The sequence below is a fragment of the Aquisalimonas asiatica genome (assembly GCF_900110585.1).
Lineage (GTDB): Bacteria > Pseudomonadota > Gammaproteobacteria > Nitrococcales > Aquisalimonadaceae > Aquisalimonas > Aquisalimonas asiatica.
Genome location: NZ_FOEG01000007.1, coordinates 1 through 57,671, shown reverse-complemented (window position 1 = coordinate 57,671; position 57,671 = coordinate 1). Strand labels below are relative to the sequence as shown.

47 protein-coding genes and 2 tRNA genes (1 of these 49 running past the window's edge) are annotated in these 57,671 nt (G+C 66.7%); 14 read left to right on the top strand and 35 right to left on the bottom strand.

Going from position 1 to position 57,671, the window contains the following annotated elements; translation table 11 throughout:
• The 6 genes from gluQRS to BMZ02_RS18855 all read left to right on the top strand — a co-directional run.
• Nucleotides 1-816, top strand: the 3' portion of a protein-coding gene (gluQRS, locus tag BMZ02_RS14100; protein WP_091645055.1) for a tRNA glutamyl-Q(34) synthetase GluQRS. It extends 96 nt beyond the left edge of the window; the window shows 816 of its 912 coding nt (coding positions 97-912); the start codon falls outside the window, past its left edge; its stop codon occupies nt 814-816.
• A gap of 90 nt (nt 817-906) precedes the next feature.
• Nucleotides 907-1,104 carry a hypothetical protein gene (locus BMZ02_RS14095; RefSeq protein ID WP_091645053.1) on the top strand — a complete coding sequence of 66 codons (198 nt, stop codon included), beginning with the start codon at nt 907-909 and terminating at the stop codon, nt 1,102-1,104.
• Entirely contained in the window at nt 1,094-4,069 is a 2,976-nt protein-coding gene (locus BMZ02_RS14090; protein WP_091645051.1) for a sensor histidine kinase, read from the top strand. The genes BMZ02_RS14095 and BMZ02_RS14090 overlap by 11 nt, the downstream gene beginning before the upstream one ends.
• Nucleotides 4,070-4,085: 16 nt before the next feature.
• Complete coding sequence (locus BMZ02_RS14085) at nt 4,086-5,438, top strand: sigma-54-dependent transcriptional regulator (protein ID WP_091645049.1); 1,353 nt, start codon at nt 4,086-4,088, stop codon at nt 5,436-5,438.
• A gap of 283 nt (nt 5,439-5,721) precedes the next feature.
• A complete protein-coding gene (acs, locus tag BMZ02_RS14080; protein WP_091645047.1) occupies nt 5,722-7,659 on the top strand; it encodes an acetate--CoA ligase in 1,938 nt (645 codons plus the stop codon).
• Nucleotides 7,660-7,883: 224 nt separating this feature from the next.
• Complete coding sequence (locus tag BMZ02_RS18855) at nt 7,884-8,243, top strand: hypothetical protein (RefSeq protein WP_139209223.1); 360 nt, start codon at nt 7,884-7,886, stop codon at nt 8,241-8,243.
• Nucleotides 8,244-8,319: 76 nt separating this feature from the next.
• On the opposite strand, the gene BMZ02_RS14070 is transcribed toward BMZ02_RS18855, so the two are convergent.
• The 4 genes from BMZ02_RS14070 to BMZ02_RS14055 all read right to left on the bottom strand — a co-directional run bounded on the left by BMZ02_RS14070 (nt 8,320) and on the right by BMZ02_RS14055 (nt 14,522).
• Nucleotides 8,320-9,093, bottom strand: a complete 774-nt coding sequence (locus BMZ02_RS14070; protein WP_091645044.1) for an SDR family NAD(P)-dependent oxidoreductase — start codon at nt 9,091-9,093, stop codon at nt 8,320-8,322.
• 18 nt (nt 9,094-9,111) lie between these two features.
• Nucleotides 9,112-10,791: an ABC-ATPase domain-containing protein gene (locus BMZ02_RS14065; protein WP_091645043.1), complete on the bottom strand. Its 1,680-nt coding sequence runs from the start codon at nt 10,789-10,791 to the stop codon at nt 9,112-9,114.
• 35 nt (nt 10,792-10,826) lie between these two features.
• Nucleotides 10,827-11,492: an MOSC domain-containing protein gene (locus BMZ02_RS14060; protein WP_091645041.1), complete on the bottom strand. Its 666-nt coding sequence runs from the start codon at nt 11,490-11,492 to the stop codon at nt 10,827-10,829.
• Nucleotides 11,493-11,594: 102 nt separating this feature from the next.
• Nucleotides 11,595-14,522: a bifunctional diguanylate cyclase/phosphodiesterase gene (locus tag BMZ02_RS14055; protein ID WP_091645040.1), complete on the bottom strand. Its 2,928-nt coding sequence runs from the start codon at nt 14,520-14,522 to the stop codon at nt 11,595-11,597.
• Between the two features lie 399 nt (nt 14,523-14,921).
• Here BMZ02_RS14055 and BMZ02_RS14050 point away from each other — a divergent pair, with 399 nt between their 5' ends.
• Both BMZ02_RS14050 and BMZ02_RS14045 read left to right on the top strand, forming a co-directional pair.
• Nucleotides 14,922-16,208 carry a metallophosphoesterase family protein gene (locus BMZ02_RS14050; RefSeq protein ID WP_091645038.1) on the top strand — a complete coding sequence of 429 codons (1,287 nt, stop codon included), beginning with the start codon at nt 14,922-14,924 and terminating at the stop codon, nt 16,206-16,208.
• Nucleotides 16,205-19,489 (top strand): ATP-binding protein, encoded by a 3,285-nt coding sequence (locus BMZ02_RS14045; RefSeq protein ID WP_091645036.1) that lies wholly within the window; start codon nt 16,205-16,207, stop codon nt 19,487-19,489. Before BMZ02_RS14050 ends, BMZ02_RS14045 begins: the two co-directional genes overlap by 4 nt.
• Nucleotides 19,490-19,561: 72 nt before the next feature.
• Here BMZ02_RS14045 and flgL read toward each other — a convergent pair whose 3' ends face one another.
• The 13 genes from flgL to BMZ02_RS13980 all read right to left on the bottom strand — a co-directional run bounded on the left by flgL (nt 19,562) and on the right by BMZ02_RS13980 (nt 32,197).
• Nucleotides 19,562-20,788 carry a flagellar hook-associated protein FlgL gene (flgL, locus tag BMZ02_RS14040; protein ID WP_091645034.1) on the bottom strand — a complete coding sequence of 409 codons (1,227 nt, stop codon included), beginning with the start codon at nt 20,786-20,788 and terminating at the stop codon, nt 19,562-19,564.
• 2 nt (nt 20,789-20,790) lie between these two features.
• Nucleotides 20,791-22,779: a flagellar hook-associated protein FlgK gene (gene flgK / locus BMZ02_RS14035; protein WP_091645033.1), complete on the bottom strand. Its 1,989-nt coding sequence runs from the start codon at nt 22,777-22,779 to the stop codon at nt 20,791-20,793.
• A gap of 18 nt (nt 22,780-22,797) precedes the next feature.
• On the bottom strand, nt 22,798-23,784 hold the full coding sequence (gene flgJ / locus BMZ02_RS14030) for a flagellar assembly peptidoglycan hydrolase FlgJ (RefSeq protein WP_091645031.1): 987 nt from the start codon (nt 23,782-23,784) through the stop codon (nt 22,798-22,800).
• 11 nt (nt 23,785-23,795) lie between these two features.
• On the bottom strand, nt 23,796-24,920 hold the full coding sequence (locus tag BMZ02_RS14025) for a flagellar basal body P-ring protein FlgI (protein ID WP_091645029.1): 1,125 nt from the start codon (nt 24,918-24,920) through the stop codon (nt 23,796-23,798).
• Nucleotides 24,921-24,939: 19 nt separating this feature from the next.
• A complete protein-coding gene (locus tag BMZ02_RS14020; RefSeq protein WP_091645028.1) occupies nt 24,940-25,611 on the bottom strand; it encodes a flagellar basal body L-ring protein FlgH in 672 nt (223 codons plus the stop codon).
• 68 nt (nt 25,612-25,679) lie between these two features.
• Complete coding sequence (flgG, locus tag BMZ02_RS14015; RefSeq protein WP_091645026.1) at nt 25,680-26,465, bottom strand: flagellar basal-body rod protein FlgG; 786 nt, start codon at nt 26,463-26,465, stop codon at nt 25,680-25,682.
• Nucleotides 26,466-26,501: 36 nt separating this feature from the next.
• On the bottom strand, nt 26,502-27,245 hold the full coding sequence (gene flgF, locus BMZ02_RS14010; RefSeq protein WP_091645024.1) for a flagellar basal-body rod protein FlgF: 744 nt from the start codon (nt 27,243-27,245) through the stop codon (nt 26,502-26,504).
• Between the two features lie 21 nt (nt 27,246-27,266).
• Complete coding sequence (gene flgE, locus BMZ02_RS14005) at nt 27,267-28,553, bottom strand: flagellar hook protein FlgE (protein WP_091645022.1); 1,287 nt, start codon at nt 28,551-28,553, stop codon at nt 27,267-27,269.
• Between the two features lie 15 nt (nt 28,554-28,568).
• Nucleotides 28,569-29,249: a flagellar hook assembly protein FlgD gene (locus BMZ02_RS14000; RefSeq protein WP_091645020.1), complete on the bottom strand. Its 681-nt coding sequence runs from the start codon at nt 29,247-29,249 to the stop codon at nt 28,569-28,571.
• 10 nt (nt 29,250-29,259) lie between these two features.
• Nucleotides 29,260-29,685, bottom strand: a complete 426-nt coding sequence (flgC, locus tag BMZ02_RS13995; RefSeq protein WP_091645019.1) for a flagellar basal body rod protein FlgC — start codon at nt 29,683-29,685, stop codon at nt 29,260-29,262.
• 3 nt (nt 29,686-29,688) lie between these two features.
• Complete coding sequence (flgB, locus tag BMZ02_RS13990) at nt 29,689-30,096, bottom strand: flagellar basal body rod protein FlgB (RefSeq protein ID WP_091645017.1); 408 nt, start codon at nt 30,094-30,096, stop codon at nt 29,689-29,691.
• A gap of 224 nt (nt 30,097-30,320) precedes the next feature.
• Nucleotides 30,321-31,154 carry a CheR family methyltransferase gene (locus BMZ02_RS13985; RefSeq protein WP_091645016.1) on the bottom strand — a complete coding sequence of 278 codons (834 nt, stop codon included), beginning with the start codon at nt 31,152-31,154 and terminating at the stop codon, nt 30,321-30,323.
• A 101-nt stretch (nt 31,155-31,255) separates the two neighbouring features.
• Nucleotides 31,256-32,197, bottom strand: coding sequence for a chemotaxis protein (locus BMZ02_RS13980; RefSeq protein ID WP_091645014.1), 942 nt, complete (start codon nt 32,195-32,197; stop codon nt 31,256-31,258).
• A 175-nt stretch (nt 32,198-32,372) separates the two neighbouring features.
• Between BMZ02_RS13980 and flgA the strand changes: the two genes are divergently transcribed.
• The 3 genes from flgA to BMZ02_RS13965 all read left to right on the top strand — a co-directional run bounded on the left by flgA (nt 32,373) and on the right by BMZ02_RS13965 (nt 34,083).
• On the top strand, nt 32,373-33,134 hold the full coding sequence (gene flgA, locus BMZ02_RS13975) for a flagellar basal body P-ring formation chaperone FlgA (protein WP_091645013.1): 762 nt from the start codon (nt 32,373-32,375) through the stop codon (nt 33,132-33,134).
• 150 nt (nt 33,135-33,284) lie between these two features.
• Nucleotides 33,285-33,596, top strand: a complete 312-nt coding sequence (gene flgM / locus BMZ02_RS13970; RefSeq protein WP_091645011.1) for a flagellar biosynthesis anti-sigma factor FlgM — start codon at nt 33,285-33,287, stop codon at nt 33,594-33,596.
• Between the two features lie 4 nt (nt 33,597-33,600).
• Nucleotides 33,601-34,083, top strand: coding sequence for a flagella synthesis protein FlgN (locus tag BMZ02_RS13965; RefSeq protein ID WP_171909934.1), 483 nt, complete (start codon nt 33,601-33,603; stop codon nt 34,081-34,083).
• A gap of 293 nt (nt 34,084-34,376) precedes the next feature.
• On the opposite strand, the gene BMZ02_RS13960 is transcribed toward BMZ02_RS13965, so the two are convergent.
• The 16 genes from BMZ02_RS13960 to BMZ02_RS13885 form a co-directional block, all read right to left on the bottom strand.
• On the bottom strand, nt 34,377-34,625 hold the full coding sequence (locus tag BMZ02_RS13960; protein ID WP_091645008.1) for a hypothetical protein: 249 nt from the start codon (nt 34,623-34,625) through the stop codon (nt 34,377-34,379).
• A gap of 113 nt (nt 34,626-34,738) precedes the next feature.
• Nucleotides 34,739-36,196, bottom strand: a complete 1,458-nt coding sequence (locus BMZ02_RS13955) for a DHA2 family efflux MFS transporter permease subunit (RefSeq protein WP_091645006.1) — start codon at nt 36,194-36,196, stop codon at nt 34,739-34,741.
• Between the two features lie 92 nt (nt 36,197-36,288).
• The gene (gene tssH, locus BMZ02_RS13950; protein WP_091645004.1) at nt 36,289-38,877 is read right to left on the bottom strand and encodes a type VI secretion system ATPase TssH; all 2,589 of its coding nucleotides are present in this window, start codon (nt 38,875-38,877) and stop codon (nt 36,289-36,291) included.
• 26 nt (nt 38,878-38,903) lie between these two features.
• Nucleotides 38,904-39,869 carry a type VI secretion system baseplate subunit TssG gene (locus tag BMZ02_RS13945; protein ID WP_171909933.1) on the bottom strand — a complete coding sequence of 322 codons (966 nt, stop codon included), beginning with the start codon at nt 39,867-39,869 and terminating at the stop codon, nt 38,904-38,906.
• Complete coding sequence (locus BMZ02_RS13940; protein WP_091645002.1) at nt 39,854-41,557, bottom strand: type VI secretion system baseplate subunit TssF; 1,704 nt, start codon at nt 41,555-41,557, stop codon at nt 39,854-39,856. Before BMZ02_RS13940 ends, BMZ02_RS13945 begins: the two co-directional genes overlap by 16 nt.
• Nucleotides 41,535-41,981 carry a type VI secretion system baseplate subunit TssE gene (tssE, locus tag BMZ02_RS13935; protein ID WP_091645000.1) on the bottom strand — a complete coding sequence of 149 codons (447 nt, stop codon included), beginning with the start codon at nt 41,979-41,981 and terminating at the stop codon, nt 41,535-41,537. Before tssE ends, BMZ02_RS13940 begins: the two co-directional genes overlap by 23 nt.
• 53 nt (nt 41,982-42,034) lie before the next feature.
• Entirely contained in the window at nt 42,035-42,520 is a 486-nt protein-coding gene (locus tag BMZ02_RS13930; RefSeq protein ID WP_091644998.1) for an Hcp family type VI secretion system effector, read from the bottom strand.
• Nucleotides 42,521-42,626: 106 nt separating this feature from the next.
• Nucleotides 42,627-44,147 (bottom strand): type VI secretion system contractile sheath large subunit, encoded by a 1,521-nt coding sequence (gene tssC / locus BMZ02_RS13925; protein ID WP_091644996.1) that lies wholly within the window; start codon nt 44,145-44,147, stop codon nt 42,627-42,629.
• A gap of 14 nt (nt 44,148-44,161) precedes the next feature.
• Nucleotides 44,162-44,671, bottom strand: a complete 510-nt coding sequence (gene tssB / locus BMZ02_RS13920; protein WP_091644993.1) for a type VI secretion system contractile sheath small subunit — start codon at nt 44,669-44,671, stop codon at nt 44,162-44,164.
• 58 nt (nt 44,672-44,729) lie between these two features.
• On the bottom strand, nt 44,730-46,205 hold the full coding sequence (locus BMZ02_RS13915; RefSeq protein ID WP_091644991.1) for a TssA family type VI secretion system protein: 1,476 nt from the start codon (nt 46,203-46,205) through the stop codon (nt 44,730-44,732).
• Nucleotides 46,202-47,185 (bottom strand): type VI secretion system-associated protein TagF, encoded by a 984-nt coding sequence (tagF, locus tag BMZ02_RS13910; RefSeq protein WP_171909932.1) that lies wholly within the window; start codon nt 47,183-47,185, stop codon nt 46,202-46,204. The genes BMZ02_RS13915 and tagF overlap by 4 nt, the downstream gene beginning before the upstream one ends.
• 45 nt (nt 47,186-47,230) lie before the next feature.
• Complete coding sequence (gene tssM / locus BMZ02_RS13905) at nt 47,231-50,779, bottom strand: type VI secretion system membrane subunit TssM (RefSeq protein WP_091644988.1); 3,549 nt, start codon at nt 50,777-50,779, stop codon at nt 47,231-47,233.
• 16 nt (nt 50,780-50,795) lie between these two features.
• A complete protein-coding gene (gene icmH, locus BMZ02_RS13900; protein WP_091644986.1) occupies nt 50,796-51,515 on the bottom strand; it encodes a type IVB secretion system protein IcmH/DotU in 720 nt (239 codons plus the stop codon).
• Nucleotides 51,516-51,532: 17 nt separating this feature from the next.
• A complete protein-coding gene (tssK, locus tag BMZ02_RS13895; protein ID WP_091644984.1) occupies nt 51,533-52,885 on the bottom strand; it encodes a type VI secretion system baseplate subunit TssK in 1,353 nt (450 codons plus the stop codon).
• On the bottom strand, nt 52,885-53,394 hold the full coding sequence (gene tssJ / locus BMZ02_RS13890) for a type VI secretion system lipoprotein TssJ (protein WP_171909931.1): 510 nt from the start codon (nt 53,392-53,394) through the stop codon (nt 52,885-52,887). Before tssJ ends, tssK begins: the two co-directional genes overlap by 1 nt.
• A gap of 41 nt (nt 53,395-53,435) precedes the next feature.
• Nucleotides 53,436-54,005: a hypothetical protein gene (locus BMZ02_RS13885; protein ID WP_091644980.1), complete on the bottom strand. Its 570-nt coding sequence runs from the start codon at nt 54,003-54,005 to the stop codon at nt 53,436-53,438.
• 261 nt (nt 54,006-54,266) lie between these two features.
• On the opposite strand from BMZ02_RS13885, the gene soxR reads away from it, so the two are divergent.
• Both soxR and phbB read left to right on the top strand, forming a co-directional pair.
• Nucleotides 54,267-54,737, top strand: a complete 471-nt coding sequence (soxR, locus tag BMZ02_RS13880; protein WP_091644979.1) for a redox-sensitive transcriptional activator SoxR — start codon at nt 54,267-54,269, stop codon at nt 54,735-54,737.
• Nucleotides 54,738-54,916: 179 nt separating this feature from the next.
• The gene (gene phbB / locus BMZ02_RS13875) at nt 54,917-55,639 is read left to right on the top strand and encodes an acetoacetyl-CoA reductase (protein WP_091644977.1); all 723 of its coding nucleotides are present in this window, start codon (nt 54,917-54,919) and stop codon (nt 55,637-55,639) included.
• Between the two features lie 79 nt (nt 55,640-55,718).
• Here the strand turns inward: phbB and BMZ02_RS13870 are convergent.
• A tRNA-Ala gene (locus BMZ02_RS13870) sits at nt 55,719-55,794 on the bottom strand.
• 43 nt (nt 55,795-55,837) lie between these two features.
• On the bottom strand, nt 55,838-57,250 hold the full coding sequence (gene gltX / locus BMZ02_RS13865; RefSeq protein ID WP_091644975.1) for a glutamate--tRNA ligase: 1,413 nt from the start codon (nt 57,248-57,250) through the stop codon (nt 55,838-55,840).
• A 127-nt stretch (nt 57,251-57,377) separates the two neighbouring features.
• Here gltX and BMZ02_RS13860 point away from each other — a divergent pair.
• A tRNA-Val gene (locus BMZ02_RS13860) sits at nt 57,378-57,452 on the top strand.
• Nucleotides 57,453-57,671 lie beyond the last annotated feature (219 nt).

The window sequence follows — 57,671 nt, the reverse complement described above, 5'->3', positions numbered from 1 at the left end:
GAGGCCCGCCGTCACGCCGGCGAATGGCTGCTGCGCATCGACGACATCGACCCGCCCCGGGAGCAGCCCGGGGCGGCGGACGCCATTCTGCACACACTGGAGCGGTTCGGCTTCGAACACGACGGCCCGGTGCTCTACCAGAGCACACGCCACGACGCCTATCGCGCCGCCGTGGACACGCTCCATGACCGCGGCCGGGTGTTCCCCTGCGGCTGTACCCGCAAGGAGGTGCTGAGCGCGGGCGTACCCGGGGTCAATGGCGTGCTCTACCCCGGCACGTGCCGCAACGGCCTGCCCGACGGCAGGAGCGCCCGGACCTGGCGGGCGCGCGTGCAGGGCACGATCACCTTCGAGGACCGTTTCCAGGGGGCGGTCGTCTGTGACCTGGAGGCGGAGATCGGTGACTTTCTGGTACAGCGGGCGGATGCGCTGCCGGCTTACCACCTGGCGGCGGCCGTCGATGACATGGCCTCCGGGATCACCCATGTGATCCGTGGCCACGATCTGCTGGCGTGCACGCCACCCCAGCGTTTTCTCATGGAACAGCTTGGCGGCACACCCCCCGCCTACGGCCACCTGCCACTGGCCGTGAACCCGGACGGCCGCAAGCTCAGCAAACAGAACATGGCGCCGCCCCTGGATGACGCCACGCCCGCCCCGCAGCTCGTCGCCGCGCTGGACATGCTGCACCAGCGGCCACCGGCGGACCTGGGCCGTGCAGCCGTTGCCACCGTGTGGGAATGGGCGCTGGCGCACTGGACCCCGGACCGCCTCCACGGGGTCGCCCACCGGACGATCACCCCGGCATCCCCCTGAAACCAACCCGATGGTCGCTCCGCCCCAACGGGTGTGCTACGTTAGGTAACACATAAGACGACACGAATCGTCAGACGGGAGGAGAGACCCATGGCCCAGCTTCAGGAAACGGGGCCCGGCGGATACAGCGTGCTGCTGTTCCTGCTGGGGCTGCTGTTGCTCGCTTCACCGTTCACGATCTGGTGGATGAGCGTGGGCGCCCCCTGGTACACCGTCTGGGTCATCTGGGCCCTGCTGATCGCGCTGTCGGCCCTGATCGCGCACCGGCTCGGGCACCATGACACTTGATCTCGGCGTCATTTCGGCAGCAGTCGTCGGCTATCTGCTGCTGCTCTTCCTGATTGCGTATGTCACCGACCGGCAATGGCTGCCAGCGTGGCTGACCCGCAATCCGGTGGTCTACGTACTCTCGCTGGGTGTCTACGCCACCACCTGGAGTTACTACGGCAGCGTCGGCTTCGCCCAGGATCAGGGACTGAATTTTCTCACCATCTATCTGGGGGTGACGCTCGCGTTCGTGCTGACGCCCGTGCTGCTCATGCCCATTCTGCGGCTGACACGGACCTACCAGCTCACTTCGGTGGCGGACCTGTTCGCATTCCGTTTCAACAGTCAGTGGGCCGGCGTGCTGGTCACGCTGCTCATGCTGGCCGGGGTATTGCCCTATATTGCGCTGCAGATCCGGGCGGTGGCCGAATCGACGCAGGTGCTGACACCGGAGTCCTCCCCGCATGTGCTGGCGTTCTGGTTCATGGTGCTGGTCACCGTGTTCACCATGATCTTCGGCGCACGCCATGTTTCACCCCGGGAGCACCACGCCGGCCTGGTGGCGGCGATCGCATTCGAGTCGCTGATGAAGCTCGTGGCGCTGCTCCTGGTGGCCGGAGTGGCCGTGTGGCAGGCATTCGGTGGCATCGGTGGCATGCACGCGTGGCTGGCCGACAACCCGGACCAACTGGAGGCGCTCTACGCCCCTGCCCGGGAGGGTCCCTGGACAAGCCTGCTGGTTCTCACGTTCGCCGCGGCATTCCTGCTTCCGCGGCAATTCCACATGCTGTTCGCGGAGAACCAGAACCCCCGTGACCTGAATCTGGCCAGCTGGGCATTCCCGCTGTTCCTGCTGGCGCTGACGCTCGTGATTCCGCCCATTCTCTGGGCGGCCACTGTCCTGCAGCCCGGCACGCCCGCCGACTACCACGTCCTCGGGCTGTCACTTGCCAGCGGCAGCCCCGCGCTCGCGCTGCTGGCCTACCTCGGCGGGATTTCCGCCGCCAGCGCCATGATCGTCGTCAGCACCCTGGCCATATCGGCGATGACGCTGAACCACCTGGTACTCCCTCTGGCCGGGCCACAACCTCACCGGGACCTCTACGGCGCGCTGCGTTGGGCCCGGCGCGTGGTCATGGTGACGGTGATCGCAGCCGGCTACGGCTTCTACCTGATTCTCGAGCCCACCGCGGGACTGGTGGGCTGGGGCCTGATCTCCTTTCTGGCCATGGCGCAGCTGCTGCCGGGCATTGTCGGTCTGCTGTTCTGGCCGCGCGCCACCAGTCACGGCTTCATCGCGGGCCTGCTCGGGGGCGCGTGCGTCTGGGTGTTCACCGTGCTGCTTCCCCCTGTCACCGGCGACAGCACCATGCTCTGGATGGGGCTGCCCTCAGCGGACGGGGACCAGCCAGCGGTCTACCAGTCGGCCACGTTCTGGTCACTGGCCATCAACAGCGTGCTGTTCGTGATCGTGTCGCTGCTCAGCCGTCCCGACGAGCGCGAGCGGGAGGCCGCGGCCGTCTGCCGGGATCTCAACCCCACCCTGCCCGTGGGCGACCTGCGCGCCCGCTCGCCGCAGCAGTTCGTGAAACGGCTGGCGTCGGTGATGGGCAAGTCCGCCGCCCGCAAGGAGGTGGAGAAGGCCGTGCGTGAACGGGGGCTGCACTGGGATGAGACACGGCCCAGCCACCTGCACGGCCTGCGCGCACAGATCGAGCGCAACATCTCCGGGATGATGGGGCCGGTACTGGCGCGGATGATCGTGGATGAGCAGCTGCAGATGGACACCCGCAGCCGCACCGCCCTGGCCCAGAACGTCCGCCTGATCGAGGACCGGCTGGAGACCTCGCGCACCCGCCTGCGTGGCCTGGCGGCGGAACTGGACCGCCTCCGGCGCTATCACCGCCAGATCATCGAGGATCTCCCGCTCGGCGTGTGTGCCGTCGCCCAGGGTGGTCGGCTGGTGCGCTGGAACCCTGCCATCGCGGAACTCACGCGCATCCCCATGTCCGACGTCATCGGCCGTCGACTGGATGAACTCCCGGACCCGTGGGGGCCGCTGCTGGCGTCGTTCCTGAGTTCCGACGCCAGTCACTGGCACCGGCAGGAAATCCAGACCAACGACCACGCACGCTGGTACAGCCTGCACAAGGCGGCGATCGACGACCCGTCCAGCAGCAACCGCAGCACAGACACCGTATTGCTCGTGGAAGATCTCACGGAGGTGTCGGTGCTGGAGCAGGAGCTTGCCCACAGCGAACGGCTCGCCTCCATTGGCCGCCTCGCAGCCGGTGTTGCCCACGAGATCGGCAACCCGGTCACCGGCATCTCCTGCCTTGCCCAGGAGCTGCGGGATGAAGACACCGACGAGGAGCGCACCAACGCCATCGCCGAGGAAGTCCTGAACCAGGCCCAGCGGATCAACAACATCGTCCAGAGCCTGGTGCGTTACGCCCACGGCGGTGTCGGCAGCCAGCGGCCGCCGGAGCCGGTGGATCTGCGCCAGACGGTGGAGGAAGCCATGCGGCTCACGACCCTGAGCCGGCGCGCCCGCTTCGTCCGGTTCGACAACGAGCTCCCCGAGGGGGTGACCATCAGCGGCGAGCCCCAGCAGCTCGTCCAGGTGTTCGTGAATCTCTTCAGCAACGCCGCCGATGCCTGTGCAGACCGCGACGACGAGGGAGCGATCCGCATCAGCCTGGAACACTACGGTGACGGCTGGATCAACGTCCACGTGCGCGACAACGGCGGCGGCATTCCCGACGACGTGCTCGACCATGTGCTCGAGCCGTTCGTCACCACCAAGCGCCCGGGCTACGGCACCGGCCTGGGGCTGCCACTGGTGTACAACATCGTCCGCGAGCATGGCGGCGAAGTGCTGGTGGACAGCAACACCACCGGCACATGCATCACCTTGCGACTGCGCCCCGACATCCCACTGGCCGGGCAGAACCCCGCCGTGGCCGACGGGCAATCACGGTCCTGAACTGGGAGAGACCACCATGGCCTACGTCCTCATCATCGAAGACGAGAACGTGATCCGGCAGTCCCTGCGACGGCTGCTGGAGAAACGCCAGCACGTCGTCGCGGAGGCCGACTCCGTGGAAAGCGCCGTACGGGAGCAGGATCTCACCGGCTTCGACCTCATTATCGCCGACCTGCGCCTGCCCGGCGCCGATGGCACGGCGATACTGGAGCGCGCCCCGGACGTGCCGACCATCATCATGACCAGTTACGCCAGCGTCCGCTCCGCCGTGGAAGCCATGAAACTCGGGGCCCTGGACTACATCGCCAAGCCGTTCGACAACGACGAGCTGCTGCTCACCGTCGAGCGGGCGCTCAAGGAGAAGCGCCTGGAACGCCAGAACGCCGCGCTGAAGGCGGATCTCGACCGCGACTACCCCGTGTCCGGCATCGTCGGCACCTGCAAGGCCATGCGTGACGTCTTCGACCGCATTACCCGCGTGGCCCCCACCACCACCACGGTCCTCGTGCTGGGCGAGTCGGGCACGGGCAAGGAGCTGGTGGCGCGTGCGCTGCACGAGAAGAGTGAGCGCAGCGACGGCCCGATGATCACCGTCAACTGTGCTGCCATTCCCGACTCCCTGATCGAAGCGGAGCTGTTCGGCCACGAGAAGGGTGCGTTTACCGGCGCCGTGGGCGCGCGCCAGGGGCTGGTGGAATCCGCCGACGGCGGCACCCTGTTCCTGGACGAGATCGGCGAGCTGCCCCTGGCCGCCCAGGCCCGGCTGCTGCGCGTCCTCCAGGAGGGGGAGATCCGGCGCGTGGGTTCGTCCAGGCCACGGCACGTGGATGTGCGCCTGGTCGCCGCCACCCACCGCGACCTGAGCCGCCTGGTCAGCGCGGGCGATTTCCGCGAGGACCTGTACTTCCGCATCAATGTCATGGAGATCCGCCTGCCGCCTCTGCGCGAGCGCGGCGAGGATCTGCCGGACCTGGCCCGGCACCTGCTCGAACGGGCGCGCAAGCGGCTCAAGAGCCCGCCCATGCGCTTCAGCAATGAAACCATGGAGGGCATCCGGCGCTACGGCTGGCCAGGCAACGTACGGGAACTGGAGAACGCCATCGAGCGCGCCGTGATTCTCAGTGACAGCACCGTGATCACCCCGGACATCCTGGGCCTGCGCCCCGACGACGCTCCCCAGCCGGACACCGCCTCGCCGGGGCTTTCCCTGGAGGACTATTTCCGCCAGTTCGTGCTGGCCAACCAGGACCACTGCACCGAGACGGAGCTTGCGCGCCGCCTCGGGATCAGCCGCAAGGCGCTGTGGGAGAAGCGCCAACGCCTGGGCATTCCGCGGCGGCCGCGCATGGAGGAGTCACAGGAGGGCTGACGGACGTTACAAATTGTCGCATCCAGTGTTACAACACGTAACAGAATTGCCTCAGGCACGTGAGTAACCTTTTGATAACCGGCGCGTTCCGCAGGTGGCACGGGATTCGCTTTTCCTGTTGGATGCCAACGCGCCGGACTGAATACCGTTGCCGTGGCCAGGCCACCGGTTAACACCAACGCACTGCCCACCGGGGCTGCTAGGCTTGCCAGTAACGGGACCAAAGAAAATGCCGGGCCGATGCACCGCACCGGCCACCCATTCGAAAAGGAGGAGTCATCCCATGTCCGAAACCAAGGTCTACCCTGTTTCCGCGGACGTCGCCAGGAACGCCCATATCGATGCGGACACCTACGAGGCCATGTACAAGCGGTCTCTGGATGATCCCGACGGGTTCTGGGGCGAACAGGCCGAGCGGCTGACTTGGTTCAAACGCTGGGATTCGGTGAACAACTCCGATCTGGTCAAGGGTGATATCCGCTGGTTCGACGGCGGCCGCCTCAATGTGGCCTACAACTGCGTTGACCGTCACCTGGACAAGCGCGGCGATCAGACGGCCATCATCTGGGAACCGGACGATCCGAAGGATGCGGCTCAGCACATCACCTACCGGGATCTGCACGAGCGCGTCTCCCGGTTCGCCAACGTGCTGCTGGATCGCGGCGTCAAGCGCGGCGACCGGGTGTGCATCTACCTGCCCATGGTGCCGGAAGCGGCAGTCGCCATGCTGGCCTGCGCCCGCATCGGTGCCGTTCACTCGATCGTGTTCGGCGGCTTCTCGCCCCAGGCGCTGCGCGACCGCATCCTGGATTCCGACTGCCGGGTGCTCATCACGGCGGACGAGAGCGTGCGCGGCGGCCGCAGCTTCCCCCTCAAGGCCAACGCCGACGAGGCGCTGCAGGAGTGCCCGAACGTCAGCACCGTGGTGGTGGTTCAGCGTACCGGCAACAAGGTGGACTGGAACGACAGCCGCGACATCTGGTTCCACGAAGCCGTGGACAAGGCCTCGGCCGATTGCCCTGCCGAGGAGATGGAGTCCGAGGATCCGCTGTTCATCCTCTACACCTCCGGTTCCACCGGCAAGCCGAAGGGCGTGCTGCACACCTCTGCCGGCTACCTGCTCGGGGCGAGCCTCACCCACCAGTACGTGTTCGACTACCAGGAGGGCGAGGTGTACTGGTGCACGGCCGACGTGGGCTGGGTCACCGGACACAGCTACATCGTCTACGGTCCGCTTGCCAATGGTGCAACCACGCTGATGTTCGAAGGGGTGCCCACCTACCCGGACGCCGGACGCCTCTGGGAGATCGTGGACAAGCACAAGGTCTCGATCTTCTACACCGCGCCCACGGGCATCCGTGCGCTCATGGCCAAGGGCGACGAGCCAGTGAAGAAGCACAGCCGCAAGTCGCTGCGCATCCTCGGCACCGTCGGTGAGCCCATCAACCCGGAAGCGTGGGAGTGGTACTACAACGTGGTGGGCGACGGCCGCTGCCCCATCGTCGACACCTGGTGGCAGACGGAGACCGGCTCCATCATGATCTCCCCGCTTCCCGGTGCCACGGACCTCAAGCCCGGCTCGGCGACACGGCCGTTCTTCGGCATCGAGCCGCAGCTGCTGGATAACGAGGGCAACGTGCTGGAGGGCGCAACGGACGGCAACCTGTGCATCGCCCGGTCATGGCCCTCCATGATGCGCACGGTCTACGGCGACCACAAGCGTTTCATGGAGACCTACCTGTCCGCCTACAAGGGCAAGTACTTCACCGGTGACGGCGCACGCCGCGACGAGGACGGCTACTACTGGATCACCGGCCGCGTTGACGACGTGCTCAACGTCTCCGGTCACCGCATGGGCACCGCCGAAGTGGAAAGCGCCATGGTGCTGCACCCGAAGGTGGCGGAGGCGGCAGTGGTCGGCTTCCCCCATGACGTGAAGGGTCAGGGCATCTACGCCTACGTGACGCTCATGAGCGGTGAGGAGCCGTCCGACGCGCTGCGCAAGGAGCTGGTGGAACTGGTGCGCAAGGAGATCGGCGCCATCGCCAAGCCCGACTTCATCCAGTGGGCACCGGGGCTGCCGAAGACCCGGTCCGGCAAGATCATGCGCCGCATCCTGCGCAAGGTCGCGTCCAATGAGCTGGACAGCCTCGGCGACACCAGCACGCTGGCCGATCCGGCCGTGGTGGACGAACTCATCGAGAACCGCGAAAACCGCTAGGCTGTTGGCCGGGCACCTCCGGGTGCCCGGCAATCCCGATCCGCCTCGCGGCACACCCCTGCCGCCTGGCGCCCGGGCCTTGTCCTTTCGAATGCATGTCACCCCGCGCCACGGCGTGACCGGGTCCGATCCGGTCTCCCCTGGCGTGATTTCTGCTTACGTGTCAGGCCGGGCAAAGAGCCGCTTTGTCCAGGCAATTCATTGGCAAACAGGAGATTCCCGAAATGATTGACGGAATCGGAGCCAGTACGGCGACGTCGACACGACCCGCCCAGGTTGCGGCCGCAGGCAACACAGCCCAGCCACCGGCGGCAGCAAACCCACAGGGCGGCCTTGCCGGTAACAGTCCGGTGCAGGCTCCCGCCCAGCCCGCCCCTGTGGCGGCACAACCGACCAGTGCGCCGGCGGAAGCCGGCGCCACCCAGTCGGTCAATGCCACCCAGGGCGCCACGCAGACCACCGCGGCAGCCAACGGCAACCAGGCCGCGGTCGACGCGGGCAGCACCGAGACGGTTTCGGCCGATGGTGCCGTGGAGCGTGGTGCCGCCGAGGCCGTGGGCTCACAGGTGAACGAAGAAGTCTGATCACCTGCGTCCCGCTACGTGTCGACAACCACGGGGCGGCCTTCTTGCCGCCCCGTGCGCTCGCGCCGGCCCCCGGTCACAGGGATTTGAGCAGGTGCCCGCCATCCACGGGCAGTGCCACACCGTTCACGAACGACCCCGCATCCGACGCCAGCAGCAGCAGCGGGCCGGACAGCTCCGGCAGCTCCCCGAGTCGCTGACTGGGGATGCGCTCCCGCACGAACGCCTGCCCCTGCTCCGAGGCAAAGAAGTCCCGGTTCATCTCGGTCTCGAAGTAGCCGGGGCAGATGGCGTTGACGCGAATCCCGTGACGCATGAGCTCCAGCGCCATATGCCGGGTCAGTTGCACCACGCCGGCCTTGGAGGTGGCGTACAGGGATTCCCCGAACTGAACCCCCAGCCCCAGCAGCGACGCGATATTGACGATGCTCCCGGGCCGGCCGGCGCGCTTCATGCGCTCGGCTCCGGCACGGGCCACCCGCCAGGCGGCCTTGAGGTTGGTATCCATGACGAAATCCCAGTCCGCCTCGGTGGTCTTGAGAAACGACCGCGGCTGGGCAACGCCGGCGTTGTTCACCAGCAGGTCGACCGTTCCGTAAGCCTGCTCGGCCGCGTCGAAGCCGGCGTCCACACTGTCTGCGTCGGTGACATCCATGGCAATGGCCGTGGCATCGCCGCCAGCCGCCTGAATGGCCTCCACCAGCTCACGCAGGCGCTCCTGCCGACGGGCGGCAACGACAACCCGCGCACCATTGGCGGCGAGCACACGGGCGAAATGCGCACCAAGACCACTGGATGCGCCGGTGACCAGGGCAACGCGCCCGGAGAGGTCAAACAGGCTTTCGTTCATGGATATCTCCTCTACTTGTTATGGGGTGGAGTCGTCGGGGTTGCCCGGGCGAAAGCGGGCCGAGCGCAGCCGGTTGAGGACGGCCATGAGTTCCGCCAGGCGTGGCCGCACCAGGTCCCCGTCCGGCCGCCGGGTCAGGGCATCCCAGGGCTGCGTCAGCCAGCTCCGGAACCACCGGGGCGCGTCCTCCAGCCAGATGGCGTCAGCGGTTCCGGCAGCGGGCAGCAGCAGGCCGATCGCCCGTGCCTGGGAGGCATCCACCAATTGCTCCAGCGCGCGCAGATCCACCACGTCATCGCCGAACTCAAGGGCATCGGTGCCGCGCACCTTGACCCGCCGCTTTCCACGCTTCCCCGACGGCTCCACCGAGCGCACGTCCAGGCAGCGCGGCAACGGCGCCTGGAGCGGCTCGGGCGCCTCGATCCGGCGTTCGGACGGGTTTGCCGCGGCAATCTGGCGGGCCTCGGCGGTGACATCCCGTGGCTGGTAGTCGTGCATCTGGATCACGGTATCCGCGGCACCGAAATAGTCGCCCGAGCCACCCATGACCAGCACCGTGGAGACCCCCAGCCGGTCACGCAGTTCGGCAATACGGTCCACGAACGGCGTAATGGGCTCCTCGTCCTTGGCCACCAGGGCCTGCATGCGGGCGTCCCGGATCATGAAGTTGGTGGCCGAGGTGTCCTCGTCCACCAGCAGCGTGCGACTGCCCGTCTCCAGCGCCTCCTGCAGCGCAGCCGCCTGGCTGGTGGAGCCGGACGCCAGCTCGGTGGAGAACGCCTTGGTGGACTTATCGTAGGGCAGCGCGTTGATGAACGGTGACAGATCCAGGGTGTGCACCGCGCGCCCGTCCTCGGCACGCAGTTTCACTGCCTCCGGATCGGCAACCACCTGGTGACGGCCATCACCGGGGATATGATCGTAGACGCCGAACTGCACCGCGGACAGCAGCGTCGACTTGCCGTGAAACCCGCCGCCGACCACCAGCGTGATCCCGCGCGGAATCCCGAGCCCGGTAACCGGGCCGGCGTTCGGTGTCGGGAGCTCCACCCGCAGGCTGTCGGGCGCCCGGAACGGGACGGCCGACTCCAGTGGACGATCATCCACACCGGAACGCCGCGGCAGCACGGCGTCATCGGCCACGAACGCCACCAGCCCGCGGGCATCAAGCGCCTGGCGCAGCGCCGCCTGGTCCTCGACCACGTCCGCGTGCCGCCGCATGGCGTCATCGTCGCGCTGGTCCGGCAGCAGGGTTCGCCGGACGATGCGAGGCAGCGTCCTGCACAACAGGTCCCGCGCGGTTTTGCCTAGAATCGTGCGCCCGTTGGCCGGCAGACTGACGGTAAAGCGGATCTCGATGCCCGCATGGGTGAACAGCACCGCCGTGCGGTCGAGCACGGTCTGGCGCCCGGCATCGATGCGGATCTCCGGGGTATCGCTGGCCGCCTCCCGGAACACCCGCCCAAGCCAGTCCCGCACGGCAATGGAGCGGGGCTGGGGCTCGCGCGCGTCGTCCGGCAGGATCGCCTGCTCCCAGGGCATGATGACCCGCAGGCGTGATGGGCTGGCGAACGGGTCCCCCTGCACATGATCAACCCGCAACTGGAAATCGTCGAACGCATAGTCACCGGTCAGTTGCCGGTAGGCCTTGTAACCCTTGCCATCGATACTGAGCAGAATGGACTGCAGCCGTTTCATCGGTACTCCCGTGCCGGTGACCGCCCGGCTCTGCGTCACGCGTGGCGTTGTATCCACTCGAGGCGGCTGGCAAACCGCTTGCGCCAGGACTCCGCCAGCTCCTCCAGCGAGGCCAGCAGCTCCAGATCCTGGATTGGCGGTCGCCGCATGTGATGCAGCGACCACATGTCAGCCAGGGTATAACCGTGCGCCGCCTCCTCCACGCGTTCGGCAACATCCCCGGGGCCCACGTAGCCCGGCTCCAGCACCCTGTAGAGCCAGCCGGACCGGCCGCTGTCGACCACCGCCCGCGCCAGCTCGGGGACATCGAGGCGGTGGCTGATCTTCCAGCAGGGCTGGCGCGGCTGGCTGACCTGCACCAGGGCCGTGCCCAGGCGAAAGATGTCCCCGACACACACATGGCTTTCGCTGAGACCGTTGGTGGAGATGTTCTCCCCGAGAACGCCCGGCGTGAGTTCAGGCGCGGCGTCGGGAAAGGCCTGCGCCCAGATCGCGTAGTGCTCGGCGGGATAGTGGCTCACGGCGCGGTCCGGGCCGCCGTGCGCCTTGGTATCTCCACGGCTGTCGCCTGCCAGCCCGGCATCGTCCACGGCCACGGCCTCACGCACCGGCGCCTTGTAGATCGCGGTTGGCCGGCCATCCCCCTCCATGGGCCGCACCTCTCCCTGATAGACGCCGGTAATGGTTACGAGATCGGTCATCCTTCGCCTCCGCTTGCGCACTCAGCCTGTTCCCGGGTACACAGGTTACAACGCCCGGGGCACGGGCTGCACGGGCAAACCATGGCCCCGGTGCTCACCCGGTCACGAGGGATCGAGCTGCAACAGCGCCGTGACACCGGCGGGGGCGATGGGACGGTGAAAGTAGAACCCCTGGAAGGTGGAGCAACCGAGCTCCTGCAGCCGCACCATCTGCTCACGGGTCTCCACTCGCTCGGCCACCACGTTGAGCCGCAGCGCATGGGCCATGACGATGATGGTGCGCACGATCTCTTCATCCTCGGGGCTGAGCAGCATGGCATCCACGAAGGAGCCGTCGATCTTGAGCTCGTCAATGGGCAGGCGTCGCAGGTAGGCCAGACACGAGTAGCCGGTGCCGAAGTCATCGATGGCGAACCGCACGCCCATCTGCCGCAGGCGCTGCATCCGGCGAATCACCGCATCACCCTCTTCCGCCAGCAGGCTCTCGGTCACCTCGAGCAGAAGCGCACCGGCGGGCAGCCCGGTTTCGGAGAGCACATCCTCGACCAGCGCTTCGAAATCCGGGTCGTGGAACTGCCGCACGCTGACGTTCACCGCAAGGCCCGGCAACGACTGCCCGGGGTACCGGCCCCGCAGCCCGGCGAGGTACTGGCAGGCCCCACGCAGCACCTGACCACCAAGAGGCCGTATCAGGCCGGATGCCTCGGCGATGGGAACGAACCGCGCCGGTGAGACGGCCTCCCCCTTGTGCTCCCAGCGGGCCAGCACCTCCAGGCGCTCGACATGGCCGGCTGCGTCCACCAGCGGCTGCAGATGAAACCCCACATCGCCCTGCCGCAGGGCCTGACGCAGGCCGCGCTCGAGACCGAGGCGCTCCCCCGCCAGCTGCTCCATCTCCGGATCGAAGAAGGCCACGCAGTTGCCGCCCTGATGACGCGCCTGGGCAGCAGCAATCTCGCCGCGCGTGAGCAGCACGGACGGCTCGTGGATACTGCCGTCCATGGTGGCCACGCCTATGCTCGCGCCGGACTGGACCATGGTGCCGGACGCCTCCACCGGATGTGCAAACGCGCGCCGGAGCCGCTCCGCCTCCTTCGCCAGCGTTGCCTCCGTGAGCGGGCGTCCGTCCTGCCCCCTCAGCACCACCGCGAACTCGTCGGCACCCACGCGGGCAATGGCCACGGCACCGGGCACCAGCCCGCGCAGACGCGCTGACTGGATCTCCAGCAGCGAATCGGCCATGTCGTAACCCATGCCTTCGTTGACGCGCCGGAAGCCATCCAGGTCCAGTAGCAGCAGCGCCGCACCATCCAGTGTCGCCTCGCTGCCCTCGCGCTTGAGCCGTGACAGGAATGCGGCGCGGTTGGGCAGACCGGTCACCCCATCCTCGTAGGTCAGCCGCTGGATGCGCTCCTCGGCCTCGCGGTTCCACGTCACGTCCAGGAAACTGCCCACGTAGCGGGCATCACGCTCGTCGGGCTCCTGCAACGCGCTGATGCTCATCCGGTAAAGCCGCCGCTGGCCCTGCTGGCCCCGCGCCCAGACCTCGCCCTGCCAGTAACCACGAGACGACAGGGTTTCGCGAATCTCGCGGCGGATACGTGCGCCATCCTGGCCCGTGAGAAGCAGATCCAGCCCGCGCTGCATGACCGCTGGCGCACTGTACCCGGTGAGATTGCAGAACGCCGTATTCACCCGCACGAACTGGAACTCCTGATCCAGGATCATGATGGCTTCGTAGGTTTCAAACGCCAGGGCCGCAAGCCGGGTCTCACGCTCGGACCACTGGCGCTGCACCTCGAGGCCGACCCTGGCGGCGGCGAGCTCGAGCGTGCTTTGCAGCGCATCCGCCGGTCCCAGGGCGTAACGCCCCAGAACGGCGAGATGGCCGAAGACGCTTCCCGACCGGTCCCGCAGGGGAACACCCGCGTAGCTCTGCGCCCCCATGGAGGCAAGCAGCGGATCATTCGGGTATTGCTGCGCGACCGCCTGGTTGATCACGCAGACATCCTGACTGCTCAGCGATTCGCAGGGGGTTCCGGCCAGATCGTAACGCTCAAGCTCCAGACCTTCGTCACGGAAGCTGGAGGACAACACCCGGGCCACGCGCCCATCATCCTCCAGGCTCGCCACCAGGGCCACGTCCCCGCCGATGACCTTGCGGATCTGCTCAATGAGGTGATCGAGGTAGGAGCCGGTTGATGGCAAACGGGCGAGGCGGTCGGTATAGCGCCTCGCCAATGTGCTCTCAGTGACATCCTTCACCAGCGAGAGAAAACCGGTGATGCCGCCGTGCCGGTCACCCACCGCAAGATTGAACCATTCGCACCAGATGGGCACACCGTCCTGACGCCGGTTGCGCGCATAGGTGTGGAGATGGCGCACACCGCCACTGAGCAGGTCCCGCTTCACCGACGTCAGCCCGGCGCGGTCATCCTCGCGCAGCAGAAAATCCCCGGCCTCCATCCCGACCAGCCGATCCGGAAGATACCCCAGTATCCGTCCCGCGGCCTCGTTGCAGTGTCGGATCCTGAAGTCGGGCCCCCATTCGATACAGCCGATCGGGCTCCCCTGCATGTGGCGTTGCAGACCGGCCACCTCGCCATGATGGTGCTGCGTCCACTCGTGGGTTGCGATCGCCGTGCCGACCAGCGCCACAAGGCGTCGCATCGGCTCGTGGACGCCGGCCGGGGGGGCCTTGCATGGACTCTGGAAATGCAGGGCCACTGTCCCCAGAACGGCGCCGTCGTCATTCAGCACCGGCATTGACCAGGTCGCGCGGAAGCCCAGCGCGTTGACCACATCGCGGAAATCCGAGTAACACGCCGCCACGGCAGCATCGTCCACGAACACCGGTTCACCGCGCAGCGCGGACAGCCCGCACCCGCCAGAGCGCTCACCCGGCAGGATGTTGTCGAGGATACGACCATACACGGCCGGCATCGCCGGCCCGGCGCTGTAGCGCAACTGGCCGCCACGCATCACGTGAACCGTGGTGGTGACCCCGTGCTCCTCCAGTTCGCGGTCCATGGCCTCGCACAGCGATGACAGCGCATGCGCGAGACTTCCCCCTCCCAGCAGGATTCCCGTGAGAAGATGCGTTCCGTCAGTGAATCGGGAGACGGAAAACTCGACTTGTCCTGAGTGATCCCCTAAACCTGTCGCCCCCACCCTGTGTCCCCTTGACCATGACGGCCGCTGCTCGACCAGACCTGCGCGGCCGCACCTGGAGGTTCCCGTTTTCTCAAGGGCCCATTGTGCGCATTTCTGACGACACGACAATAGACCTGTGCCTCAACTCCCCTGCCAGGCGGCGGTTACGTGGCCGCTGCTTCCCGACGCCGACCGGGAGAGCATCGTTCCATTCGCCAACGGGCCGGAAACGGGTATGGTGTGGCCGCAGGGAGAGGCAACCTGGATGACACACCCATGAATCTACTCGCGGTGGGCGATCTGCACCTGGGACGACGCCCCGGTCGGCTGCCGGAACCGGTTCTCGCCCGGTTGGGTGCACGGCGTCTGGGGCCTGCAGAGGCGCTTGATCGCCTGGTTTCCGCAGCGCGCCAACGCGCGGTCGACGCCGTGGTCTTCGCCGGTGACGTCGTCGAGCAGGAAGACGATTTCTTCGAGGCGTACGCCGAGTTGCGGCGGAGCATCACGACCCTGGTCGAGGCCGGTATCCCGGTGCTCGGTGTCGCCGGTAACCACGACGTGCAGGTGCTCCCCCAACTCGCCAGGGAGGTGGACGGATTCCGCCTGCTTGGCGCCGGCGGAACGTGGGAGTCCGCAACGCTGACCGGCCGTGACGGCGTGCAGATTGTCATACACGGTGCGTCGTTCGGCGCGCCCGTGGTCCGCGACAGCCCCCTGGCCGGCATCCGCTTCGACAACCTGGCCATGCCGCAACTGGGGTTGCTCCACTGCGACCGGGACCAGCCCGGTAGTGGCCATGCACCGGTGACCACCCGGCAACTGGAGGAGGCCGGCGTGGACGCCTGGTTGCTCGGCCACATCCACAAGCCCGACCCGCTGGACCCGGCGCGGCCTTCCGGTTACCTCGGCTCGGTAACCGCCCTGCGCGCCAGCGAGACCGGCCCTCGCGGCCCCTGGCTTTACACCATCGGCAACGCCGGTATCGAGCACGTGGAGCAGTGGCCACTGGCGCCCTTGCGATGGCAGCAGATCGACGTGGACCTCACCGACGTGACCGACGCAACGGATGTGCGACCGCGCATCCTCGCCGCCGCCGAGGCCGCGGCGTCCGTGATCGCGGAGGCGGAATTCCGGCCAGACGCCATCGGCCTGCGTGTCCGGCTACACGGTCGCACGCGGATCGGCCGCGCGGTGGAGCAGCTTCTCGAGAGCGAGGCACTCCACGATCTGCCCCTGACCGGGGGTATCCAGGGGTTCGTCGGCCGCTGGTGGCTTGATACGCGTCCCGAGGTGGACCTGTCCGAGCTCGCCCGGCGTCCGGACCCGGCCGGCCTGCTGGCACAACGCCTGCTGCTGCTTGACCAGGCCCCGCCGGACGACCCCGAACGGCAGGCGCTCCTCGCCCGTGCCCGGGAGCACCTGGGGCGTGTGCACCGGGATCCGGCATGGAGTCGTCTGAATACGGAAACGCCCGACGACGACACCGTCACGGACTGGCTTCGCCGCGGCGCGCGCGTCAGCCTGGACGCCCTGCTCGCCCAGCAGGAGGACACCGGACAATGAAGCTCGAGGCGCTCCATATCCGCCGGCTCCCGGGGATCGACCGCCCCCTCCACATCGAGACCTTCGGCCCCGGGGTGAACGTGATCACCGGACCGAACGCCTCCGGCAAGAGCAGCCTGCTGCGGGCCCTGCGGATGCTTATCGCGCCGGGCCCCGATGACCCGCCCAACCTGCAGCTGGAGGCGACGCTCGGCCACGCGGGTGAACACTGGCGGGCCGAACGGTTCGGCCGCGAGGTGGTCTGGCTGCGGGAGGGACAACCCTCCGAGCCGCCCCCGCTGCCGGCTGCCGACACCCTGAGCGGCTACTTCCTGCCCGTGGATGAGCTCCTGCGGCTGACCCGCAGCGACACCGCCATCGCCGCACAACTGCGAAAGGAGCTTGCCGGTGGCTATGACCTGGCCGCCCTGCGCGGCGACGGCGGACCACTGCCCATCCACCCCGGCCGCGACCGCAAGGCGGGGGACACCCTGAAGGCAGCGGAGCAGGCACTCCGGGACGCGGAGTCTGCCAACCGCGCCCTGCTCGCAGACCGCGAGCGCCTGCCGGAGCTGCACACCGCCATCCAGCGCGCCACCGAGGCGCTACACCGGCGCGATCACTGCCGCGACGCGCTGGCGCTGATCGACGCCCGGGACGCGACCCGCGCCGCGCGTGCGGATCTCGCCACCTTCCCGGAGATCATGCCCGAGGGAAGCGCCGCACAGGAGCTGGAGCGCCTGGAACAGCGCCGCGACCAGGAGCGCGAGCGCCACCGTCAGGCGCGGGACACCATGGAAGCCGCCATGGAGCGGCTGCACCGGACCGGACTTGGAGAGAACGCAGACGATGCTCCGGACCTCCCACCCATGCGCCGGCGGCTGGACGAGATCCGCGAGTTGACCACGCGCCTGGAACAGGCGCGGGATCAGCTTCACCGGGACACCACACGGGTCACCGAGAACGAGCGGCTGATCGGCGACGAAGGGGGGCACCCGCCACGCATCGATCAATACAGTGTCGCCCGCCTCGAAGAGGCAGCGCAGACGCTCGCCCGGGCCCTGGGCGACTGGCATCAGCTCGGCGGTGATGCCGACGGGGGCGCCGCAGACACAGCACCCGGCACCTCGACGGCGCGTTCCACATGGCTCGACCGACTGGCCATCGCCACCAGCGGCGTTGCCGTGGCCGCACTGGCCTACGCCGGCTACGGCGACAGCCCAGCCGTCGCCACGGCCGCGGCCAGTGGCGCCGCCGCAGGCCTGGCGTGGCTGCTGTGGCGCAGCCTGCGCCCCCGCTCCGGCGCGGACACGCCAGACCGGCGGCAACGCACTGAGTCCGCCCGGCGCCAGCTGGAGGAGGCGCGAACGGCACTGCGCTCACTCACCGCCGACATGGGCCTGGCCCTGGATACCGACACGCTGCCCAATCATCTCCAGCTCCTCGTCCAGCGCCTGCTCCGGCTGGACGAGGCACGCATTGCCCGGGACGAGAGTCAGGCCCGCTGCGACCATCTCGAGCACCAGCTCACGCCGCTGCGGGAGGAGCTGCGCACGTCGCTGGCTGCATGGCAAAGCCCCCCGACCAGCCTGGCCACTGCCGACCTCGCCCACGCGCTGGATCAACTGGAACAGCGGGTGCAGGCGGCTGACGAGGCGCGGCGCGAGTACGCGCAAGCGCGGGGCGAGGCAGACCAGGCCACCGCCCGGGAGCAGGAGGCGAACGCGGCCCTGGAGCAGCTGTACACCCGTGCCGCCATCACCGTCGGCGACCGCGATACGCTGCTGGCGCGCGTGGAGGACCTGCCCGACTGGAAAGACGCCACCAGAGCCCTGCACGCCGCAACCGTGCGTGAGGATGACGCCCTGAAACGACTGCAGTCGGCGCCGGACGACCTGCGCGCGCTGGCGGATGCCGATGACCGCGCCGGCCTGACGGCGGAGCTGCAGCGGGCGCAGGCCCGGTCGGAGGAGCACGACGACCTGGTGCGTGAAGAGGAGCGCATTCACCAGCGGTTGCGCGACGCGGAGCACCGCTTCCAGCTGGAGCAGGCGCGCGCGGAACGGGACGAGGCGCGTGACGCGCTGGCAGAGCGCCATGATCAGCGCATGGTGGCGGAAGCCGGGCGGTTTCTGCTCGACGCGGTGGAAGCCGACCACCGCCGTGACCATCAGCCCAGGGCCGCCCGGCTCGCCGACCGGTGGCTGCGGCGCTTTACGCACGACCAGTTCGCCCTGGAACTCAACGACCACGGCGAGCCTTGCGCCCGGGAGACGGCGAGCGGTGAGATCCGGACACTGGAGGCGCTCTCCGTGGGCACGCGCATGCAGCTCCTGCTCGCCCTGCGCATGGCCTGGGTCGAAGAGCACGAGCACGGCCACGCCCCCCTGCCACTCATGCTGGACGAAGCCCTCGCTACGACCGACCCGGTGCGGTTCGACGCCGTTGCCACCACCCTGCACGCGCTGACCCGGGACAGCGGGCGCCAGATCCTCTACCTGAGCGCACAGCCCGAGGACGTGGAACGGTGGCAACGTGCCACCGGGGAAGCGCCACGGGTCATCGATCTCGCCCAATTGCGGGCCAGCGCCACCCGAAGCCCGGACCCGCTGCCCCTGCCGCAGCCGGACGCGCTACCGGAGCCCGATCCCGAGGATCCCGCAGCCTACGCCGCGGCACTGGGTGTCGCCCCGGTCGACCCGTACGCCGAACCGGGCACGTTGCACCTGTTCCATCTGCTGCATGACGACCTGCCGACACTCCACCGCCTGATCGCGGACTTTCGTGTCACCACCATCGGCCAGGCCGAGAGTCTCCTGCAAGGCCCGGCGGCACGACACCTGGACGCGCGCGCATGCGCCATGCTCGAACGGCGCGCGACCGCCGCACGGGCGTGGATCAACGCATGGCGTATCGGCCGTGGCGAGCCGGTGGACAGACCGCGTCTGGAGCAGAGCCCCATGGGGAAGTGGAAGCACCTGGACGCGCTGGTCGAACGCGCGGATGCGGTGGGCGGCGCCCCCGATGCGCTGATCGCCTCATTGCGCGAGGATCGGCTGCCGGGCTTTGGCGACAAACGCATCCAGCAGGTGGAGCAGTGGCTGGAGCAGGAGGGGCTGCTGGATCACCGCCCGCGCCTGGACGCGCCCGGGCGTCACCACGCCGTCCTGGCCAGCCTGCCCGACACCGGTGACGCAATCGCCGACGCCCGGCTGGTGGTGGACACGCTGGAATCGGCGGTCGCCCCTGCGCCCACGAGCGGCAGCATCCGGGCGTCATCGGAGGTCATGCCGGGCTGGTAGTCATCGCCACACACGAAAACGCCCGCCGGACCGATCTGGTCACGCGGCGGGCGCAAGGCCGATGACGACGCCTCAGATGTAGTTGAACAGGGACAGATTCTGGATCTGTGCGTAGCTCTGCTGCGCCGCCTGCAGACCGGCCTGCTGTTGCTGGAAGCGGCTGATGGCCTCGGCGTAGTTGAGATCCTCGACCCGGGAGAGCTCCGTCTCCAGATCCAGTCGCGCGGCCTCGTTGGCGCGCAGCTCGGACTCCAGCGCGTTCAGCCGTGCCCCGGTCTCGGCGCGGGTCAGGTTCAGGGAGCCGAGCGCGGCGTCCATGTTCTCCAGGGCCTCATAGATCTCCGTTTCCAGCTTGGCGCGATCGGCACCGTCATCCGCCCGACTGTCGAAGGCCTCGATCAGGTTGTCGACGGTCTGGAACAGCGACTGGCGCGGCGCCGAATCCACACTGAAGCTGTCACCATCCTCGGGCTCGCCCTCGAACGTCACCGAGCGGCCGTCGAACTCGATGGGCGCTCCGTCCTGGTAGGGCCCGGCCACCGGATCCCCGTTCTCGTCGAGGACCGGGTCACCGTCGCCGTCCACCACTTCGAACTGCATGTCCCCGTCGGCATCCTCCTCGAACAGAATCTCGTAGGGGCCGTTGAAGTCGACGCTGTCGTCGATGACCTCTTCGTTGGCCAGGCGCGCCCGCCCTTCATTGTCTTCGTTGACACTTACCTGGAAATCACCGTTGCCGGTGGGGATATCCATGAACGTCTCGTAGCCACTGTGGCTGCTGTCGATCCTGCGACTCGGCCCCACCTGGGTATCGCGCTGCCCCTGATCGCCACGGTACTGCACGCCCTCACCTTCGCGCACGAACGGCTCGACGTCGGTCTTGTAGCCGGAGAACAGGTACTCGCCGCGGCCATCGTCGGTGTTGGCCAGGTCCTGGAGTTCGTCCACGCGCTCGCGCATCTCTGCCGCAATGGCCTGACGGCTCTCCTGGTTCTGACTGGCGTTGGCACCCTGGACGGTCAGCTCGCGAATACGGTTGACCACGTTACTGGTCTCGCCGAGGACCGTGTCTTCCAGGCGCAGGCGCAGCTCCGCCTGCTCGTTGTTGCGCTGGTACTGCTCGCTGGTCTTGACCGCCTTGTCCAGGTTCAGGGCCTGGGTGGCGCCGGACGGGTCATCGGACGGCGACAGAATGCGCCGGCCGGTGCCGAGCTGGTTCTGGATCTGCAGCAGGTTGGACTGCTGATCCAGAACCGTGTTGATGGAGGACTGCTGCAGCTCACTGGTGGATACACGCATGGTTATCTCCCCACCGTGTTGATCACTGTCTGGAACAGGTTGTCGGCCACGGACGCCGCCTGGGCGGCTGCCTGGAAGCCCTGCTGGAACCGCAGCAGATCCGCCGCCTCTTCTTCCAGGTTCACGCCGGAGACCGATTCACGGTCGGCTTCCGCCTGACGCAGCAGGGATTCCTGCGCGTCCCGGGCGCTCTGGGAGCGCTGGGTTTCGGTACCCACTTCACCGACGATGCGGCTGAAGAAATCCTGCGGACTGTCGTTGCCGTCGTTGAGCAGCCCTTCGTTGGCGATCTCCGCCAGCGCCTGAGCGTTCCGGTTGTCACCGGAGCCGTCCTCGTTGGACTCGATGACAAACGCGTCGTCGGTCCGCGGCGTGCCGGCCATCGTGAACTCGATCCCCGTCAACGGGTTGTCCGCGCCGAGATCGTCCCCGGAGAACGTCTTGCCGTTGCTGTCCACCGCCGGGTCGTAATCCAGGGTGCCGATCACCCCTTCGTTCTCGGACTCGACGGTGAACTGGTTGGCATCGGCGTCGAAGGTCAGCGTGACTTCGTCATCGAACGGCACGTTGTCATCCGAGGTCATGTTGAAGTCGCCAATCTCGCCGTCGCCACGATTGACGCCGGCAGTGCCGCCGGCACCTGTCGCCTCACCACCCACCACGGGGAACGCCGCCGCCACTTCATCGGCGGTGCGCAGGTTGGTCTCCATGGCGGTAATGGAGTCGCGGGTCGGCTGGATCTCGAAGCGGTCACCGTCCTCGGCATCCTCGATCTCGCTGACATCGATGCGCAGCCCCTCGACCTCGAGCACCTCGCCGTCACCGTCATCGTTCACCGAGAAGGTCTCGCCGCTTTCGCGGTTCTCCACTTCCCAGTCACCGCCTTCAAAGGTCACGCGGTAGTCGGAACCGGTGAGCTGACCCACGGAGTCTTCGACGAACGCCACGTCCGGCGCTCCGTCGATGGCATCACTGTTGCGGGTGGAGGGCAGCACGCGCGGCTCGGCCACGGAGAAGACGTCCCCGCCCTGCTCGCCGTTCAGCTGGATGCCCTGGTTGTGCTGGGCATTGATGGCGTTGCTGAGATCCGTTGCGAGCTGGCCGAGGTCGTTACGCACGCTGTCGAGGGTATTCTCGCGGAACTCCATCAGCCCGCCCAGCTCCCCGCCACTGATCACGTTGGTGACGTTCTTGGGCGAGCCGTCGGCACCCACGAACACCAGTTCCTCCCGGCTGGGATCGAACTCGTTGCGCTGGGTATCGAGGGAATTGGCGTCGTTCCCCACCACCAGCGGCTGGCCATTGCCGACCATGACGTCAATGCCGCCGTCATCGGTGTGGATGGTCTGGGTGCCCACCAGGTCGGAGAGCTCCTGCAGCTGCTGATCCCGCTGGTCGCGCAGGTCGTTCGCGGGCTGCCCGCCGGAGCGCCCCTCGGCGTCACGGATCTCGCGGTTGAGGTTGGCGATGGACTCGGCGTGCTGGTTGATCTGGGAGACGTTGTTCTGCATCTGGTCGGTGACTTCGTCATCCAGACTACGCAGCTGCCGGTCCAGCAGATCGAAGCGACTGACCAGGTTCTCCGACTCGGAAATCACCATCTGCCGGGCGGACGACGAAGAGGGGTCGTTGGCCACGTCCTCCAGGCTGTCGAAGAAGCCCTGCAGGGCAGGCGACAGCCCGGCATCCTTGTCCGCCAGCAGGTTGTCGACACGGCCATTGAAGTTGGCCAGCTTGTCGAACGACTGGAACTCGGTGCCGGCCCGGCGCACCGCATCCTCGAGGTTCTGGTCGAAGATCCGCTGCACGGTGCCCGTCTGCACGCCGTTGCCGACGAAGCCGTTGCCCTGATCGGAGGCGGGCCGCGTTGAGAGTTCAACACGCTGACGACTGTACCCCTCGGTGTTGACGTTGGAGATGTTGTGCGAGGTGGTCGCCAGTGCCCGCTGGAATGCCAGCAGGCCGGAGGTACTGTTGTTCAGCATGGTCATGTTCTGCTACTCCCTGGTCTATGCCTCGTTTATCGGCCGGTCCGGCCCGGACTTGAGGGGGTCGATGGCTGCTTCCAGCAGATCGCCGCCCATGATGCCGCGGATCTTCTCGGCATAGTCGGGGTCGGTGGCGTAGCCCGCACGCTGCAGCTCTTCAACCCACCGCTCCGGGTCATGGCTGTTCTCGAGCGCATCGCTGTAGCGGGGATTGCTCTGCAGAAATTCCACGTAATCCTGGAAACTCTCCTCCAGGGAGTCGTAAGCACGGAAGCTGGCCACTTCCCGCTCCGGCACGCCGCCCCGGAACTCCAGGGTCGGCACGGAGACCGAGTCGCCGTCCCAACGCTGATCGGCCTTGATGCCGAACAGGTTGTTGACGCTGTCGCCGTCACCATCGCGGATGACATGCTGCCCCCAGCCGGTCTCCAGCGCCGCCTGGGCCACCAGGGCCCGCGGATCGGCGTCCAGCGCTTCGGCCGCTTTCTCGGCCGCGGGCCAGACATCGCGCACGAACGCCTCGGGGGACTCCCACCCCGCGCCCTTGCCACCGGGCCGGCCGGGCTCCGACGCCCCCGGCTTCGGCTCCGCCCCGGGGACGTTGTCGTCCGGCGTGCGAATCTGCATGGGCGGCATGCGGCGGTCGTAGTCCTCGATGGAGCGACCGTGAATGCCGACCTGGTGCTCGGTCTCGAAGCCGGCGTTCTCACGCAGCTGGCGCTCGACCATGTCGGCAATACCCAGCCCGCCGGAACGGCCCAGGCTCTGGGAAAGCTGTTGGTCGTGGAGCTGTTCGTACTGCTCCATGGCGTTGCTGCCGAACAGATCGTCACCGGGCGTCGCCGCACGCATGCTCTTGAGCATCATGCCCACGAACACGGTTTCGAACTCCTCCGCCACCTCGCGCAGATCCTGCTCGGTGGGGTTCTGGAGGTTGCCTCGCAGACGATCCAGGGAGCCGTTGTCGAAAATGTTCGGATCCGGATGCTGTGGAGTGCTGATCGCCATGGAATCGCTCCTCAGATCACGACCAGTTCGGCGCGCAGGGCGCCCGCCTGCTTGAGTGCCTCGAGAATCGCCACGAGATCACTCGGCGCAGCACCCACCTGGTTGACCGATTCGACGATCTGCTCAAGCCGCACGCCGGGGCCAAACAGGAACATGGGGCTGTCTTCCTGCTCCACCTGGATATCGGTATCCGGCGTGATGACCGGCTGGCCACCCGTGAACGGTGGCGGCTGCTCCACGTCGAAATCCTCGCTGATGGTGACAGTCAGGCTACCGTGGCTCACTGCGGCCTGACGCACCCGGACCTCGCTGCCCACAACAACCGTACCGGAGCGGGAGTTGACGATGACCTTCGCCGGCGCCTCACCCGGCTCCACGCGGATGTCCTCCAGATAGGCCATGAATCCGACACGCTGGTCCGGATCCTGCGGCGCCTGCACGGTCACCGCGGCGGCATCCTCCGCCCGCGCTGTCTCCGGCCCCAGCTCCTCGTTGATGGCGTCCGCCACCCGACGGGCCGTGGTGAAATCGGCGGTATTGAGGTTGAGCTCGATGGTGTTGCCGGTGTTGAACGGGCTGGTGACCTCCCGCTCCACCGTCGCACCATTGGGAATGCGGCCGGAGCTGGGGATATTCACGGTGATGCTGGAGCCGTCCGCGCCATCCACGCCAAAGCCGCTGACGGTCAGGTTCCCCTGCGCCATGGCGTAGATCTCGCCATCGGCACCCCGCATCGGCGTCATCAACAGGGCACCGCCGCGGAGGCTGTCGGCGTTGCCGATGGAGGCCACGGTGACGTCGATATCCTGGCCCGGACGTGAGAATGCCGGCAGGTCGGCGGTGACCATGACGGCGGCGACGTTATCGGTCTGGAAGTTGACGTCCGGAGGCACCTGGACGCCCTGGGAGCTCAGCATGCTGCGGATGCTCTGTACGGTGAACGGGGTCTGGGTGGTCTGGTCACCGGTGCCATCCAGGCCCACCACGAGCCCGTACCCCACGAGCTGGTTGTCACGCACACCGGCGACCGAGGCCAGATCCTTGATGCGCTCGCCGGTCCACGTCTGGGCGTTCAGGGAGACGCTGGTCCACGCCAGCACCATGCTCATCAGCGTCACGATCGTAAGACGTTTCATTGCCATTGCTCCCGTGGCGTCAGAACGGCCACAGCGGGCTGTTCAGGATGCGCTGTCCCCAGCCCATGCGGTTGGAATCGGCCAGCGTCCCGGTGCCGGTGTACGAAATCTGCGAGTTGGCGATGCGCTCGGACGAAATGGAGTTGTCCGGCGCCAGGTCGTCCGGCCGCACGAGCCCGGTGATGGTGATGTACTCGTCGCCGTGGTTGATGGTCAGCTTCTTGCGCCCCTGCACGACCAGGTTGCCGGAGGGATGGACGTCCACGACCACGGCACTGATGCTGCCGGTGAGTTCGTTGCCCTGGTCCACGTTGCCGGCGCCGTCGAAGCCACTCGCCGACTCTGCCCCGATGGACAGGGGGTTGCCGCCGATGGAGGCGTCGCGGCCAAGGATGTTCGGCGCCCCGGCGTTCACCTCGCTGTCCCTGGTGACCGAGGTGCTGGCGTTCTTGCTGGCACCGGTCTCCTCTTCGAGGAAGATGGTGATGATGTCACCCGCCCGCAGCGCCGTCCGGTTCTCGAACAACCGCTGCCCCTGGTTCGCCTGGTAGATGGAACCGTTTGCCGGCGGCTCCTCTTCACTGATCACCGGCTCCGGGAGCGCCGGCGGATCCTTGTACTCCGGCGGCGTGGTCACGGCGCAGCCGGTGATGAATACGGCCCCGACAAGCAATACTGCGAATGCTTTCATGGTGTGTGCCCCCTACCCGGCCCCAACGCCGGGTGATGTGGCCGCCTTCAAGGCGGCCACCAGCGGAATTACAGGTTCTGCGTGATGAACTGCAGCATCTGGTCCGACGTGGAAATGGACTTGGTATTGGTCTCGAAGGCGCGCTGGGTCTCGATCATGTTCACCAGCTCTTCGGCGATGTTCACGTTGGAGGACTCCAGCGCACCCTGGAGCACCCCGCCGAGCCCGTCGAGCCCGGGCGTGCCGGCCTGCGGCGCACCGCTGGCCGCGGTCTCCATGAACAGGTTGCCGCCGATGGGCTCCAGGCCCGCCGGATTGACGAAGTCCACCAGCTCGATCTGGCCCACTTCCTGAACGTCCGCCTGGCCGGCCAGCGAGACGGTAACCGTGCCGTCCTGACCGATGGTGACGTTCTCCGCGTTCTCGGGGATGTTGAGCGGCGGCTCCAGCTCGAAACCGCTGGAGGTCACCACCTGCCCCTCGCTGTTGACCTGGAAGGAGCCGTCGCGGGTATACCCGACGGAACCGTCCGGCCGCAGGATCTGGAAGAAGCCGTCACCTTCCACGGCGAGATCCAGCGGGTTCTCGGTCTGCTGCAGCGTGCCCTGGGAGTGCTCCTTCTCCGTGGCGACCACGCGCACGCCCGTGCCCAGGGAAAGCCCCGTGGGCAGCTGTGCATCCTGGGTGTTCTGCGCGCCCGCCTGGCGCACGTTCTGGTAAACCAGGTCCTCGAACACCGCGCGGTCCTGCTTGAAGCCGGTGGTGTTCACGTTGGACAGGTTGTTGGAGACGGTCTGCATGCGCGTCTCCTGCGCGTCCAGGCCGGTCTTGGCGACCCAAAGTGCGGGATTCATGGTTACCCTCCTGCCGTGTCGACGGCGTTATTCGTCTCAGCCCTGCATCCGCAACAGGGAGCTGCTGGCGGCATCATTCTCTTCGGCGTTGGTGAGCATCTTCACGTGCATCTCGAACTGCCGCTGGTTGTCGATCAGCTCGACCATGGCGTCCACGGAGCTCACGTTGCTGCCCTCGAGGGTGCCGGAACTCAGGCGCATCTGGGCGTCGGCCGGAGCAACGTCACCGTCGGCCAGACGGAACAGCCCGTCGTCGCCCTTCTCCAGGTCCTGCTCCGCCGGATTCACCATCTTGACGCGATCGATAATGACCAGCTCTTCCGCATCACCACCGTCCGGGATGATGCTGATGGTGCCGTCATCGCCGATGTCCACCTTGTCCGCCGGCGGTATGGCGATCGGTCCGTTCTCACCCATCACCTGCTGGCCGGCGCCGTTCTCCAGCAGCCCCATGTTGGACACGCGCATGTCACCGCGACGGGTGTAGGCCTCGTTGCCGTCCGCACCCTGGACGGCGAAAAAGCCTTCGCCCTGCAGTGCCACGTCCATGTCGCGGCCGGTGGTCTGCATGGTGCCGGGGTTGAAGTCCCAGCCAACGCTGCTCTCCGCGGAGTAGGCCCGGCTGTCGAAGCCGGGTCCGCTGACCGGGTGCGTGATCAACTGGTCCATGTCCGCCCGGAAGCCGGGCGTGTTGGCGTTGGACAGGTTATGACTGGTGTGCTGCTGCGCCTGCAGGGCGTGCTTGGCACCGGTCATGGAAAGGTATGCAAAATTATCCATGGGTCATGTCCTCGCCCCGCCTTAGCGGATGTTGAGAATCTCCTGGGTCACCTGGTCCTGGGTGCTGATCATCTGGGCGTTGGCCTGGAAGTTCCGCTGCGCGGTGATCATGTTCACCAGCTGTTCGGTGATGTCCACGTTGGACTGCTCCAGGGCACCGCTCTGGATCCCGCCCAGACCGGAGGTGGTGGGCTGGCCAAGAATCGGCTCGCCGGACTCGGCACTCTCCAGCCAGAGGTTGTCACCCACCTCGGTCAGGTTCTGCTCACTGGGGAAGCGCGCGGTGGCGACCCGACCCAGCTGCAGCGACTCACCATTGGTGTAGCGACCGAAGACGGTGCCGTCTTCCTCGATGTCCAGGCTGGAGAACTCACCCGCCTCGAAGCCGTTCTGGGTCAGCTCGTTGACAGCCGAGGGCGTGCCGAACTGGGTCAGTGCACCGTAGTCCACTTCGATACGCTGCGGGTCGAGACCGTCGCCGGGGTCATACTCGAAGTCGATCGACGAGGCACTTGTGTCCTGGGCGTCGTTGCCGGCACCCGGCCCGGGCACCACGCTGTCAAAGCTGCCGTCCGAGTTGAACGCGACCCGGAACATCTCGTCGGGATCCGGGTTGTCCGGGTCATCGATGCCGATGAGCTGATCGCCGATCTCCACCACGGACAGCCACTCGTTCTCCTCGCCCTCATCCTTGACGAAGTAGATGTTGGCGCTGCGGGAGGTGCCCTGGCCATCGTAGACGGTGGTCGAGGTGGAGAAGTTGAAGGTCTCCGGATCGTTCACGTCGAAGTTGGTGGGATCGAGGCCGTCCGCGTTCGACTGCAGGTTGGCGTCGATGTCGATCGCGGTGGTCGCCTGCGGCGGCACATTACCGGTATCGATGCTCAGCGGCTGCAGGGTACCGCCGACGTTGCCGTCACCGTCAGCCGGATATCCTGTCAGTGCGCGGCCGTCGGCATTCTCGACCACCCCGTCCTGATTCAGCTGGAAGGCGCCGTTACGGGTATAGGAGACGCTGCCGTCATTGTCCTGGAGGCGGAAAAAGCCCTCCCCGTTCACGGCCAGATCCAGGTTGTTGCCGGTGAAATCGAACTGGCCCTGGGTGAACTGCTGGGCCACGTTCTGCAGCCGCGAACCGGAGCCAATGGCGTTGCTGGCGATACCGAACTGGGTCTGGGCAAACACGTCGGCGAACTCGGCGCGGGACCCCTTGAAGCCCACGGTGCCGCTGTTGGCGATGTTGTTACTGGTAACGTCCAGATCGGAGGACGCGGAATTCAGCCCCGAGAGGGAAATATTGAAAGACATGGTCGCACCCCTTCCTTATTGAATATGACGAATAGAATCGAGGGAATATTCACCGGCCCCTTCGAGCGTCAGCATGGGGCTGCGCCCATCGGACTCGAGGCTGACACTGGTCACTGGCGCCGCCGCCAGGGTGTTGACGGCGGTGGAATCGTCACCGCTGCCGATGCTGGCCCGGACGGTGTACGTTCCATCCGGCATTTCGTCGCCGTCATTGTTGAGCCCGTCCCAGTGGAACGGCACATCGCCGGCATCCTGTCGGCCCATGCTGATCTCCCGCACGGTCTGACCGGCACCATCCGAGATGGTGATGTTCAGGTTCTCGCTGTTGCGCGGCAGCTGGGCGACGCCACTGAGCCCGTTCTCGCCAAGGGGCATGCTGTCGCTCTCCACCATGACGCTGCGGCCAACCAGTGACGCTGCCTGGAGCGCCTGGTCCTGACCCATCTGCGCGGCAAACTCCTCGAACGACTCCTGCATCCCGGAGATACCGGACGCCGAGGTGAACTGCGCAAGCTGCCCCATGAACTCACCGTTCTCCATGGGCTCGAACGGATCCTGGTTCTGGAACTGGGCGATCATGAGCTGCAGGAAATCGGAACTATCCAGCTCGTCGGCGGTTTTGCCCTTGGCGTCTTCCGGCTGCTCGATCTCCGAGCTGCTGCTTGTGGATCCTGTCAGTGCATCAAGTCCCAACATGGCGGCGTCCTCAATTCTGGGCGAGCTGCAGGGTATGCAGCGCCAACTCCTTGGATGTATTCATGACTTCCACGTTGTTCTGGTAGGAACGGGAAGCCGAGATCATGTTCACCATCTCTTCGACGCTGTTGACGTTCGAGCGGTACACATAACCGTCTTCGTCGGCGGCCGGGTGCCCCGGCATGTGCAGCGGCTTGTTGGGTGCATCGCTCTCGACGATGTGGTCGAGGGTGACGCCAACGTTGGCCGGGTTCTGTGCGCCGCCCTCGACACCGCGCAATGCAGCGGCAAATACCGGTTGCTTGGCCTTGTAGGCCTCCTCCGGCGTCGTGGCAACGGCTTCCGCGTTGGCCATGTTGCTGGCCGTGGTGTTCAGCCGCACGGACTGTGCGTTCATGGCCGAACCCGCGACATCGAACACATTGAAAACAGACATGATTTACTCGCCCCTGATCGCGCCAACGAGGTTGGAGATGCGCCCGCCAAGGAAATCCAGCGACGCGCGGTACTTGACCGTGTTCTCGGCGAACTGCGCCTGCTCCACCTGGGATTCCACGGTATTGCCGTCCAGCGACGGACTATTCGGCACGCGGTAGAGCGCATCGGCCGAGGTGCCATCGCCGTTGGGCGACGGAATGTGCTGAGCGTGGGTGGTCTGCATCACACCACCGCTGTTGGCCTGGCCGTTCTCGGCCTGCTGCAGCGCGGTGCGGAAGTCCATATCCCGGGCCTTGTAGTTCGGCGTATCCGCGTTGGCGATGTTCTCCGAGAGCAGCTGATGCCGCTCTCCCCGGAGCTTCAGCGCTGCCGCGTGTGGGCCCACTGCGTTATCGAAGGAAATTGCCATGATCACCCTCCAGTGAATCGACACCGGAGCTCTAAGCAAGCGTCATGCCAAACCAGGGAAAGATGGAGAGAAATACGGGCGACAGCAGGCGAAGAGGCCCGTCAGCACTGGCGTTGCGCCTCAGGGGCGGATCGATCTCTCGGGGCTGGCGGCAGAAAACCGGCGCGGCAACGTCGGCGTTCCGGCAACAGGAAAGCGGCAATGGAGCGGCAAACGCTTGCCGCTTACCGTGCCGGCTGACGCACGCGGTAGATGACACCGCCTTGACTGCGCACCATCTCCAGCTGGCCAGCGTGCCGGGCCAGCGACTCCGAGGCGCCGACAATGAGGTAACCACCCGGGCGCATCTGCTGGATCATGCGGTTGAGAATGTTCTCCCGCGATTCGGCGGAAAAATAGATGAGGACGTTACGGCAGAACACCACGTCGAACCGTCCGAGGCTGGCGTAGCTGTCCAGCAGGTTGTGCACCATGAACTGAGTGCGCCGGCGAATCTCCGGACGCACCACCCAGTCCGCGCCGCTGCGCTGAAAGTAGCGATCTCGACGCTCGGGGCTCAGCCCCCGGTTGACGGTGGAGTCGGAGTATTTCGCCTCCTTCGCCTGGGCAATCATGGCCGGAGAGATATCGGTTCCGACGATCTCCGCCTCGATGCGGGGGCCCCGCGCCCGGAACTCCTCCAGCGCAATACTCATGGAGAACGGCTCCTGCCCGGACGAACAGGCCGCGGACCAGATGCGGAGCTTGTCGACGCCACGCTTGTGAAACTCCGGCAGCAACGTTTCCTGCAGGATGGTGAAGGGATAGCTGTCACGAAACCACTGGGTTTCGTTGGTGGTCATGGCCTCGATGACCGTGCCGCGAAGCCGTTGACCACCCGGCTGCTGCACCTTGAAGACCAGCTCGCCGAGGTCCTTGATCTTCTCCCGCTCCATCAGATGGCCGAGCCGGCTGGAGACCAGATACTGCTTGTTGTCCCCGAGCACGATCCCACAGGACTGTTCGAGGAACGCACGAAACGCCTGGTAATGTTCCGGGGCAATGGCTCTGGACGTCACGGAGGCGGCTTCCTCATTGATCGGCTGGTAGGTGCAGCGGCCAGAAGCAACCGCCGCCGGCCGAATTGTAGCGTGATGACATCGGCGAAGACCACGCCGAATCAGGCGTTCACCTGCTCCAGGCGAGCCTGTACCCGGCCAGCCAGCTCCGATGCGCCGAACTTCGCCAGAAAATCGTCGGCCCCGACGCGCTTGACCAGATCCTCGTTGAACATGCCGCTCAGGGAGGAGTGAAGCAACAGATGCAACCCTTTCAACGCATCGTCCCGCCGGATTTCCGTCGCCACAGTGTAGCCGTCCATACGGGGCATCTCCACGTCGGAAATGACCATGAGAAGCTGATTCCACGGGGACTCGTCAGGGCGTGCCGCCCAGCCCCGCAACGTCTCCATGGCCTCCTGACCGTCCCGCGCCATGGTGACCTGCACACCCATCCCCTGGAGGGTGTCATGAATCTGACGCCGGGCCACGGACGAGTCATCCACCACCAGCACATGCCAGTCTTCCGCGCCGGAGGCAGGCTTGACGCCCCCCTCCTCTACACCCGGCAACGCCCCGATACCGCCTGCCTGGTTGATCTCGTCCATGACCTTCTCGACATCCACGATCTGCACAAGCCGCTCGTCGACGCGCGTCACACCGGTGAGATAGGCCGTGTTGGACCAGCTGCTCGGCGGCGGCATGATGTCGCGCCAGTTGACGTTCACGATCCGGTCGACGCCCCGCACCATGAAGCCCTGCACACTGCGATTGTACTCGGTGACAATCACGGAGCTGGTATCCCGCTCCTCCAGCGCCCGCCCCGTGGTGGCCATCCGCAGATCGATGACGGCGATGGTGCGGTCACGGATGTAGCACACGCCGGCGACCGTCGGGTGTGAGTGCGGCAGCTGGATGAGGCGCGGCACGGGGATCACCTCGCGCACCTTGAATACGTTGATCCCGAACAGCTGGGCGCCTGACAGCTGAAACAGCAGCAGCTCCATGCGGTTGGTGCCCGCAAGGGTCGTGCGCTGGTCCACGGAATCCATGATGCTGGCCATGTCTTGATCTCTCCTGCAGCCGACGCTGTGGCCCCGACTGCTTGTATGACGTGTCGATAGCCGGATATCGGCCCCGCGCCGGGAAACTTGACGCCGGATAACGGCACGCATTTTGCTTAATCTACGCCCGGGTAACGCCCCGATACGCGGGGCACAAAACTAGCGCCTGAAACCAATGAACACATGGACTCACATCACAACGTGGCTGGCCGGCATCCGTGTCCGTGCGCGGGCCTCCACCGTGCGCTATGCCGCCGCCGCCTTCACGGCACCGATCGCCCTGGGGGCCGGCACCGCGGGCGCCGACGACATCCAGCCGCTGGACGAAATTCATGACGCCGTGGAACGCCACGCAGAGGCCGAGCTGACCGGCGACGGCCAGAGCACGGTGGATGTCGGGCGCGTCGACCAGCGCCTGCGGCTGCCGCGCTGCGAGGAGGCCCTGGAGACGTTCAGCCCGCCCGGCCGCTCCAGCCAGAGCCGTGCGACGGTCGGCGTGCGCTGTAACCACCCGAGCCCCTGGACGCTGTATGTCTCGGTACGGGTGGAGACACTCAAGGAGGTCTATGCGGCAGCACGCTCCCTGTCCCGCGGTGCACTGCTGAGCCAGGATGACCTGGAGCTTGTGGAGATCAACGTCAACCGCACGCGCCGCGGTTACTACACCAGCGCGGAGGAACTCGTCGGCATGGAGCTCAACCGCGCCATGCGCTCCGGCGAAATCCTGACGCCGTCGCGCGTCAGCGCCCCGCAGCTGGTCGAGCGCGGACAGACCGTGTTGCTGACCCTTGATTCGCGGGCAGCGAGCGTCAGCATGAACGGGGAGGCGCTGCAGTCCGGCGCCCTCGGGGATCGCATTCGCGTCAGAAATACGTCGTCGGAACGGGTCATCGAAGGCGAGATCATCGGCGACAGCCGGGTCAGGGTTGGCTTCTGACCGCACACCGGCTTTCGCCGAAACCATGGGGCCAGTACCCTGTGAAAAAGTTGCACCTGAAGCTAAAGTTGCGGCAAACCCTGCCGATAGCGGATCTGACAGGGTGAGTAGCGGCTCACCGCGACGCTGATTGAAGGACAGGAGCAAGTCATGGCAAACCCAATTGACGGGGGCAACCGGCCCGGTGTAACGCCGACGCAGGATGCCCGGGACAACCGCCAGGTGCAGCAGCCCGGCGAGCGCCCCCAGGTCGGTCAGGAATCGAATGGCGACGCCACATCCGCCGGCGCCAGCGAGTCGGAGCGGCTGCAGTCGGTGCGTGACGCCATCGACCAGACCCCCGAAGTGGACCAGGGGCGTGTCGACGAGATCAGGGAGCGTATCGCCAATGGCGAGTACCCGCTGAATGCCGAGAGCATCGCCGACCGCTTCATGGAACTGGAAAGCCTCCTCGAGGAGTAACACCGTGGCCGAACATGCACGCGCCCTTGCAGAGACCATTGGCGAGCAGCTCTCGCTGATGCAGGCACTGAACACGCAGCTCGAGAAAGAGCAGAGCGCGCTGGTGGCACGTGACATGGAGGCACTGCAATCCGCCTTGAGCCGCAAGGTCGACCTCCTCGGCGCCATTGAAACCAGCGAGAACCAGCGGCTCGCGCTCGTCGAGGCCATCACCGGCGAGCGCGAAGGCAGCGCCATCAACACCGCCCTGGAGACACTGGAAGACCCCGAGCCCGTGCGGGCGCAGTGGGCGGACCTGCTGGAGGAGTTGCAGCGGTGCCGTGCCATCAACGAGGCGAACGGGCGGGTCATCCAGCAACAGCAGTATGGCGTGCAACGGACCATCGACCTGATCCAGGGTGATGTGCCGGCGCCACAGACCTACGGGCCAGGGGCAGCCGCGCCTGCGCCGGAGAACCGCGGCGGGCGGGAGATCAGTCGCGCCTGAGAAGCGGATCCCCAGGGCTGGCGCGAGAGCGCGCCAGCCCTCATCGGATTGCGTTGATTACGGACAAAAAAACCCGGCCGCCTTGAGGGGGCCGGGCGGCGCATATGGGGACAGGGTGCGCCAACGCGAGAAGCACTTCAGCAGACAACCACAACAAAACACGTTTGTTCCGTTAACTTGAGTACAAGGTTAGTACAGCTTCACTCGCAATGCAAGCCTTGTATAAGAAATTACCGGTTCAACGGCGCATCGCTGGCAGAAAGACGGGAAAGAAATAAAAGGAATGTACAACGTCAGCGGGTGCTGTGTCGCGCTCCCCGGCTGCGGCGAAGCCCGTTCAACACCCAGACCAGAGCCACAAGCACCACGAACCAGAACAGCAGTGACAACACGGCTGACCAGAACACATAGGATTCCATGGTGAACCCGAAACCGTAACGGATCACCACATCCGGCCAGGTCCTCGCCAGCCAGTCCATGAACGTGGCGCCAGGCCAGAGCAGCAGATACTGCCACCAGGACAGTGGAAGCTTGTGAAACACGGTCTCTCCAGCAGGAAAGGGGTTGTGCGCAGTCTATCAGCCCCGGTCACGGGCGGCACACCGACAGGCACGCGGTAAACGGCGCCGCCGTCGCCAAGCCGTCCTGCACGACCCTACTGCCGGCCGAACCGGGAGGCCGCGACCAGCGCCAGCAGGAACACGGCCCCCAGCAACAGGAAACTCCACTGAAAGCCGGCAACGTAGGCCTGCCGGTACAGGTCGGGCGGCAACGCGGCCAGGCCACCTGCCACGCCCTCTGCGCCGGCAACGGCCTCGACTTCTCGCACCGCACGCCAGTCAAGTAACACGGACAGGGACGTCACACCCAGTGCGCCACCGAACTGTTGCGCAAAGTTCAGCGCCCCCGCCCCCTGGGCAGTGCTGGTCAGGGGCAGGCGCGACAGTGACCCGGTGTGTATCGAGGGCATCCCCAGACCAAGCCCCAGGCGCCCGAGTGCAACCCACCCCATGACCGCAAGCAAGCCGGTGCCGGGGCCGGCGAACCCCATGGCCACACAGGACACGGCCATGATGACAAGGCCCGCCATGATGGGAACCACCGGACGCATCCGGTCCGCCAGCAGCCCGCCGAGCGGGAAGGCCGCAGCCATCACCAGGCCGGCCGGCATCAGCACCACCCCCGCGGCAGTGGGCGTCATTCCCTGAATTTCCTGGACGAACAGCGGAATGAGGTAAGTCGAACCGAACAGCCCCGCGCCGAACAGCAGCGCGATGGTGGAGCCCGCGGCAAAGGCGGGCACCCGGTACAGGCGCGGATCCAGCAACGGATCACGCGCCAGCAGCTGTCGGGCGACGAAGCCCGCCGTGAGCGCAGGCACCAGAATCAGGGCAGCAAGGACCGGGGGGTGTGTCCAGCCGAGCCGCTGGCCACTGACCATGGCCCACAGCAGGGCCGTGACGGCAACCCCCAGCACCACCAGACTCACCCAGTCGAGCTGCGGCCGACGCCCGGACACGCGGCCCCGCGGCACGAAGAACAGCGCCAGCAGGCCACCCAGCACGGCCGTCGGGGCAGGCAACACCATGACAGCGCGCCATCCCGTGAGATCCACCAGCACGCCCCCGATAGCGGGGCCGACAGCAGGGCCGAGGATCACGCCAAGGCCGAACAATCCGACCCCGAGCCCCCGCTGGCGCTCCGGAAACACCTGGTAGATCAGAGTGATGGCAAGGGGTTGCAGCAACCCAGCAACCAGCCCCTGCAACACCCGGGCGAGGATGACCAGCTCCAGGGTGGTCGCCAGGGCGCCCAGCAGCGAAGCCAGTACGAACACCGCCATGCCGGCGGCGTAGACCCGACGCATGCCGAACCGCTGCAACGCCCAGGCGTTGAGCAGAATGGCGGTGGTCATGGCCGCCAGAAACCCGGTCGAGAGCCAGTGCGCCTCACTCTGCCCGACGTTGAAAACGCCCATGACGTCGGGGATCGCCACGTTGACCACGGTCGTGGCGACAGCGGTGGACAGCGTCCCGAGCATGACAGCCACAAGCGCCAGCCACTTGTACGCCGGCCCATAACGCTCGAACAGGCTGGTCACTTCATGCCGCACGCTGCATCTCCACCGCGAAAACGCGGTCAAACATACGGCAAGCAGTGACCGACCGCAAAGTCAGCCGGGTTGCAGCAGCCCGGGATCTGCCTTCACGCCACGGCTTCCGCCGCATCGAGAAATGCGCAGCTCAAGCCGCCGTCATCGTCGATGCCAAGCTCCATGGCGGCGGGCACGTCACCCTCGGCCATCAGCGCGAGCAACTGCCTGGCCACGGCCGGCAGCAGGCGCTGGTCGATCACCGCTTCCACCTGACGGGCACCGGTCTCCCGGCCCTCGCACTGCGCCACGATCCGGTCCAGCACCTCCGGTGCACATCGCATGGCCATACCGTGCTCCTCCTGCAGCCGCGCGGCCAGCGCATCCAGCTTCAACGCCACGATACTGCGCAGGCCAGTGTGATCCAGTGGTCGATAAGGCACCACCTGCACCCGGGAGATGAATGCAGGCGGCAAGGCCCGCCGGACCTCCTGCCAGGCCAGATCGGCAAGCTCGGCGTCGCTGGCCCCCTCCTCGGCCTGCGCCGCCGTGTGCAGCGCCTCGCTGCCGAGGTTGGAGGTGAGCAGAATGACGGTATTGGTGAAGTCCACCTCGCGTCCCTCACCATCGCGCATCACGCCACGATCAAAGACCTGGTAGAAGAGGTTGAGTACGTCCGGATGCGCCTTCTCCGCCTCGTCCAGAAGCACGACACTGTAGGGGCGCTGGCGCACCGCTTCGGTGAGTACACCGCCCTCGCCGAAGCCGACATAACCAGGCGGGGAGCCCTTGAGCTGGGAAACGGTATGGGCTTCCTGGTACTCGCTGAGGTTGATGGAGATCAGGGCGCGCTCGCCACCGAACAGCTGGTCGGCCAGCGCCCGCGCGGTCTCCGTCTTGCCGACACCGCTTGGGCCGGTGAGGAGAAAGACGCCCATGGGCTGGTCCGGGCGCAGCAGCCCCGCCTTGGCACTGCGCAGGGTCTGGCCGATGGTCGTGAGGGCACTGTCCTGCCCCACGACACGGCCAGCCAGGGCACTCTCCAGTGCCAGCACGGCATCGAGTTCGTCCCGGAGCATGCGGCCCAGCGGCACGCCGGTCCAGTCAGCAACGACGGCGGCCACCGCGGTGGCATCCACTTCGCCGTGCACCAGTGCCTGCCCCTGCTGGCTGCGGGACAGCGCTGCCCGGGCCGACCGGGCCTGCGCCGCGTCGGTATCGGCCGCCTGTAACGCCCGGACCTGCTGATACTGGTCCTCCCACTCGTCACGGACACGGCTGAGCTGCCCCTCTTCCACTGTCAGGGCTTCACGCAGCCCTGACAGCAGCTGGGGATCCGCTTCCAGCCCCGACGCCGCCTGCTCGTCCAGGCCGGCAAGACGCTGACGCAGGGTGGTCACGCGCTCCCGGTGAATCTCCATGGACGCAGGGGGCGCACTCTGGCTGAGACACACGCGCGATGCGGCCGTGTCGATGAGGTCCACGGCCTTGTCCGGCAACTGGCGCCCGGGGATGTAACGAATCGAGAGGTTCACCGCCGCGGTCAGGGCGTCGTCGGTGATACGCACACCGTGATGGGATTGATAGGGCGCCTTCACGGCCGCCAGCATGTCCAATGCCGTGGATGCGTCCGGCTCATCCACCTTGACCATCTGGAAGCGCCGCGCCAGCGCCGCGTCCCGCTCGAAATACCGCTTGTACTCGGACCAGGTGGTGGCGGCGATCATGCGCACCTCTCCCCGTGCCAGGGCCGGCTTGATCAGGTTGGCGGCATCGCCGGTCCCGGCTTCACCGCCCGCGCCGATGAGCGTGTGCGCCTCATCCACGAACAGGATGGTCGGTGATGGCGCCGCGGCCACATCGGCGAGCAATTGCTTGAGCCGCTTCTCGAACTCGCCCTGGACGCTTGCACCGGCCTTGAGCTGCCCGAGGTCGAGCACCCGGATCCGCACGCCACGCAACGCGGCCGGCACGTCGCCACGGGCGATGCGAAGCGCCAGCCCCTCGACCACAGCCGTCTTGCCCACGCCCGGCTCGCCCACCAGAATCGGGTTGTTCTTGCGCCGTCGCAGCAGAATATCGGCGACCGCGCGCACCTCGACGTTGCGGCCGATGACGGGATCGATGCCGCCGGCTTCGGCAGCGGCCGTGGCGTCGAAGGTATAGCGGTCAAGCGCACTGTCTCCGGACGCGTCCTCCGTGGTCGGACGGGAAGCGGATGGCTCCTGCGCCGGCTGCTGCCGGGCGGGCGCCTCACGCCGGAGACGCTCGGTATCCACCGCGGCCAGCAGGCCGGGCAGCGCGCCCCCCGGCATTCTCTGGCACTGCTCGACCAACGCGTCCAGCAACGCGTGGCCGTCTATCGCCTTGCCGCCGTAGTGCAACTCGGATGCGAGCAAGGCGCGCTCCAGCCACTGCAACAGCGAATGCGAGAACGCCGGCTTGCCACCGTGACCGCTGCGCAGACGCTCCAGTGCCGTCATCAAGGCGTCCCAGACCGCATCCGCATCACCGCCGTATTGCACCAGAGCTGCTGCGAACAGCGTGGCCCGCTCCTTCTTTTCCAGCAGTTTCACCACCACGTGCTCGACGTGGATCTCGTAGTCCGTGCGCGCCCCCGCGAACGCCGCACCGGCCTCCAGTGCCCGCGCGCATTCGCCGTCGAGCCGCTCGACAATCTGCCTGATTCCGTTGGCGCTCATGGATTCTCCTTAATCAACTCTCGTGTTTACGCCGGGGTGTTGCCACCGACGTGGGTCATTCGTACAGCGGTTTCCCGGGGGGCGTGGTCACCCAGCCACGTGGACACACCCAGTGACCTGGCTTCACTGCCCAGTGGCCATGGACGACGCCGCCCCCGGCGGACCACGACGTCCACATCCACACGGTGGCTCCCACCCAGGTAGTCGCCCAGCCAGTGCCGCAGTACCCCGCCACGTTCGCTGCCAGGCCCGAGCCTGACGGCGGCGGCTTCGTCAGTGGGGCCGATGCGCACCCGCATTCTGCCGCTGCCTACGGCCAGCGTGCGGCCCAGGCAGAGGTCCTCGCCCAGAACCGGTCCACCGGTGCCGCCCAGAGCCTGCGGGCCCTGTGGCAATCGGAACCGGACCGGCTGGCGATCCTCCACCTCGACGCGGACGTGACCGGTAATGCGTTGAACCAGCCCACGCACGCCCGCACACGTCGGCCGCCGGCCCTGGAACAGGTCCAGCCCGCCGCCGCTCCTGGCCCGCCCCCCCGTGCCGCCGGCCAGCGTGGCGAACGCGCGGGCCCAGCCCGCATGCGCGGGATGACCGTCCGTGGCACGCCAGCCTGCGGCAAGGGCAGCGTGGACACGGCCATTGATCCAGTCCAGAAAGTGGCGCACCCGCTGGCCGCCCTCGTCGTCCGCCTCCGATGCCGCGGCGTCGATCCAGTAATGGGGTAGCGGCGAATTACTGCCGTGCAGCGCGAACAGGTCGGTTTCGATCACCATCCGGCCCTGGGCGTCCAGGGTGCAGCGGCGGATCTCACCCGCGGGGAAACTGAGGTCGGCAGAGGGTCGAATGACATAACCACCCACTCCGCCTTCCCCGACCGGGCGCAGCCCGGCCCGCTCCAGCAGAAGCACTGCCTGTCGCAGGCTGAAGGCATGCCCCGACTGCAACAGATCCCGCACGGCGGGAATCCCCGTGTGCCCTACTGCGTCGTCCACACCGTCTCCTCGCCGCGGGGCTCCACGGCGACCCGCGTTGTCACGTAACGATCCACGGGGGCCCATTCCTGGAACAGCCCGTGCAAGAGCTCACCCAGCAAGGCCGCCTCGCCGACGTTGAGCAGCCGCCGCTCGTCCACCGACACCCGGATCTCCAGCCCCTGTTCCAGGACACCGCGGCGCAGCCGCCCTGTCGCGCTGCAGGTCACATCCGTGACGGCCTCAACCCGCGCACGGGCGTCGGCCCCCTCGGTACGGTCGAGGCCGGCCAGCAGCGCGCGTATCGCGGGGCCGGCCGCCAACCCCTCCAGATCGGTCCTGGCCAGTGCCGTCAGCGCCTGGAACGCCGGATCACGCGCCGGCGGCGCACGATACGGCGTGGGGCGACGCAGGCTGGTCACGCCGATGCCGTCCGGCAGATCGGGGGCCGGCTGGCTCACATCGCCCTTGCTCAGGTGAAGGCGGGGAATTGCGCCGTGGGAGTAGAGAATGTCGGTGGAGACGGTCTCCAGTCCGGCGGCGCCATCGTCCTCAAGCACGACACTCAGCGCGGGCGTTCCGGTGCCCGTGTCCCGCCGTTTGGTGCGGAACAGACGCTGCTTGCCAGGCGCGAAATCCCACTCCCAGAGCGGGACGAATGGCGCGACAACGCGGCGGTCCACGGACCGCCCCACGGCGGCAATGACCTGATGGACCACGCGGGCATCGACACCATCGGCACCGGATTTCACCATGCACTCCGCCGTCCTGTGATCAAGACGGAGCGGGTCGGAGTCACCGCGCACCAGATTCACCGCCGGCACGCAGTTGCAACGAACCAGGCGCTCGCGCCCCTCGGCGGACGCCGGGGGTGTGGTCTCCACGCGCACGCGCACATCGATCCGGTCACAGTCGTCATCAGGGTGCAGCGTGTCGAGACCCGTCAAACGGATGCAGTGCAGGGTCTCCCTCGCCATGAAGAAGTGCTGCAACCGCTCCAGGGCCGGGCTGCCGGGGATGGTACCGTTGACCCGCTCCGCGCGCCGCGCCGGGTAGCACGGCGCAACGGCCTCGGCGCCACCCACCCGGTGCCAGGGCGCCTCGTCACGGAGACGCGCTTCCACGGTGCTGACACGGCCGGTGAGCGCGTAGCGCAGCGCATGGGCCAGGGCCGGCTCGGCATCGATGAACAGATCGAGCGCGTCCAGGGAAGGCAGCGTCTCTACGCCGTCAGCGTGCAGACTGAAGCGCAGCTCGCTACGCCCCTCGCCCGTATCCACCCACACGGCACCGCCCACACGCAGTGGCCGCACAACGGTATCGAAAAGGGTCGCAAAGGGGACACGCACACGGGTATCACCCACGGGCTGTGACTCTGCCCGCGCGCCCGCCGGCAAGGTCACGACACCCTGCTCGCCGTCGTGCACGCGGAACTCGAGCACGGTGGTACTGGCGAACGGCTCCGCCAGCTCGGGTGCGGCACAGGCCAGCAACTGATCGTGAAAGTCGGTCAGCGAGGCGTCGATCTCGTGCCTGACGCCAGCGGTCAGGTAGGCCACCCCCTCCAGCAACCGCTCCACGTACGGGTCGCGGTCGTGAACCTCGTCGAGGTTGAGCATGCGCGCCTGCTCGGGGTTGGCGTGGGCGAATGCCCGTCCCGATTCGGCGAGGCGCTGCATCTCCAGATCAAACTCCCGCTTCATGTCCATCAGGGGTCTCCTCGTCCAGTACCGCGGGCTCGCCGCTCTCGCGCAACCCGATGGCGAGTGACAACGGCTCTCCGGAACGCAGCGACGCACCGATACGCAGGCTCACCACGAAGCCGCGCTCCGGGCAGCCGGGCTCGACGGTCACCGCAACGTCACGCACCCGCGGCTCGTGAGTCGTCACCAGACGGCGGACGTCCTCGCCCAGTGCGGCGGATGCGTATGGGATATCGCTGTAGACGGCCGGCAACCCCGGCGCGCCGTATTCGGGCATGTGCACGAGGCTGCCCTGCCGTGCGCTGATCAGCCGCCGGATGTGACCGCGGACGCTGGCGAGCTGCGCGTGCGGGGACGTCACCGCTCGCGCGTCGACCACTGTCCCGTCATCAAAACGGCCCAGCAGAACATCCAGAATACCGGCCTTCATCACGCCCCCTCGTGCAGATGCAGGGGCGGGCGGCGCCCGCCCCTGCCAAGTTCCTACCGTCCCTCGGTCCAGGAGTCGGAGAACTCGATGTTGCCGTCCACGTACGCCCAGGTAATCCGGCCATAGCGGATCGCCACCTCTTCCATGTGAGGGAAGCGTTCCTTGTCCGTTTCCTTGACGTTGTGCATGACCGGCTTGACCGACGTGACCTTCACGTCGTTGAGCGTATGCCGGAAGTACTCCTTCTCGTTGCCGGTCTCGTCGATCTGATACCAGCTCAGTGTCAGCTCCTCCAGCGTCTGCCCCTTGCTGCACGCCTTGTAGAGATAAGGCGAGGCACTGTCGAACGACTTGGTGAAGACGAACGGCTCGTGCTTGCGGGTTCCGGTCAACGCACCGTTGTCGCTGTCCGTGGGAATACGCAGCTCGTGCTCGAAGCCGAGGACTTCGATGCTGCCTTCCCGGTCGGCAATGCTTACCGATCCTTCGATCTCATTGCCCTGGTCGTCCTTAAGCCACATGTAGGCCGGAATCGCCATGGTCCTTCTCTCCTTTTCCTTGAGTTCACCGAAACGTTGAATCGGGCTTGCGCCCTGCTATCCACAGCCCCTGGCTGCGAATCCCTCGGCACGCACGGGCGTGCCTTTATGTTGGCAGCTGCGACACCAGCGACAGCTTGAGATCGATCCCTTCGATCTGGAAATGGGGCATCACCGACATGCTCACCCGGTAGTAACCGGGGTTCTCGGGGATCTCTTCCACCTGCACCACCCCCTCACGCAACGGCCTGGAGGCCACCAGATCCGGGTCCGGGTTCTGCATCTTGGTGACCAGCCCCTGCACCCATTCGTTGAGCTCGTTCTCGAGATCCTGGCGGCTCTTGGCCGACCCGATGTTCTCCCGCTGCAGCACCTTGAGGTAGTGCGCCAGCCGGGACACGAGAAAGATGTAGGGCAGGCGCGCGTTGATGCGGGCATTGGCGGTGGCTACCGCGGTCGAGTACTGCTGCGGCCGCTGGGTGGAGTTCGCGGAGAAGAAGCAGGCGTAGTCGCTGTTCTTGTAGTAGCTCAGCGGGATAAACCCCTCGTTGGCGAACTCCAGCTCCTTGTTCTCGGAGATCAGCACCTCGGTGGGCGTCTTGACCTGGGAACCGCGACCGACGTCGTAGACGTGGATCGGCATCTGCTCGAGCCTGCCGCCTGCCTCCGGGCCACGGATGTTCACCGTCCAGCCGTACTCCTTGAACGACCGCGCCATGTTCGAGGCGAAGGCGAAACTGGCATTGCCCCACAGGTACTTCTCGTGGTGCTCGCCGGTGACGTTCTCCTCGTAGTCGAACGAGCGCACCGGGTTGCTCTCGCCGTAAGGCAGACGCAGCAGGAACCGGGGCATGGTCAGGCCCACGTAGCGGGAGTCTTCGGTGTCGCGAAAGCCCCGCCAGCGGGTGTACTCGGCCTTGTCCAGGTAGCTGGAGATGTCGGGGATCTTGAAGACATCGTCCACCGACTCCTTGCCGAAGAACTGCCGCCCGGCAGCGCCGATGAACGGGCAGTGCGCCGCCGCGGCGATCCGCGAGATCTCGGTCAGCAGCGTGATGTCGGGTGCCGAACAGTCGAACTCGTAGTTGGAGACCATGGCGGACATGGGCTCGCCACCGGGCGTGTCGTACTCCTGCACGTAGACGTGCTGGTACAGGCCGGACTGCGTAATGTCGGTGACATCTTCCAGCTCCTCGGCCAGATCCTCCTTACTGACATCCAGCAGCTCGAGCTTGATGTTCGCCTTGGGGTCGCTGCGCTCCACCAGGAAGCGCAGGCTGCGCCAGTCGGACTCCACCTTCTGGAACTCCGGGTGATGGAACACGGCATCGAGCTGTTCGCTGACTGCGGCATCGATGCGGGCGATGTACTCATCGAGCAGCGTCTTGTCGATGCGCTCCACGGACTCGCCGCTTTCGCTGGTGAGCTCCAGGAAAACCTGCAGCGCCGCTGTCAGCCGGTCCTCGAAGGGGATGTCCGCCATCACGGTGGAGTCCTGGAATGTGCCAATATCCAGGTCGCCGTTGACGGGCTGGATCTCCGCAAGCTCGCACAGGCGGCTGTAGCTGCCCATGGGCTCGGTGGTGGTCTCCGCCGCCGCGGCGGCCGTTTGCTCCTGCGTCGACATGGTGTTTCTCCTGCTCACTCGCTGGCGGTGTCGGTATTGAGGGGAGCCGCTTCCTTGAGCTCGCCCATGACCTGCTCAAGCTCCGGCTGGTTCTGGACAATGCGCTCGAGCTCACGCCGGAACCGGGCGTTGTCCAGCACATTGGACTTGAGATCCTTGAGCAGATTGCGCATGGCCAGCATGTTGTTCACCTGCGGAATCTGGCGCGCCACCTCTTCGGGGCTGAACGCCTTGTAGCTGTCGAAGGTGAGGTCCACCTTGATGTCGGAGCCGTCCTTCTTGAGCGTGTTCTCCACGGTGGCCTCGACCCGGGGCGACAGCGTGCCCAGCACCGAGTCGAGGTTGTTCTTGTCAATGGAGATCCGCTCGCGCTCCAGAATGCGGCCCTCACCCTTGCCGTTGCTGTAGTCGCCCAGCACCAGCATCTTCAGCGGCAGCTCCAGCGTCTTCTTCGCCCCGCCGGTGTCCACATCAAGGGTGATGTTGACGCGGGATTTCGGCACTTCGTGTTGATAGCTTCCCATCGTTACTACTCCTTTCGGGTGTACTGTCCTCGGTTAACCCCGCAAACAGGCATGCCGGCTACTGGAACCCGGCTGCCGCCTCCACGTCAGTCAGCGCTACCCTGGCCTTGAGCGCAGCCATCCGCTGCCTGATCTCTTCACGCCCCATGGCGGCACCACCCTTGGGTGGGTGCCGCAGGGCCAGTTGCATGGTTCGCCACACGTCCAGCGCGAACTCGGGGTCCCACCTGGCGATCCCCCGCTGCTCCATGTCCCTGTCCAGCTCATCCAGCAGCGGCAGTGCGAGGTCGCTGCGCCCGGCGTCCACGCACACCTTGGCCCGGCCCAGGGCGAGCGCCGCGCGCTCGCGATCACTGCGACATGCAACGGCATCGAGCAGACGCATGGCGGCGCCGAGCCCCTCGGTGCGCACCGCCGTGCGCGCGTGACCGAGGCGCTGGGCAAGATCCGGCTCGTCGCCGTCACTGGTGTCACCACCCCGCACCCCCGCAAGCCACTTGGCGATATCCGGCGGCACCATGGGCTGCTCGTCGGCGAAACGCAGCTGGGGCAGATCCGGCAAGCGGCTCAGCAGGTCGGCGGTGGCGGCACGGATGGCGCGGGCGATGTCAGGCCGGCCCATTTCAACGGCGGCCTGATCGGCCCACGCCTGAATGCCCATGGCGAGGTGCCCGCCCGGCTCGAGAAACGCGTTCTCGCAGGCGATGAAGGCATCGTCCCAGGCGCCCTCGTCGAGCTTCACGCGGATGGCATCCAGCGCCTGCGGCCGCGGCGACTGAATCTGGGTGACACCGCCTTCGGCGGCCAGCGTATCCAGCCCCGCCCACTTCCAGGCCCGCGCCAGGCCGACCATGCGGCGCCACTCGCCTTCCTTGCGCAGGTAATCCAGGGCGCTTCTGAGCTGGCGGCTGAGATCCCGTTCGGAGGCGGGCTTCGCCGCCTCGTCCTGCTTCTCCTTCTGCGCCGCCCGCTGCCGGTTCTCGGCAGCCCGGCTGGTCGCGAGACGCGCTTCCAGCCAGTCGCGCAGCGGCCTGAACGACGGTGGTGCGTCCAGCCGCTCTGCAAGTGCCTCACCCAGCGCGTCCAGTGCGTGCTGCACCCCTTCCAGGGTGTCCTTGTCGTCCCGGTCACCGGCAAGGTCGAGGAATGCCACCATGCGATCGTTGGCCAGCCACTCCAGGGCCGACACCCGCCCCTGGAGCCGTTGCGGGTGAATCGACTCCCAGTACTGATTCACCGCTGCGCGGACGGTATCCAGGCTATCGCGCAGCCCGGCAAGCCCCCGCTGGTGCAGCTCCGCGAGACACAGATACCCAAGGACGCGCAGGTCCTTGCCCTCCTGGGTCAACACTTCGGTGGCAAGTTCACTCACGCGCTCGAAGTCGTTGCCGCTGAGTTTCTGCACCTCCTCTTTGAGGCCGGCGAACCGGACACCGTGCTTCGGATCGTCGCCGGCCGCACCGGGGTCGTGGTCCGGCAGCGGCGCCAGAACCCGCGCCTGCAGGGTATCCGTCTCGTCACGCGCCTCCGTCACGATGCACTCCTTGCGCCCTGCAGGGAGTCGAGCAGTCCGGACAGGGTCTGGGGCGCTCTCAGGGAAGCGACGCGTTCCGGGGAGACGTCGTCAGGCAGCAGTGTCTCGAGAGGCATCAACGGCGGTGTCACCCCGGGGCGGCGCGGGGCGATCAGGTGCGCCATGTGGGCGGTTGGCGGCAGCCCCACGAACGCCGCGATGGCAACGCCGTCGGCGGGCAGATGCAACGATAACGGCCACGTCAGACTCAGCGGCGGACACCGCTCCTCACCGCAGACCGTTTCGATGGCGCGGGCCCAGAACAGGGCGCCGGTCTCGGCGCCGGCAGCCGTCGCCGGCAACGCCAGGCCACCGCGTCGGCGGACCGAGGCCGGGTCGCGCAGGGACTCGATCCGTCGATGCAGGTCACGGGCCAGCGCCTGCCCGCCATTGGCGGCCCCGGCGCCACCCAGGGCCGCGCTGACATCCGCAAGCGGGCGCTCTGCAAGCGCACCCCGCCAGTTACCACGCGACGGCCGCGCCCCCGGCTCCAGCGCCACCAGCTCCCGGCGCACGGCGTCGGCGGTGAGCGTTCCCATGGGTGCCGCAGCCACGCTGGTCAGACCTGCAAAGAACGCCAGCTGGGCACCGAGAATCTCGGACGGCAGGTACCCCGAGCCTTGCCCGGGGACAACGCGGAACGCCACGAACGGGTATTCCCGCCCGGTCCGATCCACCCCGGCCCTGAGCACGCCGAGGACGCTCTCACCGGTGTCACGGGGTGACATGAGAAAGCACACGGGCTGGCAATGGGCGAGGGACGCGCCGCCACCGGCGGCGGCCGCGGAGCGGAACCCCTGCTCGACCCAGCGCTCGACGGTCGTCACGGCATCGCCGACCACGTTCCAGCGAACGAAGTCGCCGTGCGACGGCAGTTTCCCGAAGAAGCCCGTGGTCACGCCCTGCGGGCCGTTCGCCGATCCATGGCTGAATGGAATCATTCCGTGCTGCACTCCCTTGCCCATCAAGCGGCCCGTCCCGGGGCCTTAACGTGTCATGTTCCCCGGAAGGTCAAAGCGCGACAGGTCGCCCCAATGCAGAACCGGGCTACGCCGCTCCGTGCGGATTTCCAGCTCGAACGGCCGGTGCTCGACGGCGTTGTCGCCGTGCAGCTCCCACTGCCCGACGAACTCGGAACCGCTCTCCCGTTCCAGGCTGTCCGCCTCCGCGAGCAGCCGGAACAATGCCCAGTTACCTCTGAATCGCAGCTCCGCCGATTCCCCGGTGATCCCGGACACCACGGCAAGCCGGGCACCACGGTGGTCGCCATTTCCCGGCCACTCGAACGCGTGCCACGATTCCGGCTCGTTGCGATACCGCAACTGGTCACCATTGGCGTGAAGGCGCATGTCCGTGAGGTCCGGGTTGGAGTTTGCCAGCACGGTGAAGGCGAGGTTCAGGTGCGGCTCGTCGCCGAACAGCGTGTCGGTGATGTCCTCAGCCATGCTCAGGGTTTCGAGGAAACGCGGCGAGAAACCCAGCCCCTGCCCGAGCCACGTGCGGCCCTGCCAGGCTCCCCCGCTCCGGCGGACGAAAGCATCCAGTTCATCCTCGACAAACTCCCAGAGCACGCCGTCATCGGGCCGGAAGAAGGATTCGAAGTCACCGGTGGCAACATCCGAGCCTTCACGGCTCAACGGAAAGCGGTTCTGCAGGTCGCTGCGGTAACGCACAACCACCTGCTGCTGCCACCGGTCTTCGAGATGGCTCCGCGATTCCGCCAACACGCGCTGCCAGGTGTTCTCCAACGGCATGACCAGCGCCGGCTGCATCGCCACGCGCACGTCGTGGGAGACGTCACCGAGAATCCGGCCGGTTTCACGGTAGGCGTCATACACCCCGAGGCCGGCACCGTCACCCGCGATGACGTCTGCCGCGTACTCGGCGCTGTCCTCACCCGGGTCCGAAGCCACGGACAGGACCTCGATCTCTTCCTGCAGGGATTCCAGGGCGGGCGCATAGCTGCTCAGCGCCTCCGGCATGCCGTGATCCTCGTTCTCGCGCAGCAGACCCAGCAACTCCATACCGCGCCTGTCATGCCGGAACCGGCCGGACGCTTCCATACCCGCCGCGTCGGCGGAGACTTCCGCCAGGCCGGAGGGGCCATGGCTGGCGACATGATCGTGGATGCCCTCGTAAAGCGCTGCCAGGGGGCCATCGTCACGTGACAAGCGGTCCAGCCGGGAGGCCACGTCACGCAGCGAGCCGAACCCACCCGGCTCGACACTCTCGATGAAGTGCAGCCAGGCGCTGACAAAGTCCTCGACGTATAGCGCTTCGATGGACTCGCGGATCTCCTCACGCCGGGCGCGGCTCATCTCGCCGGCCTCGTCACGGGCCGTCACCCAGTCGCGCTCGGCCTGACCACTCAGAAGCGCTTCGATGCGCTCTTCGAAGAAGTCATCCCAGACGTTACCGGCGAACGCACCGGATACCTGCTCGTCGGTATCCCAGAACTCGCGGCTGCGGCCATCAACCAGTTCCGACAGACCGACAGGATCGTGCCGGTTCCCCGCCTCGCCGAGAATGCGGTAGTAAAGATCACCTGCACGGGAGCGCACCGCCAGGTCGCGGCGGGCGCTGTCGACCAGGCCCTCGTCGGCGGTCATCCAGCCATCACTTACGGCACCATTGGGCAACCCGCCGGAGAGAGCCAGAATGAGGCTGTCCTCCAGTGCCCGCAGCTGCGAACGCCCCAGGTCGAAGTCCCGGCTGGCCGCCCAGTAAGCCGCCAGGCGCGGGCCGGCCAGGTCCGGATCAAGCCGCTCAGGCTCGGAGGACAGCATCAGGTAGGCCGCCAGCGTATCCCGGTAACGCTCGCGAACCGCTTCCCGGCCACTCTCGTCGAGGGTGTCCCACCGGTCGTTGAGGCGGCCGATGCCGGCGACCAGCTCGGTGGCCGCGTCATCGAGAATGACATCGATCACCAGCCGCTGCATGAACGGCTCCAGCGCGGCCAGCTGCCGGTCAAGCGTGCCGGCGCGCAGCCGGTCCCGCCAGCGCGGGTCATCCCGCAACGTCCGCAGTTCCGACCAGTGATCATGCAGGCCGTCCAGCGCCTCCATGGTATGGCGTTCACTGGCCTGATCATCCCGAAGTACCTCGCGCGCGTCCTCGACCCGCTCGAGGCCTCTTTCCGCCATGGCGGCGTCCCGCTCCGCGGCGACGGTATACAGGCCGATGGCGCCGGCAACCAGGGCGCCGCAGGCGCACAGGGTGGCGCCCTTGAGGCTGCGCTGGGTCAGTAGACGGCGACGATCGGGGCGCACCAGGTTGGCCAGGGGCAGCACGGCGTCAGTGAGCAGCCCCTTGATGAAATAGGCACGGGTGCTCCCGCCCGCGGGCTCGACCGGCTCGTCGGTGTCCTCCACGAATGACGACTGCAGCCGCCCGTGGATGCGGCGCAACGGCGCGCCTCCCTGGGTGCCGCTGGTGAGATACACCCCCTCGAAGTGCGGGACTTCGCGATACGGATCCTCACGCACCAGCAAATCCAGCAGCTCGCCGAGCGGATTGCTGGCGGAGCGGAACTGGGCGGGGAATCCGAAGGTATCGATGCGGCGCGCCAGGCTCCGCTGCATGGACACCTTGCGCAGGCGCAGCGCGCACAACCGCCTGTGCAGGGCGCCGAGAACGGTGCCAACCGCGGACTGGCGATCGCCGCTCTCCCCTGCGGCATGGGAGAGGGACACACCCCAGGCCTGGGCGCGCTCATCCTCCGAGAGATCTTCGAAGAACGGCTCGAAGCCCTCGATGCGGTCCGCCTGGGTCAGAACGAGATAGACGGGGAACCGCACCCGCAGCGACTGGGTCAGCTCGTCCAGTCGATCCCGCATGATGTTCGCATGCCGCCGGATCCCTTCGGCGTCAGCCGTCAGCAGGTCGGGCAGTGAGAGCGTGAGCAACACCCCGTTGATGGGCTTTCGCGGGCGGTGCTGGCGCAGCAGCTCAAGAAAGGCGATCCACTCGGCGCGATCGTCCGGCTCGGTGGTATAGCGCCCTGCCGTATCGAGAAAGATCGCCTGGTCGGACAGCCACCAGTCACAATTCCGGGTGCCACCAAAGCCCCGTTGACGCAGCGCTTCCTGGTCGTCGTAGGGAAAATGCAGGCCGGATTCACGAATCAGCGTGCTCTTGCCCGCCGCAGGCGGGCCGATGACCAGATACCACGGCAGTGTATAGAGGCCTTTCGCCCAGCCGGTGCTACCGAGACGGCTGGATTTCAGTGCCTCGACGCGCTCGTCGACCTGCTGGGACAGCAGCGCGATGTCCGCTTCCTGCTGGGACGGCGCCTGCTCGCCCATTGCATCGACCATGCGCCGCCCGCGGCGGCGCCTGACGAGAGCCACCACCCCGGCAATGGCTGCACCGGCCGACAGAACGACAGCCACGATCACGGCGCGCTCCATCAGCCCGGGATATCCAGCATAGGGAAGGCCGAACCACAGGAGCAGGCCCGCGAGCACGAGCGCGATCAACACGCTGCCGACCGCCGAGAGGAGAAACTTCTTAAGATTGCGTGCGATCCATGCCATGACGTTTCACCGGCGCTCAGCCGTCCTCCCCGCGCCCGAACAGCTCAACATGCGTTTCGCGAATATCCCGCGCCGCCGCCTCGACATCACTGGACGTGACGCTCAGGTAGTAGAGATGGCTCAGACCGACCGCGGCGACGGTCGCCACGGCGATGGCCCAGTAGGGCACTCTCGCCCCCGCCCGGCCGACCTTCTGGGTGAGTGTGAGGCGATCCGGTGAGAGGCGCGGATCCGGCTGTCCGCGAACATCCTCGATCTGGGAGTGCAGATCCATCTGCAACACCATCAACCGCTCGGGCTCCTGAAAGGCGTACGCCCCCTCGAAGCCAAGCTGCAGACAGACGCAGTAGACCTCGATGAGATCGATGTTGCGCTCGGGTTCCCGGCGCAGTTCGTCCAGCCGGTCAAAGAACTTCTGTCCGGCCGTCTGCTCACCGAACAGCTCAAGCTGCAGGGGGTTGGCCATCCATTCCGACCGCCCGTCCCACTCCGAGGCGATGACCGCCTCATCCACGTAAGCGACCACGGCGAAGCGCGCGGATTCCACAGCGGCAAGCGCAAGCCGGTTTTCCAGGCCACAACGGTCAAGCCCCTGGAGCGCCTCGACCACGGCTGCGCGGAACTCGTCGAACGGCCCGGCACGATCCGGCCGCGTCCGCAACGGAGCCACGATGGCGAACACGTCACTGGCCGCGTCGAGCAGCGGATTGACCGACTCACGGTCCTGCTGATTCATGGATCACCCTCCGTGGTCTAACCTTCGTGAACCGCCACCATCTCCACCCGCGCGTCACGAAACGCCGCAGGCATGTAGAGTGCGAGGGAACCGGCCTCCCTGGCCCGCCCCCAGAACTCGCCGGACTTGTCCAGACGGAAATACTCGTAGCCGGTCTTCACCGGAAGCCGGTTGGGCGGCCGCTGAACGTGGATGAGCTGAACGCCGGGCAGTGCCGAGGCGACAATGCGCTCAAGCTCCTCCCGCGCGCCGATCTTGACCTGTCTCGGCAGATCGTCGACCCAGGTCATGGAGGTGGCAGCGTCGAACCGCACGGCGAGGAAGAGCGTCTGCTCGTCAAGCAGCCGGGACTCCACCCCTTCAACCTGGAGAATGGACTCGGACTCCCGCACGAGCTGAATCGACGCCAGATGCTGCGGCAGGGCCGTGCCGATCAGGTCATCCACGGCGTGATCCAGCGCCTGCATGACCGACTGCAGGTCGCCATGGTCATAGACGGGCGGATCGTGGGGCGCGGTGTCGTCATCCGCCTGGGAGAAGATGCGTAGCCCCGCCACCAGACGCGCCAGCACGTCGTAAGCCTGCCACGGGTGGCTACCCGGGTTCGCCCGCAAGGACCGCAACGCCACCGCGGCCGGCTCCAGGGTCTGCATCAGCAGGAAACCGGCAACTTCACTGGGTCCGAACTCCTGACCGCGCCCCAGCGAGGCTTGCTGACGACGCAACATGGACACCCGTGCCGAGACGCGCTCGAGATTGCGCTCGACGAGGTCCGTGAGGGCGGGCGCCGCACCGATACGACAGACCGTGGGGATGAACCGCGACGAGAGACGGAAGGCGGTGTCGTCCAGGCGCTCCACCTCGGCGATCTTCAGACTCACCGCGCCGGTCTCCGGGGGCTCCCCGGCGCGCAGGCTCAGATTGGGGCTGCCAAGCATCACCTCACGGCTGCGCTCGCTGTCGTGGGCGTCCGCCATCTCCACGAACCGGGGCCGCCACGCCGCACCTTTGCCACCGGACGCATACCCGGGCAGATCCTCGGCCTGGTCGTTTGCAGGCATCACCAGATGAACAGCGCCGCCGCTGGCCGGGAGCCCGGTGAGATCCACCTCCACCGCGCCATCGGCGCCCTCATCCAGCACAATCAGGCGCCCATCAGGCAGAATGGCCTCGCAGCCTGTCAGACGGCACGTGCCCAGTGCCAGGGCATCGGAGTCGATACGGAGGCTCAACACCCCCCACAGGTGCGGCGACACCGCCGAGGCGCGCAGCACCTGGGCCGCCTCGTTGTACCGGTCCCACGCCTGGAAATGCTGCTGTCCCAGCAGCACTCCCTCGGCCCAGACGGGCCTCTCCGCCCTGCGCTCCATCACCGTCTCCCTCCACGCCCGCGCGACTGGACGCGCTGTTCGTGGCCGTTGCTCTCCACGAAACGCAGGTGCACCGCGTCCGCTTCGTCCCCTTCCAGTAGCGCGTTGCCCGAGAGGCCCAGCCGCAACGCCGCAGAGCCCCGTAGACCGAAGACACCCTCGGGCAACGGTTCGATCATCCGCCAACGGTCGTTGTCCGGGCGGCGATAGAGCACCGCCACGGCGACGTGCGTGGCGTCCTCGTTCATCTCCACGGTCACGTCTTTCAGTTCATCGGGACGCATCACGTACTCTTCCCGCTCGACCATGGAATCACCGAGCGCGTCCTCGTCGCCGGCGAGCAGATCGTCGAAATCCGCTTCCAGGAAAGGCTCCTTGTCATCAAGCTGGTAAAGCCGCACGACCACGGACAGTGGATCGCCCGAAGGCGCCGGGTTGATCTCCGGCGCTGCCGCCATGGAGAGGTCCACCCGCGGGGCACAGCCAGCGAGCGCGACCAGCAGTGACATCAGAACAGCCGTCAGGGATGCGCGTTGGAGCGAAAGCGGTTTCATGATTGCCGTGCACCGTCCGTATGCGAAGTGTTCGGGGTCGCCGGACCAGGCTGCGAGGTGCACGGCGGCGCGGTTGCAAGTGTCGCCGCAGCGGGACGGTGCCGGAGATAGGACCAGGTGAAGGCCGGCACGGCGACTTCCAGCATCTGCCGCGCCTTCGCGGGACGGCGGAGCCAGGCCAGGAGACCACGCCAGCGGCTCTTCAGACGCCTGCCAACGGACCACCGCCCGGCCGCCGCGGGCAGACGCCCGTGCACGACCGCCTCGCTGGCGTCGTCCAGGGCCATGACCATGGCGGCGTGGTCCCGCGCAAGCAGCCGCAGGAAGGCGCGCAGGCGCTCGGCCCCGTCGGGGCACGTAACCAGCCAATGGTGAAAGGTTTCTTCAGGGGAGGTAACGTCGAGGAGTTCCGGGCATTCGGCAAAGACCTGCCGAAGCGGCAGCCCGAATTCCTCGGCAAACTGCTTCTTGCTGTGTACGAGTTGCGCGAGGCCGGTTGCCAGCTCACGCTCAACGTCGCCAACGGGCGACTTGCTCGCCCCAGCATCCATGCGCACCTGTTCCATCGCCAGGCCACTCCCTTGATTGGCTGCACCATCCCTTGTCCGCCACGTCCTGCAGCGGGGCTCACTGCGCTTCCAGCGCTTCGGGAAATCCACCTGCTCCCGATCGAGCCGAGTAAATCTTGCCTGCTTTACCGAGCGCTTTGCAACCCTTCGTGTCGCTATCAGACGTCGCCGGAATGAACCCGCCGACACCTCAACTTTACTTCAGGAAAACCCCGTGATGGGATCAATACCCGGGGACCACTCCACGGAGACGACAGCATGCCAACCGGGAACACGGCTCACGGGCGAAACAAGGACGTACTGAGCGTCGGCGAGGTCGCGCGGCGCAGCGGCGTGGCCGTCTCCGCCCTGCATTTCTACGAGACCAAGGGGCTCATCTCGAGCTGGCGAAACAGCGGTGGACAACGGCGCTTCCCGCGGAGCGTCCTTCGGCGGGTGGCCGTGATCAAGGCGGCGCAGCGCATCGGCATCCCCCTGTCGGAGATCGCCGAGGCGCTGGCGGCGCTGCCCGACGGCCGCTCGCCCACCGCCGCCGACTGGCAGCGCCTCTCGGACCGCTGGCGCGCCAATCTGAACGAGCGCATCGACAAGCTGATCAAACTGCGTGACGACCTGGACGGCTGCATCGGCTGTGGCTGCCTCTCGCTGGAGAGCTGCCCCCTGCGCAACCCGGGCGATATCGCTGCCGAAGGCGGCCCCGGGGCGCGGTTGTTCGACCAGGCCGACTGAGAACCGTATCCATCCGGCGACAGCGACAGGGCAGATCATGCCGAGCCCCGGCATAACCCGCCCTCCCCTCCATACAGGCCACGTGGCATCTATACTTCCCCAGCCGTTCCGTCAGGCGTATTCGCTGCCCGCGGCAACGGCCTCCACGGAGTATTACTCATCAGCGAGGAGTGACGGCCATGGCTCGAACGGCGTTGATTACAGGCGGCACACGGGGGATCGGCGCGGCGATCGCAACGGGGCTTGCCACGGCAGGGTACCGCGTCGGCGTCACGTATCAGGGCAACGATGACGCCGCCGCCGCATTCAGGCAGGAGACCGGCATCGCCACGTTCAAGTGGGACGTCGGGGATTTCGAGGCGTGCCGGGCCGGGGTACAGCAGGTCACCGAGACACTGGGCCCCGTCGAGATCCTGGTCAACAACGCAGGCATCACCAGGGATGCGACGCTGCACCGCATGGACCCGGAACAGTGGAACGCCGTGATCCAGACCAACCTGACATCCGTGTTCAACATGGTCCGGGTGACAATCGAGGGAATGCGGGAGCGCGGCTTCGGGCGCATCGTGCAGATTGCGTCCATCAACGGCCAGAAAGGCCAGATCGGCCAGGCCAACTATGCCGCGGCCAAGGCCGGCCTCCTCGGTTTCACGCGCTCCGTGGCACAGGAAAACGCCCGCAAGGGAATTACCGTCAACGCAATTGCGCCGGGATATATCGCCACCGACATGGTGTCTGCCGTCCCCGAGGACGTGCTGGACAAGATCGTCGCGCAGATCCCGGTGGGCCGTCTGGGTCACGCTGAGGAGATCGCCCAGGCGGTGCGTTATCTGGTCAGCGACGAGGCGGCATTCACAACAGGCACCACCCTGACCGTCAACGGCGGACAGTACATGACCTGAGCGAAGGCGCTGAGCGGATCGTGGAGGCTTACGGGAAATAGCAGATCGCGCATCCATGCGCGTCACTGCTTAAGATGTTTGGTGGAGCCAGGCGGGATCGAACCGCCGACCTCCTGCATGCCATGCAGGCGCTCTCCCAGCTGAGCTATGGCCCCGATGTTTCGAGGATGCGTATGATAGGCAGCCGATCCCGCCTTGTCAAACGCTCTCCCCTGCGTCGATGAACGCCAGCGCCGCGTCGATTCGCGCAAGGCTGACATCCCGCCCGAGGAGCTCCAGCGTCTCGTCGATGGGCGGGGACACCGGCCCGCCGGACAGCGCCACGCGCAGGGGCTGGGCCACTTTGCCGAGCTTCAGCTCCAACCGTTCCGCGACATACTGCACCGTCTCGTGCAACGTGCCCCGCTCCCACTCCGACACGGCCGCCAGAGCCTCCCGGAGCGCAGCCAGCGCCGGCCGCGTCTCCGCCTTGAGGTTCTTCCTCGCAGCCTTCTCGTCGTAGGCCTCGGGCATGCGATAGAAGAACGCGCTGTTGCGCGCCATCTCGTCCAGCGTCTTGGCCCGCTCCCGCTGGGACACCACCACCGCCTCCAGCGATGGCCCGTCAGACGGATCGATCCCGAGCTGACCCATGTGCCAGCTCAGGTGCCGCGCCACATGGGCGGGATCCAGCGTCTTCATGTAGTGCTGGTTCAGCCAGTCCAGCTTGGAGACGTTCAGCGCGGACGCCTTGGCGTTCAGGGAATCGATGTCGAACAGCTGCACCATCTCGTCCAGCGAGAACACCTCCTGGTCACCATGGGACCAGCCCAGGCGCACCAGGTAGTTGAGAACAGCCTCGGGCATATAACCCTGATCGCGGTAGTTCATGACCCCCACCGCACCGTGCCGCTTCGACAGCCGTTTGCCGTCTTCACCGAGGATCATGGGCACGTGCGCATAGACTGGCGGCTCCACCCCCAGCGCCTGGAGGATGTTCACCTGGCGCGGCGTGTTGTTCAGGTGGTCGTCACCGCGGATGACATGGGTGATGCCCATGTCCATGTCGTCCACCACCACGGTGAGGTTATAGGTGGGCGAGCCATCCGTGCGGGCAATGATGAGATCATCCAGCTCGCTGTTGTTGAACGCGACCCGGCCATGCACGCGGTCGTCCACCACCACCGCGCCCTCCTGGGGGTTACGGAAGCGGATAACGTAGGGCGCATCAGGTGCGGGCGGCTCCTGCAGATCACGGCACTTGCCGTCGTAGCGCGGCTTCTCCTTGCGCTTCTGCTGCTCCTCGCGCAGGGCATCAAGCCGCTCCTTCGAGCAGTAGCACTTGTACGCCTTGCCCTCGTCCAGCAACTGCTGGATCACTTCCCGGTACCGATCGAACCGCTGGGTCTGGTAGAACGGCCCTTCGTCGTACTCAAGGCCGAGCCAGGTCATGCCTTCGAGAATCGCGTTGACCGACTCCTGGGTGGAGCGCTCCTGGTCGGTGTCCTCCACACGCAACACGAAGCTGCCGCCGTGTTTGCGGGCATAGAGCCACGAGAACAACGCGGTGCGCGCACCACCGATGTGCAGATAGCCCGTGGGGCTTGGGGCAAAACGAGTCTTCAGCGTCATGCGACCGGGTCCTTATACGCCGTCACCTGTAAGTTGAGGCCGCGTATGGTAGCAAAGCTCACCTCCCGGAGGCACCGCCAGCGTTGACAGCTCCCGAGCTTGCACCTAGAATTTTGCAACTTCGATCGGGCGCGTAGCTCAGCGGGAGAGCACTGCCTTCACACGGCAGGGGTCGCTGGTTCAATCCCAGCCGCGCCCACCAAACAACATCAACGACACGACGTTGTCGCTGACTGAAAACCTCCCCGTGGCGATCCTGTAAAGGACCGCGAGGGAGGTTTTTTACGTTTGGTGTTGCCTGAGATCCAAATCGGCTCTCCCCGGCCTCACGCCGCCCCATCGCGTTCTCCCTGGACCTTTGCATATCCAGCGGCGGACCTCCTCTTCAGCGCACTCCGTCCGTCGAAACCAATTGGTATAC

What these genes read in the sequence shown, in the direction of transcription:
- BMZ02_RS14095 (WP_091645053.1), top strand. Translation starts at nt 907, where the DNA reads ATGGCCCAGCTTCAGGAAACGGGGCCCGGCGGATACAGCGTGCTGCTG.
- BMZ02_RS14090 (WP_091645051.1), top strand. Translation starts at nt 1,094, where the DNA reads ATGACACTTGATCTCGGCGTCATTTCGGCAGCAGTCGTCGGCTATCTG.
- BMZ02_RS14085 (WP_091645049.1), top strand. Translation starts at nt 4,086, where the DNA reads ATGGCCTACGTCCTCATCATCGAAGACGAGAACGTGATCCGGCAGTCC.
- acs (WP_091645047.1), top strand. Translation starts at nt 5,722, where the DNA reads ATGTCCGAAACCAAGGTCTACCCTGTTTCCGCGGACGTCGCCAGGAAC.
- BMZ02_RS18855 (WP_139209223.1), top strand. Translation starts at nt 7,884, where the DNA reads ATGATTGACGGAATCGGAGCCAGTACGGCGACGTCGACACGACCCGCC.
- BMZ02_RS14070 (WP_091645044.1), bottom strand. Translation starts at nt 9,093, where the DNA reads ATGAACGAAAGCCTGTTTGACCTCTCCGGGCGCGTTGCCCTGGTCACC.
- BMZ02_RS14065 (WP_091645043.1), bottom strand. Translation starts at nt 10,791, where the DNA reads ATGAAACGGCTGCAGTCCATTCTGCTCAGTATCGATGGCAAGGGTTAC.
- BMZ02_RS14060 (WP_091645041.1), bottom strand. Translation starts at nt 11,492, where the DNA reads ATGACCGATCTCGTAACCATTACCGGCGTCTATCAGGGAGAGGTGCGG.
- BMZ02_RS14055 (WP_091645040.1), bottom strand. Translation starts at nt 14,522, where the DNA reads ATGGACCGCGAACTGGAGGAGCACGGGGTCACCACCACGGTTCACGTG.
- BMZ02_RS14050 (WP_091645038.1), top strand. Translation starts at nt 14,922, where the DNA reads ATGAATCTACTCGCGGTGGGCGATCTGCACCTGGGACGACGCCCCGGT.
- BMZ02_RS14045 (WP_091645036.1), top strand. Translation starts at nt 16,205, where the DNA reads ATGAAGCTCGAGGCGCTCCATATCCGCCGGCTCCCGGGGATCGACCGC.
- flgL (WP_091645034.1), bottom strand. Translation starts at nt 20,788, where the DNA reads ATGCGTGTATCCACCAGTGAGCTGCAGCAGTCCTCCATCAACACGGTT.
- flgK (WP_091645033.1), bottom strand. Translation starts at nt 22,779, where the DNA reads ATGACCATGCTGAACAACAGTACCTCCGGCCTGCTGGCATTCCAGCGG.
- flgJ (WP_091645031.1), bottom strand. Translation starts at nt 23,784, where the DNA reads ATGGCGATCAGCACTCCACAGCATCCGGATCCGAACATTTTCGACAAC.
- BMZ02_RS14025 (WP_091645029.1), bottom strand. Translation starts at nt 24,920, where the DNA reads ATGAAACGTCTTACGATCGTGACGCTGATGAGCATGGTGCTGGCGTGG.
- BMZ02_RS14020 (WP_091645028.1), bottom strand. Translation starts at nt 25,611, where the DNA reads ATGAAAGCATTCGCAGTATTGCTTGTCGGGGCCGTATTCATCACCGGC.
- flgG (WP_091645026.1), bottom strand. Translation starts at nt 26,465, where the DNA reads ATGAATCCCGCACTTTGGGTCGCCAAGACCGGCCTGGACGCGCAGGAG.
- flgF (WP_091645024.1), bottom strand. Translation starts at nt 27,245, where the DNA reads ATGGATAATTTTGCATACCTTTCCATGACCGGTGCCAAGCACGCCCTG.
- flgE (WP_091645022.1), bottom strand. Translation starts at nt 28,553, where the DNA reads ATGTCTTTCAATATTTCCCTCTCGGGGCTGAATTCCGCGTCCTCCGAT.
- BMZ02_RS14000 (WP_091645020.1), bottom strand. Translation starts at nt 29,249, where the DNA reads ATGTTGGGACTTGATGCACTGACAGGATCCACAAGCAGCAGCTCGGAG.
- flgC (WP_091645019.1), bottom strand. Translation starts at nt 29,685, where the DNA reads ATGTCTGTTTTCAATGTGTTCGATGTCGCGGGTTCGGCCATGAACGCA.
- flgB (WP_091645017.1), bottom strand. Translation starts at nt 30,096, where the DNA reads ATGGCAATTTCCTTCGATAACGCAGTGGGCCCACACGCGGCAGCGCTG.
- BMZ02_RS13980 (WP_091645014.1), bottom strand. Translation starts at nt 32,197, where the DNA reads ATGGCCAGCATCATGGATTCCGTGGACCAGCGCACGACCCTTGCGGGC.
- flgA (WP_091645013.1), top strand. Translation starts at nt 32,373, where the DNA reads ATGAACACATGGACTCACATCACAACGTGGCTGGCCGGCATCCGTGTC.
- flgM (WP_091645011.1), top strand. Translation starts at nt 33,285, where the DNA reads ATGGCAAACCCAATTGACGGGGGCAACCGGCCCGGTGTAACGCCGACG.
- tssH (WP_091645004.1), bottom strand. Translation starts at nt 38,877, where the DNA reads ATGAGCGCCAACGGAATCAGGCAGATTGTCGAGCGGCTCGACGGCGAA.
- BMZ02_RS13940 (WP_091645002.1), bottom strand. Translation starts at nt 41,557, where the DNA reads ATGGACATGAAGCGGGAGTTTGATCTGGAGATGCAGCGCCTCGCCGAA.
- tssE (WP_091645000.1), bottom strand. Translation starts at nt 41,981, where the DNA reads ATGAAGGCCGGTATTCTGGATGTTCTGCTGGGCCGTTTTGATGACGGG.
- BMZ02_RS13930 (WP_091644998.1), bottom strand. Translation starts at nt 42,520, where the DNA reads ATGGCGATTCCGGCCTACATGTGGCTTAAGGACGACCAGGGCAATGAG.
- tssC (WP_091644996.1), bottom strand. Translation starts at nt 44,147, where the DNA reads ATGTCGACGCAGGAGCAAACGGCCGCCGCGGCGGCGGAGACCACCACC.
- tssB (WP_091644993.1), bottom strand. Translation starts at nt 44,671, where the DNA reads ATGGGAAGCTATCAACACGAAGTGCCGAAATCCCGCGTCAACATCACC.
- tagF (WP_171909932.1), bottom strand. Translation starts at nt 47,185, where the DNA reads ATGATTCCATTCAGCCATGGATCGGCGAACGGCCCGCAGGGCGTGACC.
- tssM (WP_091644988.1), bottom strand. Translation starts at nt 50,779, where the DNA reads ATGGCATGGATCGCACGCAATCTTAAGAAGTTTCTCCTCTCGGCGGTC.
- icmH (WP_091644986.1), bottom strand. Translation starts at nt 51,515, where the DNA reads ATGAATCAGCAGGACCGTGAGTCGGTCAATCCGCTGCTCGACGCGGCC.
- tssK (WP_091644984.1), bottom strand. Translation starts at nt 52,885, where the DNA reads ATGGAGCGCAGGGCGGAGAGGCCCGTCTGGGCCGAGGGAGTGCTGCTG.
- tssJ (WP_171909931.1), bottom strand. Translation starts at nt 53,394, where the DNA reads ATGTCACTGCTGGTCGCGCTCGCTGGCTGTGCCCCGCGGGTGGACCTC.
- BMZ02_RS13885 (WP_091644980.1), bottom strand. Translation starts at nt 54,005, where the DNA reads ATGGAACAGGTGCGCATGGATGCTGGGGCGAGCAAGTCGCCCGTTGGC.
- soxR (WP_091644979.1), top strand. Translation starts at nt 54,267, where the DNA reads ATGCCAACCGGGAACACGGCTCACGGGCGAAACAAGGACGTACTGAGC.
- phbB (WP_091644977.1), top strand. Translation starts at nt 54,917, where the DNA reads ATGGCTCGAACGGCGTTGATTACAGGCGGCACACGGGGGATCGGCGCG.
- gltX (WP_091644975.1), bottom strand. Translation starts at nt 57,250, where the DNA reads ATGACGCTGAAGACTCGTTTTGCCCCAAGCCCCACGGGCTATCTGCAC.